The organism is Aquitalea sp. FJL05 (assembly GCF_003852595.1).
Taxonomy (GTDB): Bacteria; Pseudomonadota; Gammaproteobacteria; order Burkholderiales; family Chromobacteriaceae; genus Aquitalea; species Aquitalea aquatilis.
Map to the genome: position 1 here is coordinate 56,408 of NZ_QAJS01000017.1, position 56,174 is coordinate 112,581.

The following is a 56,174-nucleotide window of genomic DNA, read 5'->3' on the forward strand; positions in this document are numbered from 1 at the left end:
GCTGAGCCGCCGGATTTACAGTCCGGACCCGTTGACCGCTGGGGTAACCCCTCCAAAAGAGAGCGGCATCATAGCGAGGCTGGATTTTTTCGTCAAGCCCCCGCGCTGCAGGTCGCTCACTCTCATGCTCAGGCGTAATCGTATTGACCGCCCTGGCGCAGCGCGGCCTGGTAGGCCGGGCGAGCATGGATGGCGGACAGGAAAGCCTTGATGTGCGGGTGGCGGGTGCTCACGATGCCTGTATGGCTGGCTGCTTCCAGCGGAAAGCTCATCTGGATGTCGGCCGCAGTGAAATCCTTGCCGGCAAACCAGCCGCTTGGGGCCAGCTGCTGTTCGATATGGTCGAAGTGCAGTTGCAACTGCGGATTCAGGTAATTGCTGCGCACGCCCTTGGCAATCAGGCGTGCCAGTGGTCGCAGCAAGGCGGGCATGGGCGGCTGGTCGAGGCGGAAAAATACCAGGCTCATCAGCAGTGGCGGCATGGCCGAGCCTTCGGCGTAGTGCAGCCAGTAACGATAGTCCAGCAGCGCCTTGCTGTCGGCAGCCGGTTTCAGTCGGCCTGCGCCATATTTTTCCACCAGGTATTCGATGATGGCGCCAGACTCGGCCACCACGATGTCGTCGTCAGTGATGACGGGCGACTTGCCCAGCGGGTGCACGGCTTTCAGTTCGGCCGGGGCCAGCATGCTGCGGGCATCGCGCTGGTAGTGCTTGATCTGGTAGGGCAGCTGCAATTCTTCCAGTAGCCAGATGACGCGTTGCGAGCGGGAATTGTTCAGGTGGTGCAGGGTAATCATGATGGCGACCAAACAGAAATGATGGACGGATCATAGAGATCCGTCTGGCAAAACAAAAGCGGTTTTACGGCAAGTCACTCAAACGTGCCGTGACATCAGCAGTGCGGTGGTAATCAGCATCAGTGCAAACAGTTGTTTCAGCCGGCTTTCCGGCAGCCGGTGTGCCCACGCCACGCCTTGCGAAACAGTGCAGACTCCACCCAAGGCCATGGGCAGGCCCAGTTGCCAGTCGATATGGCCGGCGCGGCCATAGGTCCACAGGGCCACCACTGCTCCAGGCACGACCAGTGCCAGCGCCAGCCCCTGGGCTACCGCCTGCTTTTTGCCAAAACCCTTCACCAGAATCGGCGCGGCAACGATGCCGGCCCCCACGCTGAACAGGCCGGCAAACAGGCCGCCCACTACGCCGACCAGCGGTAGCATCACTTCCGGCCAGGCTGGCCGCCCGGACACTTGGCGCAGCCGGCTGTCCAGCAGGAAGTACGCCGCCAGCAATAGCAGGAATGCGGCAAAGCATTGCTTGAGCAGGCCGGCATCCATGTCGACGGCAAGCCGGGCGGCCGGGTAGGTGCTGATCACCGAGCAGAGGCCGATCAGCATCGCGGTGCGCAAGGGAAAGGGATTGCGCTGGCGGTAGCGCCAGAAGCCGATCAGCACATTGGGCGTCATCATCACCAGTGCGGTGCCCTGCGCCAGCGCCTGGTTCATGCCGTACAGCATGACCAGCACCGGTATGGCGAGGATGCCGCCGCCGATGCCCAGCAGGCCGCCAATGCCACCCAGCAGGCCACCCAGGGCGAGTGCTTCCAGTATCTGCCCAAGCATTGCAAGCTCCATGTTTGATTGTCTATGTCACAGTTTACTAGGTGAATTGATGGCTATAATTCAGTTTCAACGAAACCATTATTAAGCTGGGTGCAATAATGAATGCGGTGTCCGATCTGGAATTTTTCCTGCAGCTGAACCAGTGCGGCAGCATGGTGGCTACCGCGAGGCAGCTGGGTGTCACGCCGCCGGTGATCAGCCGTCGTCTGCAGGAATTGGAGGCGCGGCTTGGTATCGTGCTGTTGCGGCGGACTACCCGTTCACTGCAATTGACCGAGGCCGGGCAGCTGTATCTGGCCGAGGCGCGCCGCCTGCTGGGTGAAATCGCCGAGCTGGAGGGGAGGGTGCGCGGTGACCCGAATCAGCCGCACGGCCTGTTGCGTGTCAACGCCAGTTTTGGTTTTGGTCGCCGCCATATCGCGCCTTTGCTGGCGGACTTTGCCTGCCAATACCCACGGCTGGAGGTGGAGCTGCAACTGAGCGACCGTCCGCCGCGCCGGCAAGAGGGGTTTGATGTGGCCATCCGCTTCGGCCAGCCGCCGGATTCGCGGCTGCATGCCAGCCTGTTGCTGCGTAACCGGCGGGTATTGTGTGCGGCACCGGCCTATCTGGCCGGGCGTTCGCCGATCACGCAGCCGCGTGACTTGCTGCGGCATGAGTGCATCGTGATTCGCGAAAACCACGACACGCATGGCAGCTGGGTGCTACAGCAGGGCGAGCGGGAAGAAACGGTCAAGGTGCGCGGCCCACTATCCAGTAATGATGGCGAAACTGCGGTGCAGTGGGCCATGCAGGGCTTGGGGCTGGTGCTGCGCTCGTGGTGGGATGTGGGTGAACTGCTGCGGAGTGGGCAGTTGCTGCGCGTGTTGCCAGACTGGCAGTCGGAACCGGCCGACATCTATGCACTGTATCCGCCGGCGCAGCCGCAGCAGGCCAAGCTGCGTGCCTGGCTGGAATTCCTGCGAGCGGCATTGCAGTCGGAGCAAGCCCTGGCCGCTCACTATTGATCTTGCTGCCCGGTGCTGCCATGGCAGATGGCTGCGCGGCATATTTTGCCCATGCTGTTTTTATCCGTGGCATCAATATTTCCGTCATATATATGAATGTGCCATGGTTTGAACGGAAATTATTTTGCCGATTTGGCAGATAATGTTTGACCGCATGGAACAAGGTGCGTATAACGGTCCTGCAAGATTTCAAGTTTTGTGCCTATTTCGTTACAGTGTGCGTCCCTCCAAAAGAGTTGCCTAATTGTTCAAATGTCGATTGCTTGAATTTCTTGTCTCCGGGCTTTTGCCCAGTTTAAATTTTATTTTGTTAGGGATGTATTATGGAAACCGGCACCGTTAAATTCTTCAATGACGCTAAAGGCTTTGGTTTCATCACTCCGGACGCCGGCGGTGATGACCTGTTCGCTCACTTCTCCGAAATCAAAGTAGACGGCTTCAAGTCGCTGCATGATGGCCAGAAAGTTAGCTACACCAAGGCAATGGGTCAAAAAGGCCCGGCTGCTACCAACATTCAGCCGCTGTAATTGCTGATTGTCATGTCTAGTCGCAGCAGCTTGTAAAAGCGGCTGACAGCTAGTCAGGCAGACAACAACCCACCCGACTCAGGTCCGGTGGGTTGTTTGCATTTCATCGCGACGAAAATACAGGTAGCGTGTGCTCTGCTATGCTGCTGCATCACTTTGCTTGCCAAATAGCCATGCCTGCCACCACCTTGCCGACACTTCCCGCCAACGCCGTATTGCTGCTGATAGACATGCAGCAAGCAGTGGACGACCCCAGTTGGGGCGAGCGCAATAATCCGCAGGCCGAAGCCGTGGCTGCACAGTTGCTGTCGCGCTGGCGCAGCCAGCAGCGCCCGGTATGCCATGTCCGGCACGATTCACTGGAACCGGCATCGACTTACCGTCCCGGCCAGCCCGGCCATGCCTTCAAGCCGGAAGTCGCTCCCTTGCCGGGTGAGTGGGTGTTGGCCAAGCAGACCAATTCGGCTTTTATCGGTACCGATCTGCAAGCACAGCTTGCGGCCATGGGCTGCTCAACCCTGGTGGTGCTGGGCGTGGCCACCAGCAATTCGGTCGAAGCGACTGTGCGCATGGCTGGCAATCTGGCATACGCCGTTTATCTGGTAGAGGATGCCTGCTTCACTTTTGGCCGCACCGACTGGTCGGGCGAGTGGCGCACTGCTGGTGAGGTGCATGCGATGAGCCTGGCCAATTTGCATGGCGAGTACTGCCAGGTGTGCCCGGCGGCAGCGATTCTTGCTGCCACTGCAAGCACCCGCGGCTGAGCGTGCACGGCGCACAATCCACTTTGCATGATTCTGGCGGCGCTAATCACTCCGGGTAGCATCCGCCAGTGTGTCTGCTTCCTGCCATAGCCTTTGCCACTGCTGCTCGTAGCGCGCTGCCAGTTCCGGCGCATTCCACACGACCAGTACGTTTTCCGCATTCTTGCCGGCTGCCGCCGCGCTGTAGTTGAAGCTGCCGGTCTGTACATGCATGGCGTCAATGATCATGAATTTATGATGGAAGATGGCGTAGCGGGCGTTCAGCCGTACTGGAAGCTGCTGGTCGGCCAGAAAGCGGGTGGCGCTGTAGCGACCGCTGTTTTCCTTGCGGTCGGCTACCACGGCGACTTCGATGCCGGCGTGCTGTGCTGCCAGCAAGGCTTGCGCCACCGGTTTGCTGGTAAAGACGTAAGCGGCCACATGAATCGAGCGGCGGGCGCTCTGTATCGCTTTCAATACCAGTTGCAGCGCAGCCGGGTCCGGCGCAAAGGCAACTTCGCTCTGGCTGATGACAGGCCGGGTTGCCGCCTGTGTCGCAGGGCATGCAAGCAGGGCGGCGAGCAAGCTCGCCAGCAAGTAATTTCGCAGTGGTTTCATCTTGCCCATTCTAATCACTATCGTGCAGCTTCCCGGCCCGCCAATAGTCTTGCTGGCAACGGTGCTGCGCCATCGCTGGTGCTGCTGGTGAATGGTCCGGGCGGGCAGGCTGGCGCCGGGCTTGCTAGAATGCGCGCTACTTCTCTTGATGAGTGATGGCATGCGCATTCTTCACACTTCGGACTGGCATCTGGGCCAGCACTTCATGGGCCGCAGCCGCCAGGCGGAACATCAGGCCCTGATCGACTGGCTGCTATTGCAGGTGACGCAGCAGGCTATCGATGCGGTGCTGCTGGCCGGAGATATTTTCGACACCGGTGCGCCGCCCAGCTATGCGCGCGAACTGTACAACCAGCTGGTGGTGCGGCTGCACGAGGCACGCTGCCAGCTGGTTTTGCTGGGGGGCAATCACGACTCGGTGGCAACGCTGGAAGAGAGCCGGCCGCTGCTGGCTTATCTGGGCTGCACCGTGGTGCCAGCGGTGGCGGAGGATCTGTCACTGCAGTTGCTGACGTTGCGCAATAGACAGGGCCAGCCAGCGGCCTTGCTGTGTGCGGTGCCCTTTATCCGCGCCCGCGACGTGATGCAAAGCCAGGCCGGGCATAGTGCCGAGGAAAAACAGCAGGGCCTGCAACAGGCCATTGCCGCGCATTATCAGGCCCTGTATCAGCTGGCCTTGCAAGAGCGCAGCCGCCTCGGTTTGCCGCTACCCATTCTGGCCAGCGGCCATCTCACCACCGTGGGGGCCAGCAGTAGTGAATCGGTGCGCGACATCTATGTTGGCGCGCTGGATGCTTTCCCCACCAATGCCTTTCCACCTTTCGACTACATCGCGCTGGGACATATCCACCGGCCACAGCAGGTGGGTGGCCAGTCACATATCCGCTACAGCGGCTCACCGCTGGCGCTGAGTTTTGATGAGCTGGGGCAAGGCAAGCAGATGTTGCTGCTGGAGCTGCAGGATGCAGCCATCGCCAGCATTAGTCCGCTGACCGTACCCTGCTTCCAGCCCCTGTGCAGCCTGCGCGGCACACTGGCCGATTTGCAGCAGTCCATTGCAGCCGTCCTGGCCGCCACGCCAGCCGGGCAGACGCTGTGGCTGGAAGTGGTGGTGGAAGGCGATGATTATCTGTCCGATCTGCAAGCCCGCATCCAGAACATGCTGGAAGGGCAGCCGGCCGAGCTGCTGCGCCTGCGCCGCGCCCGCAGCCAGGCCGTGGCGGGCTTGAGTGCGCAGCGCAGTACGCTGGACGAACTGACGCCGGCCGAGGTATTCGAGCGGCGCTTGCAGCAGGAAACACTGGATGAGGCGCTGGCCGGCGAGCTGCGCCAGCGTTATCAGCAGGTGTTGACTGCCTTGCAGGAGGAGCAGGCATGAGAATCCTCACCCTGCGCCTGAAAAACCTGAATTCGCTCAAGGGCGAGTGGAAGATCGACTTCAGCCAGCCGCCGTTTCGCGACAACGGCCTGTTTGCCATTACCGGCCCCACCGGTGCCGGCAAATCCACACTGCTGGATGCCATCTGCCTGGCGCTCTACCACGAAACGCCACGGCTGAAGACCATTTCGGCCAGCAGCAACGACATCATGACCCGCCACACCGCCGACTGCCTGGCCGAGGTGGAGTTTGAGGTCAAGGGTAAGGCCTATCGTGCCTTCTGGAGCCAGCGGCGGGCACGTGACAAGGCCGATGGCGCCTTGCAGCCGGCGCGGGTGGAGCTGGCGGACGGCGACGGCCAAATCCTTACGACCCACAGCACGGACAAGCTCAAGCGCATTGCCGCCATCACCGGGCTGGATTTCGCCCGTTTTACCAAGTCCATGCTGCTGGCGCAGGGCGGCTTTGCGGCGTTTCTCAATGCCAGCCCCAATGAACGGGCCGAATTACTGGAAGAGCTGACCGGCACCGAGCTGTACGGCCAGATTTCCCAGCGCGTGTTCGAACGGGCGCGTGACAGCCGCCAGGCTTTGCAGCACTTGCAGGCGCAGGCCGGCGGGGTGGAGCTGCTGGACGAGCTACAACGCAGCACCATGCAGCAGCAACTGACTGCCCTGCAGCAGCAACAGCACACGCTGGCCGGGCAACAGCAACAGCTTGGCCAGGCCCTGCAATGGCGGCAGCAACTGGCGCAGGCACAGCAGCAACAGCAAGCTGCCAGCCTGCAACTGGAACAGGCGCAAGCCGCCATCACGCAGGCCGCGCCGCAATTGCAGCAACTGGCCGCCAGCGAGCCGGCGCAGCGCATCGTGCCGCTGTATCAGCACTGGCTAAGCCAGCAGCAGCGGCTGGCTGCTGGTGAAGCCGCCTTGCAGGCGGTGAATGCGCGCTACCAGCACAACTGGCAGCAATGGCAGCAGCTCAACTGGCAAGGCCTGGGTCTGGCCCGTCAGCAGGCCACGGCGCTGGCCACGCAGCAGGCGCAGGCAGGGCAGCAATGGCAGCAGTGGCAAGCTCAGCAGCAGGCCCAACCACAACTGGCGCGGCTGGGAGAATATTTGCCGCTCTGGCGCAGCCAGTTTGCCCAGCATGCCCGTGGCCAGCAGGACAGCGCGCAGGCTGAGCAACAACGCAGCCAACTGGCCACCGCACTGGCAGACGGGCAGCAGCGCTTGCAGGCGCAAGCCCTTGTCTGCCAGCAAGCCGAAGCCGCTTTGCAGCAGGCGCAACAGGCCGAGCAGACGGCCGCTGCCGCCAGCCAGCAGCTGGATGTCACCAGCCTGCGCCAGCAATGGCAGGCCGCCCAGCAAACCAGCCAGCAGTGGCAGCAAGCCATCTTGCTGGCCGGGCAGTTGCAGCAAGGCTGGCAGGCCGAACAGCACTTGCAGCAGACGCTGACACGGCAACAGTCGCTGCTGCCGCAACGCACGGCGGCGCTGGCCACGCTGCGCAGCCAGTATCGTGAACTGCAGGAACAGCTGGCCGACAAGCAGCGCCTGCTGGAGCTGGAGCTACGCATACAGGATCTGGAAGCCCAGCGCGCGCTGTTGCAGCCGGGCCAGCCCTGTCCGCTGTGCGGCTCTGCCACGCATCCGCTGGTGCAGCACTATCAGGCGCTGGATGCCACGGCGGCACGGCAGGCTGTGCTGGACAAGCAGCAGGCGCTGGACGCGGTGCAGGCACAAGGCCAGCAAGCCAGTGCCGAACTGGCCGTCCTGCAACAGCAGCTGGACAGCCTGCAACAGCAATGGCAAGCACAGCAGGCTAATCAGCAACAGCAGTGGCAACAGTGGCAGCCGCTGGCCGATGCGCTGGCCGTGGCACCGGAGGCATGGCAGCAGCCGGACGTACTGGCGCAGGCTGCCCAGGCTGCCTTGCAGCAGCAAGAGCAGCTCCAGCAGCAATTGCTGCTGGCCGAAGCCGCCGCCCGTAGCTGGCAGCAGGCTTTGCAGGCCAGCCAGCAAGCGCAACAGCAGTGGCAGGCCGCCCAGGCCGAGCTGGCCTTGCTGCAACAGGCTGCCACCAGCATGCAACAGCGATGGGCGCAGGCCGATGAGCAGGTAACACGGCTTGCGGCAGAAGCCCAGGCGCAGTGGCAGGTGCTGCAGCAGTCGCTGGCCCAGGCGGGCCATGCCATGCCGGCTGATCCCGTGCGCTGGCTGGCCGATTGCGAGCAGCAATGGCAAGACTGGCAACAGCAACAGCAAGCGATGCAGAGGCTGGAGCAACAGCTGGCACGGCTGGAGGTGCAGGCCGCGCAGGCTGATGCCCAGTGCCATGAATGGCAGCAATACTGGCAGCAACTGGCCTTGCCTGAGCCGCTGCCGGCAGTGACTGCGCCAGCCGCAGAGCTGGCCGAAACGGTGGCGCAGCTGGAAGCCTGCCAGCAGCAACGGGTAGTGCTGGCCGCCGCGCTGGCGCAGTTGCAAGGGCAGCAACAGCAAGTCGCGGAGGATATCCGCCAGCAGCAGTTGCAGCTGGATGAGGCCGCGCAGCAATGGCAGCAGGCCTTGCAGCACAGCCCCTTTGCCGATGAGGCCGCCTTTGCCGCCGCCTGCCTGCCGGAGAGCCAGCGCGCCGCCCTGCAAGCCATGCAGCAGGCATTGGACAAGTCGCTGCAGCAGGCCGAGGCCTTGCTGCAGGCTGCCAGTGCCCGCCAAATCGAGCTGGAAGCTGCGGCAGTCAGCCCACTGAGTCTGGATGAGCTGCAGGCACAGCAGGCCACGCTGGATGGTGAGCGTCAGCAACTGAGTGCCCAGAGCGGTGCGCTGCAGGCCTTGCTGGACAGCGATGCCCAGCGCCGCAATGGCTTACAGGCATTGTTGGCGCAGATTACCCGCCAGCAGGCGGACAGCGAGCTATGGCAACGGCTGGATGGGCTGATCGGCTCGGCCAAGGGCGACAAGTTCCGCCGCTTTGCCCAGGGGCTGACGCTGGATCATCTGGTGTATCTGGCCAATCGCCAGCTGGCGCGCCTGCATGGGCGCTACCAGCTACGGCGCAAGGCGGAAGGCGAGCTGGAACTGGAAATCGTCGATAGCTGGCAGGCGGATGTCTGCCGCGACACCCGCACCTTGTCGGGCGGGGAGAGTTTTCTGGTCAGTCTGGCGCTGGCTTTGGCGCTGTCTGATCTGGTCAGCCACAAGACTTCCATCGACTCGCTGTTCCTGGACGAGGGCTTTGGCACGCTGGATGCCGAAACGCTGGAAATTGCGCTGGATGCGCTGGACAGCCTGAATGCCAGCGGCAAGATGATAGGCGTCATCAGCCATGTGGAAGGCATGAAGGAGCGCATTGCGGTGCAGATCAAGGTGGCGCGCGCCGGCGGCATCGGGCTGTCGGCGCTGTCGGTAACGGGAGGCTGAGGCTCAGTCCGTGCCGGCCATACGGCCCAGCCAGGTGAGGATGCCGGGTATGGCGGCGGTGGGCGCTTGCAGATGGCTGCCCGGCGGTATCAGCAACTGGCTGGCCGGATTGGCCGGCAGGGCGTCGAACATGCTTTGGCGCACGCGCTGCAGGGCCGGGTAGTCGTCCTCCGGCGAGATATACAGTACCGGCAGGCTGGCTGGCAGCTGTTGCACGGCTTTGCTCTGGTTCATGGCCCCGTCCGGGTCGAACCAGTCCAGATAGATGCGCGGTGTGGTGGTGATCGGGTAGAGCCCCTTGCTGCCTTCAAAATCCGCCAGCCGGGTTTTTTCCCCGCCATGGCCTGCGGCCAGCAGGCTGCGGGCGCTGGCCACGGTATCTGCCAGCCGCTCGCGCGGTGTGCCAGCCGCCACATTGCCACCGGGGGCAATGGCCATCACGCCATCCAGGGGTAGCCGGCCTGCCAGATACAGCGCAAACAGCCCGCCCTGGCTATGGCCAGCCACCACCAGCTTGCGCGCACCCTGGTTGCGCAGTGATTCCAGCGCCTCTTGCACCTGCTTCACCGCGCTGGCGACATCGGCATCGTATTCACGCCGGCCGGACCACGGCATGTCCAGATTGGCCAGCAGCACGCCTTGTTGCTGCAGGGCCTTGGCCAACTTGTCGACATGTTTTTCCGGGCTGCCACCCTTGCCGTGCATCAGCACCACGCCCACCGTCGGGCCGAGAGGATTGGCCAGGGCCGTGGTGGCGATCAGCCCCAGCAGGGGCAACAGTAGCAGGCGTAATCGTCGCAACATGGCAGGGGCTCGGGGTGGTGGCAGATGGCTCTGTTATAGCAAGGTCTGATAGCCATGCACGATGACGCCCAGCGCCAGATAGGCAAACAGGGCGGCCGAGGCGGCATTGCAATACAGCAGCAGGCGGTGGCCTACCAGCTTCTGGCCATGGCTGGCCAGCCAGGCCAGAAAGGACGACCAGGCGAGGCCGCCGAGGAAAAAGCCGCCCAGAAACACGCTGGCTGCCAGCGAGCTGCCATCGGTGGACTGGGCAATGATGCTGCCGCCGACTGCCGCAAACCACAGCAACGAGGAGGGCGAGGCCAGTGCCATCAGCAGGCCGCGCCAGAACTCCGCCGCCGTGCTGCGGCGCTGCTCATCATCCGCACCGTTGCTGCTGTCCTTGGTGGTGGGGTGGTAAAACTCGTGCCAGGCGGAACGGGCCATTTTCCAGGTCAGCCACAGCAGCACGCTGCCGCCGCCCAGCCACATCACCCAGCGCACCGGGGTGAAGCCGAACAGCAGCGACATGCCCAGCAAGGACAGCAGGGCATAGAACAGGTCGCCAAAGCAGGAGCCCAGGCCCATCATCAGCGCCGGGCGCAGTCCTCGGCGCAGCCCGGTATTGATCAGGGCGGCATTGACGATGCCGATATCCAGACATAGTGATACCGACAACAGAAAACCCTTGGTGGCAATGGCCAGCATGACAGCACATCCGCATTAACAATGATGGCGGATGATACCGGCCTGGCTGCGGGCGCGTCTTGTCAAAAATTGATCTGGCGGTAGCGGCCGGGTGTCATGCCGCAAAAACGGCTGAATGCCTTGCTGAAGTGGGCCTGGTCGGCAAAACCGGTGGCCAGCGCCACCTCGACGATGGACTGGCCGGCGCGCAGCTGGCGGCGGGCTTCGGCCATGCGCTGCTGCATCTGCCAGGCCAGTGGTGGCAGGCCGCAAGCCTGATGGAAGCGGCGCACCAGATGGGCAGGGGTGATGCCGGCCTGCTGCGCCAGCGCATCCAGTGTCAGCGGTTGTGACAGATCATCCAGCAGCTGTTGCTGTACCCGCTGCACCAGCAGGCTGCCGCGGTTACTGACGCTGTCGGCGGTGGATGTGCCGTGCTGTGGCAGGCGGGCAAGCAGGGCGATGATGGCTTCTTCGCGCAGGCTGGCGTCTTGTGTGGCCAGTTGGCGCAGCGCTGCCGCCAGCTCGGGGCGCTGCAACTGGCTGGGCAGATCGGGCGGCAGGCAGTCGAAATAGGCGGGGAAGGCTGCCGGTGCCACATAGAGCGACAGGCATTGCCAGTCTTCGCCGCTCAGGCTGCGGCTGGCCTGCACCGCAGCCGGCGGGTAGACCGTGAGCATGTCTGGCCGCACCTCGAAGCGCTTGCCATCCAGCCATACTTCTTCCAGCCCACCCAGATTGACGCTGATGACGTACTCGTCGTGGGTGTGCTTGGGAAAACCGGCAGCCGAGGCCTGGATGCCGGCCAGTTCCAGCAGGGGCGTGCGCAGGAAAATCATGCTGCGACTATAGCCATGTCAGGCCGTGGCCGCCAGCCATAGGGCGACAGCCATGGCGCTGCTGGCGTCTTACTCGTGCAGCTGGGCGGTCAGTTTGGCAATGTCAGCCACATTGGCATTCAGCACCTTGCTGATAGCCTGGCCATAGCCGCTGTCCGCCTTGTAGAAGTAGGACAGCATGGTGTTGCGGGTGGCCACGTTGCTGACCTGCCCCAGGTCGGCGGCGAGGTTGGCAATCAGGTTGGCCTGCTCCTGCTTGTTCAGGCTGCGGTAATACTCGCCAGCCTGGCGGAAGTTCAGCGTTTTGGCGATGCCGGCCTGCTGGGTGCTGCCAGACAGCGGCAGCTGGCTGTAACGGGCGCTGGCGTCCTGTTGCAGGCCGCCCTGGCGGCTAGGCTCGTAATTGACGGCGCCCTGGCGCTGGCCACCATTCATCGCACCATCCTGATTGTTGTTGTCCACGGCGGCTTGCGGACGGTTGACCGGCAGCTGCAAGCCGTTGGTCCCCACGCGGTGCAGCTGGGTGTCGGCATAGGAGAAGATACGGCCTTGCAGCAGGCGGTCTTCCGAAGGCTCGATGCCCGGCACCAGGTTGGATGGGGCAAAGGCGCTTTGCTCGGTTTCCTGGAAGATATTGGCCGGGTTGCGGTTGAGGGTCATGGTGCCGATCTTGCGTTCCGGCACGTCGGTCCAGATCTTGGTCGCGTCCAGCGGGTTGTAGTCGAGCTTGGCCATGTCTTCCGGCTGCATCACCTGGATGTACAGGTCCCATTGCGGGTAGTGCTTGTGCTTGATGGCCTGCATCAGTTCGCGGCTGGCGTGGTTGAAATCCTTTGCCTGCAAGGCGGCGGCCTGCTGCATGGTCAGGTTGTGCTGGCCCTGGCGGCTGGCCCAGTGGAATTTCACGTACACGTAACGACCCTGGGCATTGACCAGCTTCCAGGCGTGGACGCTATTGCCGTCCATGTACTGATAGCCCTTGGGGATGCCGTAGTCGGAGTACAGCCGGGTGAGCATATGGGTGGCTTCCGGCTGGTGGGCAAAGAAGTCAAAGAAGCGGTTGGGGTCTTGCAGATTGGTATCCGGCGACGGTTTGAGCGAGTGCACCATGTCGGGGAACTTGATGGCATCGCGGATGAAGAACACCGGCAGATTGTTGCCGACCAGGTCCCAGTTGCCTTCGCTGGTATAAAACTTGGTGGCAAAGCCACGCGGGTCGCGCAGGGTTTCCGGCGAGTGCTGGCCGTGAATCACCGTGGAAAAACGCACGAATACCGGGGTCTTGTTGCCCTTGGCGAAGACCTTGGCGCGGGACAATGCCGAAATGTCGGCGCTGGCTTCAAACACACCATGCGCGCCTGCGCCGCGCGCGTGAACCACGCGCTCCGGGATGCGTTCACGGTCGAAGCGCTGCAGCTTCTGGATCAGTTGGACGTCTTGCAGCAGTACCGGGCCGTTGGGGCCGGCGGTTTGCGAATTCTGGTTGTCGCCGACTGCAGCGCCGTTGTCGCGGGTGAGGGTGGCGGCGTGGGCCGGCGTGAGCAATGCCAGGCTGAGTGTGATGACTCCCAGGGCGTAAAGAGGGCGGTGATTGGCCATTGTGCTGGTCCTGAAGGTGAAAGGGCCTTCAGTCTAGGGAGCAGGTCGCTGCGGATGAATTTTGAAATTTTTATGGCAGCTATCAGTGTTATCTATTTAATAACCGGGATTATTTGATAGGAAAATGGCTTGTTATTTCAGCTGCTTAGCGTGCCGTGCAGCGCGCCCGGTTGCTGGTTAGCACAGCGGGTAAGCTTGCAACAACCGGTACTAAGTATGGCTGGTGGGCGTGGGAGATGGCGAGTGGCGGCTGCGTAATCTGGGGTCGAGCGGCGCGGTGATGATGTCGATGATCTTGCAGAAAGCGGCGTCCGGATGGCGCGGATTGAGCAGGTAGTTGTAGCCATCCACCACCAGCGCGCTGGGGACGCTCAATACGGCAGAAGGGGCGCTGGCCAGCCAGTCGTCGCCCATGGCCTGGCTCAGTTCGGCTTGCTGCCGCCAGTCTGCTTCCAGCACGGCTTCGTCCAGCTGCATCACGCAATGGTCGGGAATGGCTACTTTCAGCAGCTGAAAACCGGGCGGCAGGCTGGGCAGTTCGCTGTGTACCAGCATTTCCAGCATGGCGCTGGCGGCGTGGTCGGCCAGGTAAACCACCGGCTGGCCGGCGCTATGCCAGCGGCCGCCCACCAGCAGGCCGCCAAGGCCGTGCAGGTCGGCGTAATTGCTGATGCGCCAGGCGATCATGCGACATAGCCTTCATCGATCTGCAGCAGCAAGGCTTCCACCAGCCGTGCGCCCTGTTCGGTGCGGGCGGTGTCCAGCGGCGATGCGCCGTTGAAGCGCTGCAGCGGCTGGCGCAGCCAGGCGGTGGCGATGTCCTGCTGGCCCAGCACCTGTTCGGCCAGCAGCAGCAGGTTGGCCAGCCGGATGCCGCGCTCGGATTCGTCGCGGCTGAGCTGCTCACCCTTGCGGATGCGGTGGCTGAGGGTGCGCTCGGGGATGACAAAGCTCAGCTCGCTGCGGCTGAGGCCGGCCTTGCCCAGGTTGGTGATCAACGTGGTGGATAGTCCGTCGGCCACCGAGTTGGCCAGTTCCAGCTCGCTTTGCAGCGGCTGGCCCAGCAGTCTGGCCAGGCCGTCCAGTTGCAAGCCACCCTTGCGCCGCAGGGGGAGCGGGGGTGTCTTGCTACGCGGGGTAAACAGGCTGGTTTCCATGGCTAGCTCCACTTTCGGCAAATTGCCATTGCAGTATCGGCATTTTGCTGAAGTTGGGCAAGTAGCCGGCGTGCTGCCGTGGAAGCTGTTCTCAGTCGGGCTGGCCCAGCACGGCCTGGTTGTCCGGCTTGCTGTGCGGGATACCCAGCAGGCTGGCCATCAGCCCGCATAGCTCCACCTGGCGCACCCGTGCGGTGCTGGCATGGTTGAAACGGCTGCCCAGCAGATACAGCGGCACCAGTCGTTCTTCCGGCAATATGCCGCCGTGGCTGTGGTCGGCATTCATGCCGTGGTCGCTGGTAACCAGTACCTGGTAGTCCTCGGCCAGCCACTGCGGCAGATATTGCGACAACAGCTTGTCGTGGTAACGGGCGGCATTGCGGTATTCCGTGCTGTCGCCACCAAAGCGGTGGCCAGCATCGTCCACGCCCATGGGGTGAATCAGCAGGAAGTCCGGGTCGTGGCGACGGCGCAGCAGTTCGCCATCGATATACAGATGGTCGTCCGGGTAATGGTCCAGATGGTAGAACAGGCCATGCTGGATGGGCAGGCTTTCATCATCGGTCAGGCGGTCGCGCACGGCATCATAAGGTGCGCGGTTGTAGAGCTCGCTGATCCAGTGATAGGCCGCTGCTGCGGTGCGCAGTCCGGCAGCGTGGGCCAGGCTGAAAATGCTCTGTTCGGTGGACAGCCGCACGACATCGTTATGCACCACGCCACTGGCGATGGGGGTGACGCCGGTGAGAATGCATTCGTATAGCGGACGCGATAGCGAGGGCAGTTCGCAGCGCAGCTGATGCAGGCTGGCTAGGCCCGCCTCGCACAGGCCTTGCAGATAGCCCATGCCGTCATGGCCGGCTTGCCAGCCCAGTCCATCCACCACCACCAGAATCACCTTGCTGCGCATCTTGCCTCCGCTTGCCATTGTCTACCTGCAATCGGCCAGTGTGCCATGACTTGATGACAGGCTGGTGATGCGCGGGGGCCTGGTTTGGCAGGGTTCTGGTTCAGCAAGTTTCTTCGGCGTAGCGGGACTGGATGGCTTCGACTTCCGGCACGATGCGCAAGAAGGTGGTCACCAGTTGCGGATCGAAATGCAGGCCGCTTTGCTGTTGCAGATAGTCGAGCGCTGCCTGCTGGGTCCAGGCCGGCTTGTAGGGGCGGGTGGAAACCAGGGCGTCGTAGACATCGCAAATGGCGGCAATGCGGCCTTCCAGCGGGATTTCCTCGCCGCACAGCCCGGCTGGGTAGCCGCTGCCATCCCATTTTTCATGGTGGGTCAGGGCAATGCGCCGCGCCATGCGGATGACCAGGGCCGGATGCTCGGGAATGATGGTGCCGCCGATGCGCGGGTGCTCGCGCATGATCTGGCTTTCGCTGTCGTCCAGGCGGCCGGGCTTGAGCAGGATGCGGTCCGGCACGCCGATCTTGCCCACGTCGTGCAGCGGACTGGCCATGCGCAGCGCATGCGCCCAGGTGGCATCCTTGCCCATTGCCAGTGCCATCTGTTCGCACATCTTGCTCATGCGGGTAATGTGCTTGCCGGTTTCGTTGTCACGGTACTCCCCGGCGCGCGCCAGGCTGAGGGTGACTTCCTGTGCCATGTCTTCCAGTGCGTTGAGCAGGGTGTCGTAGTAGGCGTAGGTGGCCAGCCCCATGTCGAGGAATATCGCCCGGTTGATGGCGGTGAGATAGCGGGTGCGGCAGGCTTCATCCGGCACCAGTTGGCCTAGTAGCACCACCACCTGATTGAGTATTACCACATAGGCGCCAGAGTAAAAACGCAGGTCCACGCCCAGTTGCTGGTGGGTACGGCCGATGGCCAGCGTGGCTTCCAGGTAGTCCTGGTTGAAATTGCCGGTAAAGACGTGTTCTTGCCAGTGATGCTGCTGGTGGGCCCGGGCGCGCTGCAGGGCAGCAGGGTCACTGAAGGTGGCGCTGGCCGCCGCATTGGCATGGATGTAGGCATACACCCCATCCATCAGTTGCTCCATGTGGGGGCGGATCAGTCCGCCAAACTCGCGCAGGGTGCTGATACTGTCCGCATCCATGTCGAGGAAGTCACGCCATTGTTCAAAGCGAAGCCGCACGCAGGGATTCCTTGCTGTCTTGGTTGGCCGGCATAGCCGAAAGTAACCATGATAGCAAAGCGGACAAATGCCATGTCAACGGAATGTTGCTGCCGGGTTGGTGCCGGCATGGTTTCAGCCGTGGCGCTGGCGGCGCTGCAGGCGGCTGCTGTCGATGATGTCGGCGGCGCGGGCGCGCAACTGGCCGCAGCCACCGTCTACATCCTGGCCGGCTGAGTCGCGGATCTTGGTCAGCACGCCGTGCTGGTGCAGATAGCGTTTCATCGCATCGATGTGGGCGGTGGCCGGACGCTGGTAGTGGTCGCCTTCCATGCTGTTGTAGGGAATCAGGTTCAGCACGCCGTACCTGCCCTTGAGCAGGGCGATGGCGGCATCCATCTCCTGCTGGCTGTCGTTGACCCCGGCCAATAGCGTCCACTGGTACTGAATGGGATAACCCACCTGACGGGCATAGCGTTCGCCCTGTGCCACCAGCTCGGCCGGGCTGATGCGCGGTGCCCGCGGCAGCAGCTGTGCGCGCAGGTCGGCATTCGTGGTGTGCAAGGACAGGGCCAGTGCCGGCTTCACCCGCTGCTGCGGCAGGCGCTCGAACACGCGCGGGTCGCCCACGGTGGAAAACACCAGATTTTTGTGGGCGATATTGCCTTCGCTGCCGAGAAAGTCTATCGCCTCCAGCACATTGTCCAGATTGTGTGCCGGCTCGCCCATGCCCATGAACACCACTTTTTTCACCGGGCGGATACGCCGCGCCAGCACCACCTGCGCCACGATTTCTGCGCTGCCCAGCTGGCGCAGCAGGCCGGATTTGCCAGTCATGCAGAAGGTGCAGCCCACGGCACAGCCCAGCTGGCTGGAAACGCACAGCCCGTCGCGCGGCAGCAGCACGCTTTCCACCAGCTGGCCGTCGGCCAGTTCCACCAGCAGGCGTTGCGACGCATCCGCCGCCTCATGTTGGGTGTGGATGCGCGCCAGTGCTTCCAGCTGCTGGCTGAGCGCCGGCAGGCCCTGACGCACGCTGAGCGGAAAGTAGTCCGCACTTTGCTGGTGGCGGGTGCCATGGTCCAGCGCCAGGCCTTGCAGCCAGGCGCGGTTGATACGGCCGATGTGGCAGGGGCGGGCGCCGAGGGCGGTGAGGGCTTGGTGAAAATCCTGAATGCGCATGAGTGATGTCTGAAGCGGTAACGACGATAAACGGCGCATAGGGTAGCGCAAGCAGCACGGCGGCGGGTGGATTTTGCCGGCGGCTTGCGCTCAGATCAGCTTATGGTCGATGGCGTAGCGCACCATGTCGGCCACCGAGTGCGCCTGTAGCTTCTGCATCAGCCGCACCTTGTGGGTGCTCACCGTCTTGGAGCTGATGTTCAGCTGCTGGGCGATTTCGTTGACATTGGTGCCGTGCACCAGCCGTTCGAATACCTGGTATTCGCGCTCGGACAGCTGGGCATGGGCGGGGCGGGAGTCGGTCAGCCCCACTTCGAACACCATGCGGTCGGCCAGTTGCGGGTCGATGTAGCGGCCGCCGCCCGCCACCTTGCGGATGGCGGTCAGCAGCAGTGCCGGATCGCTGTCCTTGGTGCTGTAACCGGCGGCACCGGCCTTGAGGGCGCGGGCGGCGATTTGTACTTCGTCGTGCATCGACAGCATCAGGATGGCCGGCGGATTGTCCAGCGCGCGGATGCGCGGGATGGATTCCAGCCCGTTGGTGCCGGGCATGGAAATGTCCAGCAGCAGCACATCGCAGGGGATCTGGCGCAGTTGTTCCAGCAGGTGGGTGCCATTGGTGGCTTCGCCCACCACGCTGATGTCTTCGGCCAGCGAGACCAGCTGCTTGATGCCTTCGCGGACGATTTTGTGGTCTTCGGCAATGATGACGCGGATCACGCGGTTTCCTTTCCTGCTTCGGCCGGCAGCCGGATGGTGAGAGTGCAGCCCTGGTCCGGCTGGCTGTCGATGTCGAGTACGCCGCCCAGCAGCAGCACGCGTTCGCGGATGCCCACCAGGCCAAAAGAGCGCAGCTGACGGTGGGCTTGCGGGTCGAAGCCCTTGCCGTCGTCGGCAATGCTCAGGGTGATCATGCCCTGGTTGCAGGTGAGGCCGACGCTGACGGTGCTGGCTTCGGCATGGCGTAGCACATTGGTGAGGGCTTCCTGCAGGATGCGGAACACGCCGATGGCGCGGGCATCGCTCAGCGGGATGGGGCTGTCCGGTACGGAAATCAGGCAGGGGATGCCGCTGCGTTTTTCAAAGCGGCGGGCCTGCCACTCGATGGCCGAACCGATACCGGCATCCAGCACTGGCGGGCGCAGCGCCGTGGCGACGTCGCGCACGATCTGGAAGGTTTGCTCGATCAGCTTTTTCATCGCCTGCAGCCGTTCGGCCAGCTTGCTGTCGCTGTGGCCGAAGCTCAGTTCGCACATCGAGGTTTCCAGCCGCAGCACGGTCAGGATTTGCCCCAGTTCATCGTGGACTTCGCGGGCGATGCGGGCTTTTTCTTCTTCGCGTACCGATTCCAGATGGGCGGACAGGCTGCGCAGCAGGCCACGCGATTCGGCCAGCTGCAATTCATTGTGCTTGTTCTCGGAGATATCCCAGACGATACCGTCCCATACCACATGGCCATCATCAAAGCAGCGCACTGTGGCCTTGATGTCCACCCAGCGCAATTGCCCGTCCTGATGCAGCATGCGGCCCTGCCAGGCCAGATCGTGGTTGTGCTGGTCGGCTTGTTGCCAGGCTTGCTGGTAGCTGCTGCGGTCGTCTGCAGCCACCACATCCAGCCAGCCCGCAGGCAGGCTGATCATGTCCAGCGGGCTGTAGCCCAGCATGCTCTGGCTGGCATCGCTGACAAAGGCCAGTCGCACCGGCATTTGCGCCGCCGGGCGCTCCAGCCGGAACACCATGCCCGGCACATTGCTGGCCATGCCCTTGAAGCGGGCTTCGCTTTCTTCCAGGGCGGCGCGGGCTTTTTGCCGTTCGGTAATGTCGTTGAGGTACACCACCAGGTATTCGGTGCGGCCGAATTTGAGAAAACTGAGGGTGACGCCCACCGGCAGCGCCTGGCCATTGGCCTTGAGGCAGTGGGTTTCAAAGCTGCTGACGGCTTTGCGGCTGCGCAGCTGGTTCCACATTTCCAGCCAGCGGGCGTGGTCCAGCGAGGGCTGCAGTTCCGGCAGCGACAAGCGCAACAGCTGTGCTGCCGGGTAGCCCAGCATGGTTTCTGCCGCCCGGTTGGCGTACTGGATGCGGCTGTCCCAGTTGACCCACAGGATGCCCACCGTGCTGTTGTCGATGGAGAACTGGGTCAGCCGTAGCGATTCCTCGGCCAGATCACGCGCCTCCAGCTCCATGCGGGCGGCCAGCAGGCGTTTTTCTGCCCAGCGCCGTTGCCGGCGCTGGTGGTTCCACACCACGGCCAGCAACAGGCTGCTTAGCAGCAGCGCCAGGCTTAGCCGGTGCCAGAAGGTGAGCGAGTCGATCAGCCGTGGATAGCTGGGCAGCATCCAGCGGGCGTACAGCTGCTCCATGCGGCTGCCGGGGATGTCCTGCAGCTGGCGGTCCAGTACGGCGGGCAGCTCCGGCCAGTCACGCCGGACCCCGATGCGCAGCAGGTGGGTGTAGCCCAGATCGCCGACCACGGCCAGGCGGGAGAATTCCGCTTCCTTGAGCAGGGTGGTCAGCTGGGCTTCGTCGACGATGGCGTATTCGGCGTATTGCTGCTGCACGGTTTGCAGTGCGCTGCGGTCGTTGGCCACTTCCACGCGCGGCAGTTCCGGGTAGTTGCGCCGGACAAAGCGCAGGGCATCGCTATTGCCGTTCACCGCCAGTCGTTCGTTGAGCGACAGCCGGTCCAGATCCACCGCATTACCACTGCCATCAGGGAAGCCGACAATCTTGTGCGGTACCCGCAAATAGGGCTGGGAAAACAGCCAGTGATGCAGGCTGGCCGGTGTTTGCAGCATGCCGGGTGCAACATCCACCGTACCGTCTTCCACGGCATGGTCCAGTGCTTGCTGGCTGGCAAAGGTACGCCAGCTCAGCTGTACGCCCATTTTGTTGGCCAGCAGCAGCATTACTTCGACATCGGCACCTTCCAGCAGATGGTTGCGCGGATTGATCTGGGCATAAGGCGCTTGCAGTACCACGCCCACCCGCCAGTCGCGATGGGCGGCCAGCCAGTTGTGACCGTTGGAGGCAACCGCGCCGGACAGGCTGCAGCACAAGCTGGCCAAGAGCCCGAGCAGGGCGAACAACAGCGGACGAGGGCGGACGGCCTGCAGCATGGTGAAGCCTGTGAGTGAAAAGGGTGAGCGGGGCTGGCCGCCGGCCTGCGGGCAGGGGCGGCATGGAAGCGGCATACTTTACTCTGTCGGGCCGCTTTTGCCAAAGTCGCCCCCGGGCTGTACCTCATACTTCTTCAGCGCATGCTTACATTTCCTGACATTTTTTTACCTGCGGTTAACCGCAGCCGGCAGGCCGTGCCGTGATACTGCCGCATCGAAGCAACCATTGTTCATTGCCAATCTACATGCCCCGCCTCAGTTCATTGCAGACCCGCAGCCTGATTGCTGCCGCCGTGCTGCTGCTCATCCTGGTTGCCTACCTGTTTTATCCGCGTCAGCCAGTCAATCACTACCTGAGCGCCACCGTCACCCATCTTGATCTGGAAGACAGCGTGCTGGCCACCGGCACCATCAAGGCGCTGCGTGAAGTCAGCGTGGGTGCCCAGGTGTCCGGCCAGATCAAATCGCTCAAGGTCAAGCTGGGCCAGAGCGTGCACAAGGGCGATCTGCTGGCCGAAATCGACCCGCGCACCCAGGAAAATTCGCTGGAAGACGCCCAGGCTTCGGTCAGCAGCTATCAGTCGCAGCTCAAATCCAAGCTGGCGGCACTGCTGAAAGCAAGGCAGGATTTTGCCCGCCAGCAGCAGATGCTGGGGCAGCAGGCTACCTCGCGCGAAAGTTACGATAGTGCCAAGGCGGCCATGGATGGTGCCGATGCCGATGCCCAGCAGCTGCAGGCACAGCTGCAACAGGCGCGCATCAGCCTGAAAACGGCCCAGCTCAATCTGGGCTACACCCGCATTGTTGCGCCCATCGATGGCGTGGTGGTGGCCTTGTCGGTGGAAGAGGGGCAGACGGTGAATGCCAGCCAGTCCACGCCCACCATCGTCAAGCTGGCGCAGCTGGATACGGTGACGGTGAAGTCGGAAATCTCCGAAGGTGATGTGGTGCGGGTCAAGCCTGGCATGCCGGTGTACTTCACCATACTGGGCGAACCGGACCAGCGTTATCAGGCCCGCTTGCGTTCGGTCGATCCGGCACCGCAGTCGTATAGCGATGCCAGCGACAGCAGCACCACTTCCGCCTCGACCAGCAGCAGTTCCAGCAGCTCTTCATCGTCTACCGCCATCTATTACTATGGCCTGTTTGATGTGCCCAATCCGCAGCACAAGCTGCGCATCAACATGACGGCGCAGGTCACCGTGGTGCTCAGCCAGGTCAAGGCGGCACTGGCCATACCCGCCAATGCGCTGGGTGCGGCCGACAAGCATGGTCGCTATGCGGTGCGCGTACTGCAGGCTGATGGCAGCGTGCAGATTAGGCAGGTCGGCATCGGCCTGAACAACAATGTCCACGCCCAGGTACTGAGCGGCCTGCGCGAGGGCGAGCAGGTGGTGGTGGGCGAAGCCAGTGCGACGGCCACGGCCAGCAGCAGCCGCAACGGCCCGCCGCCGATGGGGATGTAAAGCATGAGCATTCCCTTGCTGGAACTGTCTGGTGTGTGTCGTGACTTTGCCTCGGGCGAAGACACGGTCACGGTGCTGGATGACATCCATTTGCAAATCATGGCCGGGGAGATGGTCGCCATCATCGGCGCGTCCGGCTCCGGCAAATCCACCCTGATGAATATTCTGGGGTGTCTGGATGCCCCCTCGCGTGGCCGCTATCGGGTGGCCGGGCAGCCGGTGGCCGACATGAGCGCCGACCAGTTGGCGCAGCTGCGGCGCGAGCACTTCGGCTTCATCTTCCAGCGCTACCATTTGCTGGGCGAACTCAATGCCCTGCAAAACGTCGAGCTGCCTGCCGTCTATGCCGGCAGCCCCGCGCCGGAACGCCGCAGCCGCGCGGCCAGCCTGCTGGCGCGACTGGGCCTGAGCGACCGTGCCGGCCACAAACCGGGCCAGCTGTCCGGCGGCCAGCAGCAGCGGGTGAGTATTGCGCGGGCGCTGATGAACGGCGGCAAGGTGATTCTGGCCGATGAACCCACCGGCGCACTGGACAGTGCCAGCGGCCAGCAGGTGATGGCCATCCTGCGCGAACTGCATGCCGAGGGCCACACCATCATTCTGGTCACCCACGACAGCAAGGTGGCGGAACACGCTGACCGCATCATTGAAATCGGCGATGGCCGGCTGGTGGCCGACCAGCGTCGCGGCGAGGCCCCGGCCAATGCCACGCTGGCCAGCGCAGCGCTTACCGAGGAGCAGGGCGGCTGGCGGCTGCTGCGCGAGCATTTTGCCGAGGCCTTCGGCATGGCATGGCGGGCGCTGATGGCGCACCGGCTGCGCTCGGCGCTGACCATGCTGGGCATCATCATCGGCATTGCCTCGGTGGTGTCGGTGGTGGCACTGGGCACCGGTTCCAGTCAGCGCATTCTCAGCGACATCAGCTCGCTGGGCACCAATACCATCAATATCTATCCCGGCAAGCATTTTGGCGACCGCAAGGCCGATGCCATCCACACCCTTACCCCGCGCGATGCGACGGTGCTGGCCGAGCAGGGCTTTGTCGATAGCGTGACGCCGGAAGTTAGTGACAGCGTCACCCTGCGCTACCGCAATATCGCGGTCAGCGCCCAGGTCAAGGGCGTGGGCGAGCAGTATTTCCGCGTGCGCGGCGTGTCCATGGCGCAGGGGCGGGCCTTTGATGCCACGGCCGTCAGCCAGCAGGCGCAGCAGGTAGTGATAGACGAAAACAGCCGCAAGGCGCTGTTTGCCGACGGCGACGACCCCATCGGCAAGGTCATCCTGCTGGGCAAGCTGCCGTGCCGGGTGGTGGGCGTTACCCAAACCCAGAAAAGCGCCTTCGGCACCGATGACAACCTCAATCTGTGGCTGCCCTACAGCACGGTGATGTACCGCATGCTGGGCCAGGACTATCTGAAGGCGGTCACGGTACGGGTCAGCGACAATGTCGCCACTGACGCCGCCGAGCAAAGCCTGGTGGCGCTGATGAAGCGCCGCCACGGTACGCAGGACTTTTTTGTGATGAATACCGACAGCATTCGCCAGACCATTGCCACCACCACGGCCACCATGACCTTGCTGGTGTCGATGATTGCGGTGATTTCGCTGGTGGTGGGCGGTATCGGCGTGATGAACATCATGCTGGTGTCGGTGAGCGAGCGGACCCGCGAAATCGGCGTCTGCATGGCGGTGGGCGCACGCCAGCGCGACATCATGCAGCAGTTTCTGATCGAGGCCGTGCTGGTCTGCCTGCTGGGTGGCGCCCTGGGTGTGGGCCTGTCGCTGGTGCTGGGCGTGGTGGTGGCCAAGCTGGCCAGCTTCACCATGGTGTACTCCAGCAGCTCGATTGTGGCGGCCTTTGCCTGCTCCACGCTGGTGGGGGTGTTGTTCGGTTATCTGCCAGCACGCAATGCGGCGCGGCTGGACCCTGTCGTGGCCTTGTCACGAGAATGAGAATGCAATGAAAGTGCTTTACCCCATCGTGCTGGCCGGCTTGCTGCTGGCCGGCTGTGCCAGTCTGACCGCAACGCCCTATCAGGTGCCGGCCGTCACGCTGCCCGGCCAGTGGCAGGGCGCTGCTGCTGCGGACAATAGCCAGATCAGTGGCGATAACTGGTGGCAGCAGTTTGGTGATGCCGAACTGAACCAGCTGATTGCACAGGTGCTGGTGCGCAACAATGATCTGGCGGCGGCGGCCATCAAGGTGCAGCAGGCCATGCTGAAGGCCGACCTGGCCGCCACCGACCTGGCCCCCACGCCAGCCTTCAGCCTGTCCAGCTCTGCCAGCCAGCGGCTGGGTGGTGCCACGGTCAACAGCCAGACGCATGCGGCCAGCCTGTCGGTCAGCTACGAGGCCGACTTGTGGGGCCGGCTGTCCCACCTGAGCGATGCCAAGGTCTGGGAAGCGCGTGCGACCGAGCAGGATCGCGCAGCCAGCCGGCTCAGCCTGATCGGCAGCACCATCAAGCTGTACTGGAAGCAGGGCTGGTTGCAGCAGCGCCTGCAGCTGGGCGAGGCCAGTGTCGCTTACCAGCAGCAAGCCCTGCGGCTGGTGCTGGCCAAGCAACAGGCCGGCGCGGCGGCACAGCTGGATGTGTTGACCGTACGGCAAAGCCTGGCCAGCCAGCAGGCGGCTCTGCACGACTACCAACAGCAACTGGCAGAAACCCGCAATGCGCTGGCCATCTTGCTGGACGGCCCGCCGCTTGGTGTGCTGAGTTCGCTGGCCAGCCTGCCACAGCAGGATCTGCCCGATGTGCCGGCCGGTTTGCCGGTGCAGCTGCTGGCCCGTCGGCCCGATCTGCGCGCCGCCGAACTGCGCCTGCGTGAAACGCTGGCCAATGGCGACGCCACCCGCGCAGCCTACTACCCCGATTTTTCCCTGACCGGCAGTCTGGGGAGCAGCAGTAGCCGGCTGGCACAGGTGATCAGCAATCCGCTGGCCACGCTGGGAGCAGGGCTGACCCTGCCGTTTCTGCAGTGGCGGCAAATGCGGCTGAACGCGCAGATCAGCGCGGCTGATTACCAGCTGGCCGTGGTGAATTTCCGCCAGACCCTGTACGCGGCACTTGCCGACGTGGAAAACGCGCTGTCTGCACGCAGCCAGTATCAGCAGCAAGGACAGCGGCTGGCGGTGTCGGCGCAACTGGCCGGCCAGTCCGAGCAGCTATACCGGCTGCGTTACCAGGCCGGTGCTGCACCGCTGAAAGACTGGCTGGATGCGCAGGAAACCCGCCGCCAGGCCGAAGTGTCGCTACTGGAAAACCGTTACAACCGGCTGGTCAATCAGGTGACGCTGTATCAGGCGCTGGGCGGGGATGCACAGCTGCACTGATTTGCATCGTACCTAAGCCTGACCCGGCTGCTGGTCTATGTGTGCAGGGCGGGTTCTACTTCGGCCGCTTCGCGGCCGCCAGCTTTGCCGCAAAATGTTGTTGCACCGCCGGCTTCCTTGCTTCAGGAGCAGGCTGCGCCAGCTCACCATGCCGACTTATCCCGGTGGTCATGGCTCAGCGTCGTGCGGAAACTGAAAGCTTCTGCTCCAGCCGGTGCTGGCACAGCTCCAGCACGATGGATAGCAGCCAGTACAGAATGGCGGCGGTCAGCAGCATTTCCATGTAGCGGTAAGCCGAGCGGCCATAGCTTTGCGCCAGGAACATCAGCTCCCACAGCCCCATCACCGATACCAGCGAGGAGTCCTTCAGCATGGAAATGAACATGGAGAAGGTCGGCGGCACGGCCACTTTCATCGCCTGCGGCAAAATGATGTGGCGCATGATGGCGTGTGGCTTCAGTCCCAGAGCCTTGCCGGCATCCCACTGGCCACGGTGAATCGACAGGATGGCTGAGCGGAATACTTCGCTCAGATAGGCACCATAGCAGAGTGCCAGGGCGGCCACGCCGGATGGAATGGCGGTGGGCACCACGCCCAGCTGCGGCAGACCCAGGTAGATCAGCAGAATCTGCACCAAGAGCGGCGTGCCCTTGAAAAAGGAGTTGTAAAAGGTGGCCAGGCCGTACAGCAGCGGGTTGCTGGACAGCCGCCCCAGTGCAGACAGCATGCCGATGGCCACCGCCAGCACGGTGGAGAGCAGGCATAACAGCAGGGTGAGCGGAATGCCCTGGATAAAGCCTTCCGGGCTTAACTCCAGCCCGGCCAGCAAGGGCAGCTTGCTCAGGGCAAACTGGTAGTCCAGCCCAAAGGCCTGCACAAACCAGACAAAGCCACCCAACAGAAACAACATGACCAGGCCGACCTGCAGCCTGAATCGGTTTTCCAGTTTCATGATACGGACAGACAAAAACAGAAAGCCCCGGGCGCGTGCATGCCGCCTCGGGGCAGATTCTTAGTTGGTGATATCGGCGCCAATCCACTTCTTGGAAATGGCGCTGAGCGTACCGTCTTTCTTCAGCTCGGTAATGACCTGTTTGACACGGGCATTCCACTGCGCATCGCCCTTGTCCACGGCTACCCAGTTGGGTTCCTGATACAGCGGGCTGCCCACGATGCGGAATTTGCCGGTCTTGCTGATGCGTTCACGCGCGGTCACCAGATTGGAAATCACCGCATCCACGCGCTTGCCGGCACCCAGTGCCAGGTCCTGGTAGGCCAGCTCTTCGTTGTCGTAGGGCGCGATGATGACCTTGTTGAAACCGTAGGTGGGCTGCACCGCATTGGGCGCTTCAATCACCAGTTTCTTTTGCAGATAGCTCTCGTAGGATGAGCCTTGCTGCACGGCAATTTTCTTGCCTTCCAGATCCTTGATGCTGCTGGTTTTCTTGTCGGCGATGTTGGCAATCAGCACCGCTGGCGAGTTGTAGTAGAACGCCGGGAAGTCCAGTACCTGCGCTCTTTCCTTGTTGGGCGTCATCGAGCAGATGCAGATATCCCAGCGCGCACCCCATTTGCCGGCGGCAATCACTTCCCAGGACGGCGTATCCAGCTTCAGCTTGACGCCCAGCTTTTTCGCCACTGCCTTGGCCACATCCACATCAAAGCCATCCAGCTGGTTCTTGCTGTTGAGGAAGGAGTAGGGAGGGTAGCTTTCCAGCAGCACGCCGCGCAGCACGCCGCTTTTCTGTACGTGGTCCAGCGTGGCACCGGCATGGCTTTGGCTGGCTGCCAGCAGGGCCAGGGCGGCGAGGGTTTTGGTGATCTTGGTTTGTCGTTTGAACATTTTTTTGGTTTGAATGCTGTTTGGGTGTTAATCTATATATCAAACTATTATAATAAATACCAACTTGTTTCTTTATAAGAATATAACATTTTTTCATCATGCCGGAATTTTCCGGCGTGGATGTCGAATGCATGGATAACATCATGAGCCAAACCCTTATTCTCGATGGCGGCATGGGCCGCGAACTCAAACGCATTGGTGCACCGTTTCAGCAGCCGGAATGGTCGGCGCTGGCGCTGCTGGAAGGCCCGCATTTTGTCGAGCAGGCGCACGATGCCTTTGTCAGTGCCGGTGCCCGGGTGATTACCACCAACAGCTACGCTGTGGTGCCCTTTCACATTGGCCAGCCGCGTTTCGAGCAGCATGGCGAGCGACTGGCTGCGCTGGCCGGCGAACTGGCCCGCCGCAGTGCCGACAAGGCAGCCCAGCCGGTGACCGTGGCCGGCTCGCTGCCGCCGGCGCTGGGCTCTTACCGGCCCGACCTGTTTAACGAGGCGGATTCGCTGGCCATTCACCGGGTGCTGATAGCCGGCCTGACGCCGTATGTGGATGTGTGGCTGGCCGAGACGCAAAGCTCGCTGGCCGAGGTGCGTGCGGTGCGCCAGGCGCTGGGCGAGCAGGACAAGCCCTTGTGGCTGTCGTTTACCTTGCAGGATGAAGACAGCGATGGCGTGGCACGCCTGCGTTCTGGTGAAACGGTTAGCGAAGCTGTGGTCGAAGCCATCCGCCTGGGCGCGGCGGCCGTGCTGTTCAACTGCAGCCAGCCGGAAGTGATGGAAGCCGCGCTGGATGCGGCCAATGCCGTGCTGCAGCAGCAAGGTGGTCAGCTGCAACTGGGCGTGTACGCCAATGCCTTCCCTCCCACCCCGAAAGACGCCAAGGCCAATGCCACGCTGGATGAAATCCGTGCCGACCTGACGCCGCAGAACTATCTGGCTTGGGCCGAACGCTGGGTAGGCAAGGGCGCTGGCATTGTCGGTGGCTGCTGCGGTATCACGCCGGAGCACATTGCCGAATTGTCTAAAAGCCTGGGCTGATACCCATCGTCGCAAATCGCCATCAAGTCGAAGTGAGGGGAGGCGCTGGCTTCCCTTCACTTCTTTCAACAATGAGTTGGGGCGGACTGCTGCTTGCCGACTTCAGGCGGTCCGCCTATTTATTGACACTCGTCACGGATGCCGGCCAAAGCCAGTTTGAGCTCACTGGAAAGCTCCTGTAGTTCGAAGATTTTTTGCTCGATTACCGCAATCTTGTCGGCAATGACTGCGCGCTTCTGTTCCGGACGGAAGCTGTGATTGGCCCATGCCTCCAGTAGTTCTTGAATTTCTCCAAGTGAAAACCCCAAAGCCTTGGCTTTCTTGATCAAGCCCAGCCGTCGAACCGCTGAAACATCGTACCGGCGGTAGCCGTGGCGGCCTTCCGGACCGCGCTCGGACTTGATAAGGCCGATCCGTTCATAGAAACGGATGGCATCACGCGTCATCCCCGTCTGCTCTGCCAACTCCCCGATCCGCACGATCAAGCGCTCCCGATAAATTTTGCCTTGACCTTGGACTATACACCAATGTTTACAGTGCCCCGTTGAGCAGCCATGGCTGCCTTCCACAATGCCTTTTTATGAGCTAACGCTCAGGGAAAAACATGCCGCAAGAAAAAATCGCATTTGTCACCGGAGCGACTGGACTGCTGGGTAACAATCTTGTTCGTTTGCTGCTCGCGCAAGGTTATCGGGTCAAGGCTTTGGCTAGGTCAGAACAGAAAGCCACCGAGCAGTTCGGGGAGCTGATCGGTAAGCGCTTAGAGGTGGTGGTGGGCGATCTCACCCAGGTGGAGGGTTTTGCCGCAGCGTTGCAGGGGTGCGAAGTTATTTTTCATACCGCAGCTTATTTTCGTGAAAGCTACAAAGGTGGCCGCCATCTGGCCGCCCTGCACAAAACCAATGTCGAGGGTACGCAAAACCTGCTGAACCAGGCATATGCAGCTGGTATTCGGCGCATGGTCCATATTAGCTCCATCGCGGTACTGGGCCGCCACGCAACAGGGTTGACCGACGAAACCATGGTGCTGGCACGTGAAGCGGCACCGGATGACTATTACCGCAGCAAAATCGAAACCGACGCGGTGATATTCGCTTTTCTCGACAGCCATCAGGACATGCACATCTCCCTTGTTCTGCCTGGCTGGATGCATGGCCCGGGCGATCTTGGCCCGACTTCGGCTGGGCAGTTCGTACAGGATTACCTGCAGCAAAAAATTCCGGGAGTCATTGATGCTGCGTTTTCGGTGGTTGATGCCCGAGATGTCGCGCAGGTCGCTTTGGCATCCAGTAAAACGGGGGAACGGGGCGAGCGCTATTTGGCTGCAGGCCACCCGGTGACCATGGCCAGGCTTTTGCAAACGATGGAAGCCGTAAGTGGTGTGCCGGCCCCGCGCCGCAAACTGCCCCGTCTCATGTTGTATGTCATCGCGTCCCTGCAAGAGCTCTATGCCCGATTGACGGGCAGGCCTGTATTACTCAGCTTGGCCATGGTAAGCAATATGGCAAACGACTACGGAAGAAAATTTTCAGCGGAAAAAATTCGGGAGAGCTTCGGTTTGGGCTTCAGACCCATGGAGGAAACCTTGGCAGACGAGGTTTTGTGGATCCAACACAGAGCCAGGCGAGGGGAGATGCACAAGCCTGGTCATGACAAGCCCGGTTAATCAATGGGCGTTGCTGATCACTCCTGATGGGATAGCTGTGGGGAGTTCTTGAGCAGCGGCCTGTATAGCCCCTGCTTGGCAGGATGCTTCATGGACTCTGTGAGAGCAAAAGCTGATGTAGTGAGAGCGGCTGACAAAATAGCAGCGCGTCCCTGGTGCAAGGCTATGGCTAGGAGGCACGACACCGCAGCAGGGTTTTTGTTAGCTTTTCTTCATTAATGCCTGCAATCGTCCGCTCCTGTCGGAACTCGGCTAGCAGGCCGGCTTCCATCGGTGTCGGCGTGAGCACTCCCTTTTGCGGCGCCAGAATGCATAAACCCCCGCAGGGCGGGGGTTTCGGGGGCGTGCTTTACCCATTACTCTTGGGCGTATCTCAGAACGGGATGTCGTCGTCCATGTCATCCAGCTTGGGCGCAGCCTTGGCTTCCATGCGGCGCGGGGCTGCCGGTGGTGCGGCCGGGCGGGACTGGGCTGCCGGTTCGCCGTAAGCGTAGTTGTCGTCCATGGACGAGCCACCTTCGCGCTTGCCGCCTTGCAGGCTCAGTTCATTCACGCGCACGTCGGGCGACAGCTGTTTCTGGCCTTCCTTGTTCTGCCATTCGCGCAAGGTGAGCTGACCGTACACGGTGACTTGCTGGCCCTTGCTGAGGAAGTTCTTCAGCGATTCGCCGCGCTTGCCCCATACCTGGCAGCTAAACCAGTTGGTGGTCTTGCGCTCGCCAAAGCCGATGTCGCTGGCCACGCGGAAGCTCAGCACCGGTTCGCCACTGGGGGTGTAGCGCAGTTCGGCGTCTGCCGCCAGGCGTCCGTCAAAAGTGATGCTGTTCATGTGGGGTCTCCGATTCGATTCAATGATGCTGCGCCGGACACGGCCGACGCGTGATTGTAGGGCCAGACACGCTGTGGCAATAGCCGCGCTGGCATTAATAAGTAGCTTGGATCAGCTGTTTTACTGCGGCTTCGTCCCAGGTTTGCTGCGATACCTTCAGGTAGGCGACACGGTCTTCCAGCACCACCACCGCTTCGCTGACACCGGCCAGGGCCGACAGCTGCTGGGATAGCTGCTGCGAGCTGCCACGCCAGTCTTCGCCGATGTGAAACATCACCGAACGCACGGCCTGCGGGGCCTGCATGCTGAACGAGGCCAGCAGCCAGCTGGCCATCAGCACGCTGGTAAAGCCGAATACGCCGGCTGCGCCGTAGTGGCCGTAGAGCCAGCCGCCAGCTGCGGCACCCATGAACAGGCCAAAGGACTGCGCCGTATTATACACACCGATGGCGGTGCCCTTGGCATCGGCTGGTGCGATTTTCGAAATCAGTGAGGGCAGGGTGGCTTCCAGGATGTTGAAGGCGATGAAATACAGGCCCAGCCACACCACGATCTGCCAGAAACTGTCCAGCGCCAGGGCCATGCCCAGCTGGGCGATGGTCATGATGGCGATGGCGGCGATGAATACCTGCTTCAGTCTGGACTTTTTCTCGCCGTAGATAATGGCCGGCACCATCAGCAGAAAGCCGATGACGGTGACTGGCAGGTAGACCTCCCAGTGGTGGGCCTTGTCGAGGCCTGCGGTCTTGATCAGGGCGAAGGGGATGGTGACGAACATGGCCATCTGCGCCGCATGCAGGGCGAATATGCCGTAATTGAGGCGCAGCAGCTGCGGGTTCTTCAGCACAGCCGGCAGCCGCTTGGTATTGGCTTCGGTGTCGGAGTGGAAGCGCGAAATGGCCGGGTCGGGAATGATCAGCCATACGCCCACCAGCGCGGCCAGCGACAGAATGCCGGTGAGAGCGAAGATGCCGTTGACACCGATGTACTGCGCCAGCAGCGGGCCGGCAACCAGGCTGACGGCAAAGGTGGTGCCGATGCTCATGCCTATCATGGCCATGGCGCGGGTGCGGTTTTCTTCGCGGGTGAGGTCGGCCAGCAGGGCGGTAATGGCGGCGGAGATGGCACCGGAACCCTGAATGACGCGGCCGATGGTGAGGGTGACGATATCGTGTGCGCCGGCAGCCACAAAGCTGCCGATGGCAAACAGCACCAGCCCGCCGTAAATCACCTTTTTGCGACCAATGCGGTCGGACAGCATGCCCAGCGGCAATTGCAGCAGGGCCTGGGTGAGGCCGTAGCTGCCTAGTGCCAGGCCGATCAGTGCGTGATTGTCGGCTCCGTGCAGGGTCTGCGCATAAATGGCAAATACCGGCAGGATCAGGAACATGCCCAGCATGCGCAGGGCGTAAATACCGGCCAGCCCTAGGCTGGCGCGCAATTCAAGCGAATTCATGTGTGTTGTCGTTATCGATTCAGGAGTAAGGCTTTTAACGCTGCCCATGGCTGGCGGTTTACCGCCGCACCGGCTTCCGGCAGGGCCGGTTTTTTGCTGCAGCGCATACTTAGATGGAGCGGCAGTCGCTAAGTCGGGTATATTATCAGGTTCCCCGACCGACTGAGTAACGCTCTCTCACATGGACACCATCCGCATTCGTGGCGCTCGGACGCACAATCTGAAAAACGTCAACCTGGATCTGCCGCGCAACCAGCTGATCGTCATCACCGGCTTGTCCGGCTCCGGCAAGTCTTCGCTCGCCTTTGACACCCTGTATGCGGAAGGGCAGCGCCGCTATGTGGAGAGCTTGTCCGCCTACGCCCGCCAGTTTCTGCAGTTGATGGAAAAGCCTGATGTCGATCTGATCGAAGGGCTGTCGCCGGCCATTTCCATCGAACAGAAGGCCACCAGCCACAACCCGCGCTCCACCGTGGGTACGGTCACGGAAATCCACGATTACCTGCGCCTGCTGTATGCCCGGGTGGGCGAGCCGCACTGCCCGGAACATGGCGTGCCGCTGTCCTCGCAAACCGTCAGCCAGATGGTGGACCACGTGCTGGCGCTGCCGGAGGAAACCAGGGTGATGATCCTGGCCCCGGTCATTGTCGGCCGCAAGGGCGAGAATCTCGACCTGTTCGATGATCTGCGTGCCCAGGGTTTCATCCGGGTACGGGTGGACGGCGAGGTATATGAAATCGACAGCCTGCCCAAGCTGGACAAGAACAAGAAGCACACCATCGAGGTGGTGATCGACCGCCTCAAGGTACGCGAAGACATGAAGCAGCGGCTGGCGGAAAGCTTCGAAACGGCCTTGCGCCATGCCGAAGGCCGCGCCATCGCCGTGGAAATGGATAGCGCCAAGGAACACTGGTTCTCCGCCAAATTCGCCTGCCCGGTATGCAGCTACAGCCTGCCGGAACTGGAACCACGGCTGTTCTCCTTCAATAACCCGATGGGGGCCTGCCCCAAGTGTGACGGCCTGGGCGAAATCACCTTTTTCGACCCCCGCCGCGTGGTGGCCCACCCGGAGCTGACATTGGCCGCCGGTGCCATCAAGGGTTGGGACAAGCGCAACCAGTTTTACTTCCAGATGCTGCTGGCGCTGGGCGAGCATTATGGTTTCTCGCCTACCGAACTGGCCTTCGAAGATCTGCCGGAAAACGTGCGGCACGTGGTATTGCATGGTTCGGGGCGCGACAGCATCGAGTTTGTCTATATGTCGGAGAAGGGCACGCGCTTTACCCGTGCCCATCCCTTCGAAGGAATCATTCCCAATCTGGAGCGGCGCTACCGCGAAACCGACTCCAGCGCGGTGCGCGAGGAGCTGGCCAAATACCAGAACAACCAGCCCTGCCCGCACTGCCAGGGTTCACGGCTGCGCCTGGAAGCCCGTCACGTATTCATCGGCGGCCGCACCCTGCACGAACTGAACCAGCTACCACTGAAGGAAGCGGCTGCTTTCTTCTCCCAGCTGAATATCAGCGGCCACAAGCATGCGGTGGCGGAAAAAATCGTCAAGGAAATCAGCGAGCGGGTGTCCTTCCTCAATAATGTGGGCCTGGATTACCTCAACCTGTCACGTTCGGCCGATACCCTGTCCGGTGGCGAGGCGCAGCGTATCCGGCTAGCCAGCCAGATCGGCTCCGGCCTGACCGGGGTGATGTATGTGCTGGATGAGCCGTCCATCGGTCTGCACCAGCGCGATAACGACCGCCTGCTGGCCACGCTGATGCGCCTGCGCGATATCGGCAACAGCGTCATCGTGGTGGAACACGACGAAGACGCCATCCGCGCCGCCGACTATCTGGTGGACATGGGGCCGGGTGCCGGCGAACACGGTGGCGAGGTACTGGTGGCGGGTACGCCGGCGGATGTCGAAGCCAGTGAACACTCGGTGACTGGTGCCTTCCTGTCAGGCCGCCGCCGTATCAACTGGCCGGGCGAACGCCGTGCCGTCAACCCGGAACGGGTGCTGAAACTGGAAGGGGCCAGCGGCAATAACCTGAAAAACGTCAGCCTGGAATTGCCGCTGGGCATGCTGGTGTGTATTACCGGGGTATCCGGTTCGGGTAAGTCCACGCTGATCAACGACACCCTGTACAAGATTGCCGCCCGCGATCTGAACGGTGCCAGCGAAGAGCCGGCGCACTACGAGCATATCGAAGGCCTGGGCCTGCTCGACAAAGTGATCAATGTCGACCAGAGCCCCATCGGCCGCACGCCGCGTTCCAATCCGGCTACTTATACCGGCTTGTTCACGCCGATCCGTGAACTGTTTGCCGGGGTGCCGCTGTCGCGCGAGCGTGGCTATGGCCCGGGCCGTTTCAGCTTCAACGTCAAGGGCGGCCGCTGCGAGGCCTGCCAGGGCGATGGCGTGATCAAGGTGGAAATGCATTTCCTGCCGGATATCTACGTGCCTTGCGATGTGTGTCACGGCAAGCGCTACAACCGCGAAACGCTGGAAGTGCAGTACAAGGGCAAGAATGTCTACGAAGTGCTGGACATGACGGTGGAGCAAGCGCTGGAATTTTTCAGCGTGGTGCCGGCGGTGGCCCGCAAGCTGAAGACGCTGATGGACGTGGGCCTGGGTTATATCCGGCTGGGGCAGAGTGCCACCACGCTGTCTGGCGGCGAGGCGCAACGGGTCAAGCTGGGGCTGGAACTGTCCAAGCGTGACACCGGCCGCACTTTGTATATTCTGGATGAGCCGACTACCGGCCTGCATTTCCACGATATCGACCTCTTGCTGCAGGTGCTGCACCGCCTGCGCGAAAACGGCAATACCGTGGTGGTGATCGAGCACAATCTGGACGTGATCAAGACCGCCGACTGGCTGATCGACCTGGGCCCGGAAGGTGGCGCCGGTGGTGGCCAGATCATTGCCACCGGTACGCCGGAGCAGGTGGCGGACAACCCGGCCAGCCATACCGGTCGCTATCTCAAGCCGCTGCTGACACCGCGCAATTAACACAGCGCAGTGATACTCCGCAGCCAGAGGCAAGCCGCAGCATTGTTGCCGGCTGCGGCAAACACCGTAGAATGAGCACGCGCCACATGGTGGCCGTGTTACCCACACCCGATGAGGATGCAATGCTATCGCTTGGCAAGATTGACCATATCCATGTCCGTGTCACTGATCTGGCAAAGGCGCAGAACTGGTACCAGCGCGTATTGAACCTGGCACCCGACACCCGCTACAAGCACATGCAGAGCGGGCCGCATGGCGTCGTGATGCTGATGAACAGCAATGGCTCGGTGCGACTGGCCATTTCGCAGGAAGACAAGCCGGTATGTGAACCCGGCTCGGTGGCCTTTCTGGTCAATGGCCAGGATTTTCTGGAATGGATTGATCAGCTGGCAGGCGAGCGCGTCAGCGACCGTGCCGGCCAGACCGTGGCGCGCGATTCGGTGGTGGATCACCAGTTTTTCTGTTCCATCAGCTTTGTCGATCCCTTCGGTAATCCGTTTGAAATCGTCAGCTATGACCACACCTGGCTGGCTGGCAAACTCAAGCTGGGCAACAAGCCGGCGTGACAAGAAGTTTGTTCAGTATTCCAACCCGCTACGGCGGGTTTTTTCATGCGGGTTGCGCTATTAAATCAATTTAAAATCAATGGTTTGAATGGCAGAAAAGAAGCGTGTCGCCAATTGACGACGGAAATAGTGCTGCCATTTCAATGGCTTGTGCTGATGGCTGCAATTCTTGTCGCCCATTGCCGACAAAGGGCATGGCTTTGCCTGTTATGTATGCTGACAAACTGTTGTTTTGTAAGGGTAATGTGCAGCTGGCATGGTGTTTGCGACAGCAGGCTTGTCTTCCAACCATATTGAAAGAAGCTGATGCAAAAGAAATTGCTTGTTGTTGCCATGCTCTCCCTGCCCCCGGCCAGCCTGGGTTTGATCAATCTGGTCTTTGCCGCCACGCCCGCGCCGCAGACACAGTCAGAACAGCCGCAGGCTTCGGCAGCGCAGGGCAATCAGCCGGATGCCGCGCCGGAGCAGGGCAGCGGCATGCCGCAGCCGGCTGAACAGCTGCAGTAAGAACCTGCTCACGATCTGCGATACTCGGGTGATTCTGCGTTGAAAGGTCGTTCAAAATGCTCATGGACCTCATGTCCATTGCGCTTTCTCACGCCCTTTCGCCTTGTCTGACCCTTCGTTCACTAGATCGTGAACAGGCTCTAAACGCTACTTACTTTCCGGCACTGCGCCGCTCATGCAACAAGGCCCGCCATTGGCGGGCCTTGTTCGTGTCAGCCAGTGACGCGGCAGCTGCGGTGTCAGGGTTTACAGCTCATGCAGCAGTGCCATGTCATCCAGCAACTGGCGCTGCAATTGCAGCATGGCTGCGCAGGGCTGTTGCAGGCTGATGAAGTCCAGCAGCGGGTCGACCACTTCGCTGCGCAGGCCGGACAGCGCCTCGATGGTGGCCAGGCCGCAGAACGGCACATACGCTTCGGAGTAGCCGCCTTCATGCGCCAGTACCAGCTTGCCGTCGCAGTGCTGCTCGGCGAAGGCGCGCAGCAGGGTGGTCATCTCGCGGAAGGTGTCGCTGTGAGCCTGCATGCGCGCCAGCGGGTCTACCGCATTGGCGTCATAGCCGCAGGCGACGATGATCAGTTGCGGCTGGTAGCGCGTCAGCGCCGGCAGTACCACGCGCTGCATGGCGTACAGATAGGCGTCATGGCCGCTGCCGGGCAGTAGCGGGATATTGATATTGGCCCCCAGTCCGGCTCCTGCGCCCCGATCTTCGCTGCCGTTGTAGCCAGGTGGAAAACAGCCATCCTGATGGATGGACAGAGTCAGTACGTCTGGGCGCTGGTAGTAGATGGCCTGGGTACCGTTGCCGTGGTGCACGTCCCAGTCCAGCACCGCCACCCGTTCAATGCCATAGCGCGCCTTGGCCGCTTCGATGGCGACGGCGATATTGGACAGGAAACAAAAGCCCATGGCGGCGTCCGGCAGGCAGTGGTGTCCCGGTGGTCGTGTCATGACATAGGCGTTGGCCACCTCGCCGCGCCATACCGCATCGACCGCAGCAATGGCCAGGCCGGCCGAGCGGCAGGCGATGTCGTAGCTGCCGGGGCCGATGGGGGCTTGCGGGCCGAGTTCGCCGCCTCCGGCGTCACTGACCAGCTTGAAGTGATCCAGATAGGCCGCGCCATGTACCCGCAGCAGGTCGTCGCGGCTGGCCGGTTCGGCGGAACATTGCAGCAGCTGGCGGCTGATACCGGCCACATCCAGCAGGTTTTTCAGCCGGCGCTTGGTTTCCGGCGATTCGGCATGGCCGCCGGCGGCCGGGGGTTGCACCCAGCCCCCCACCGGCAGCGTCAGTGCATGCATGCCGGCACTGTGCCACATGCAGAGTTCATCAAAATAAAAGGCGGTACGGGAAGTCATGGCTTCTCCTTGTGTTCAGACGTGGGCAGGGGTGGTGCGGCGCTGTTGCAGCGACAGCAGCAAGGCCAGCGAGATGGCGGCCACCAGAGTGGCCAGCAGCAACAGCACATGCAGGCTGCCGTGATTGGCGGCGATCAGCTGACCAGCCAGCGCCGGGCCGATGGCCAGGCCGCCACCGATGACCAGATTGGTGGCATTCATCAGCTTGCCGCTGTGATCGATGTCGGCCAGCGTGGCCAGGATGAAGGGCAGGATGAAGGTCCAGCTGAACTTGAACAGCAGTGCGGCGGTGGCAAAGCGCGCCAGGGCCGGGGCGTTCAGCAACAGCAGCATGGCCGCCATCATCATGCCAAAGCCGGCCAGCAGCAGCTGGGCACGCGGCAGGCGGCGGCCGATCAGCGAGGCGCTGCCGGCACCGGCCACGCCCAGCAGGGTGGCGATGGCGAAGATATTGCCGCTTTGCTGTGGATCGATGCTGGCCTGCTGAGCGATCTGGCCGATGAAGGTCCATACCCCGCTCAGGCTGATGTAAAACGCCAGCGTGGCGAGGATGCCCAGTACAGCGTGGCCCCGGCGGCGGCCTGTGGCAGATTGCGCGGCCTGTTGTGTCTGCGCCTGCTGAGCTGTGGGAAAGCAGCGCACCAGCGGCGTACACAGCGCCATCAGCAAGGCCAGGCCGACATAGCAGGCGGCAATACCGAAGTGAGCGAACAGCGCGGGCATGACGACCAGCCCGGCCGCCCCCAGTGCCAGTTGGCCCATCACCCACAGGCCATAGACACGGTCTGGGTTGCGCATGGTGGCGGCGGCGGACAGACACAGAATCATCAGCGAACCGCCAGCCAGCGCACTGACAAAGCGCAGGCCAAGCAGCAGCGGATAGCTGACGGTGGTGGCGGATAGCAAGTTGGCGGCGATGAATACCGCCACTGCCAGCCAGGCGGCACTGCGCCAGTTGACGCGAGGCAGCCAGAAAAATGCCGGCAAGGTGGCCAGGCTCATGGCACCCAGTTCGGCGGAGAACAGGTTGCCGATATCGATTGGCCCCAGTTGCAGCTGGCTCGCCAGCTGGCTGGCCACCGCAGGGGCCATCATCAGCACGGCGGGGACGATGGCGGCGAAACCGACAATGGCGGCCATGGCCGAGCGCTCATTGTGTGGGGCCTCGACAGGCTTGGCATGTGAGAGCGTGTTCATGGTGTTTCCTCTGTAGTGGGTGATCCGTCGGGCGGATTTTCTTGTTGGCAATCGGCTCAGAAAACATGTACCAGACGCAGCATGGCCTGGCTGCTGTCAAAACTGTTGCTGGTGTGGACGTTGCGCGCCAGCATCAGCATCAACTGGTCTTGCTTGCCAACCCAGTGGCCCAGCTCCACACCCAGCTGGGTGCTGTTTTGCCGGGTGTCGGGCAGGTCCTGTCCGTTCAGGCGCAAGGCGCCGCCACGGGTGTGGTACAGCCGTAGCGCGCCATAAGTGTCCGGCGTGAAGTCGTAGGAGGCAAAAGCCTGCAAGCGGTACAGCGGCTGCTGTTTCAGGCTGCTGCCGACATAGTTGTCGTTGTTGCCATACAGCTGGGCTTCCAGCGAGGCTTCCAGCACCCAGTTCTTGCCCACGCCACGGGTGTAGTTGTAGAGAAAGGTGGCACCCCAGCGGTGTGCCCCTGCTGAAACGTCCGGGTGCTGGGCATCGTAGCTGCCCACCGGCAGGGTGATCAGGGTCAGCAGGCCGCTGTACTCGCGCTTGTCTGGCTGATTGATGAAGAACAGCGTGCCGCCCACTTGCGGGTCGCCAATGCCACTGTCGCGCTGGCTGGTCTGGCTGCCGGGCAGGGTGGCCTTGATCTGGGCGGCGGGGATGATGAACTGTGGCGTGCACAGGGTGCCGCAGATGTCGGAAAACCACAGCTGGCGCCAGGCCAGGGCTTCCACATTCAGCCGGGCATGGTCGTCGTTGCCGCTGGCAGAGTGAAAGCTGTCGGCCCAGGTGACGGGCAGGTAGAGCACGCTCAGCGAGGTGCCGACCGGTGCACTGAAAAAGTCACGGGCATTGGTGTCGGCGGCTTGGCTGGGCAGGCTGGCGAGCAGCAGGCTGGCCGCCAGGGCGGTCAGAACAGGGCGAAACGGGGTCATGGCATGCTCCTTGGGGTGGGTGGGGCGAACAACACGCAGACGCAGCTATCCCTGCCGGCCATGGCGGACCATGGCAGCTTCGGTAGCTTCAGCGACGTGGCGGTGGAATCAGCAGGCTGGAGTGATCAGCCGAATGGCGCTTGCTGGTGCAAGAGATGGGCGATGCCGGCCTTGCCGTTGATGCCCAGCTTGGCGTAGATGGCGCGGATATGGTGGCGCACGGTATGCGGCGACAGGCCCAGCTTGCGTGCGATGTCCTTGTAGGTGAGCCCTTCGCCAAACAGGCGGGCGACATCGGTTTCGCGGCTGGAAAGCTGCTCCATGGCGCAGCGGTAGCGCGCGGTCAGCAGGTAGAGGTCGCTGATGCGGCGCGCCTCGATATTGAGCCGGGCACCATCATGCCCTTGTGGCGACAGGCCGGCGGGCAGGGCGGGGCCGGTCCACTGTGGCCATTCGGTGAGCAGCAGGTCGACAAAGCCGGGTTCGGCGCAGTGCAGGGTGCCGTGCTGGTCACACACCGCCATGGCCAGCCGTGGGCCGCTGAGGGTTTCGCGCAGGGCTTGCAGGGTGCGGATCTGGTTGATGGCCACGGTGGAGGCCAGGTGCGGCATCAGGCAGGACAGCAACAGGCAGTCGGCGGCATTGAAGCGTGGTGCGCCGGGGCGGCGGTACAGTGCCAGATGGTCGCTCAACTGGGTGACCGGGTCGATGTGGATCACGCACAGCAGTTCGCCGATGTCATGGCGCTGGCCCAGCCATTGCAGCTGCGGTGGTGCATCGGCAGCCTGCATGTCCACCACCACGGCCTGGCCGGGGTGGGCATGCACCCGTGCCACGGTGACATCGTGCTGGCGGATGGATTTCCAGTCGTCAATGTAGTGATCTGGCAGGCCGAACAGAAAAGAACTGTGCTCGTGCGGGCCATCCGCCGCCTGGGCGGCGCGGCCCCACCAGGCCTTGTCGTAGGCCAGTTGCGGGCGCAGACACTCCAGCACGGTGTGATGAAAGCGCTCCAGTGACTCCTCGCGGGCCAGGCGATAGATTTCCAGCAAGATGGCGCTGAACACGGCCAGATCCGGCTGCCGGTCTGATGGCTGCTGCATGATTGTTCTCCTCTGTATGGCGTGCGACGGCTACGTGGCCTGTCGTCTGTCCTTTTATTGTGGAGCCAGTGTCATGCAGTAATTCACTGCTGACTATCCTGCAAATGAGGGATGGGCCGGTGTCCGCGAGAAATCCGGGTTGTCACCATGAAAAATCGGTGATTTTTGCCAATTTTGGATAGACAAAACGCAACAACCCGCCAGTCTGAGCCTAGCTGGCAGGGATTTCATCCCACAAGTGGGCAATAAATCCGGCCACCAGTGGCGAGCCGTCACCCTCGCGCGTGGCAATGCCCATGGCCAGGTAGGCACCGTTGTCGGTCAGCGGGATATAGCGCACCCCCGGCAGCTGCACGCACTCCAGCGGTGAGGGCAGGATGGCAATGCCCAGCCCGGCGGCCACCAGCCCCACCTGGGTGGTGGCTTCGCCGGCTTCCTGGGTGATGCGCGGCTCAAAGCCACAGGCTTCACACAGCTGGCGGATCACGCTGTGCAGCCCGGTGCCGGCGCTGCGCGGATAGCTGATCATGCCCTGATCGCGCAATTGTCCCAGCGACAGGCTGGCCTCGCCGGCAAGCGGATGCTGGCTGTTGATCACCACCAGCAGCGGGTCGCGCCGTAGCTCCTGTACCAATATCTTGTCCGCCGGTGACAGCCCGTTGAAGCGGACAAAGCCGACATCGATTTCCTGTTGTTGCAGTGCCGCGAACTGGTCGGTGGTGAACATTTCGCGCAGTGTCAGCCGCACGGCCGGGAAATGCTGGCGATAAGCATGCAGCGCTGCCGGCAGAATGGGGGTAAGCGGCAATGAGGAGGTAAAGCCAATGCGCAGCTCGCCGATTTCCCCACGTGCGGCACGTCGGGCCTGTTCAGCGGCGTCCTCGGTATCGGCCAGAATGCGCCGCGCACGCAGCAGAAACTGCTTGCCGGCTGCTGTCAGCTCCACCTTGCGGTTTTGCCGCAGAAACAGCGGCGTGCCCAGTTCGGCCTCCAGCGCCTGTATCTGCTGGGATAGCGGCGGTTGGGCCATGTGCAGGCGTTCGGCGGCACGGGTGAAGTGCAGTTCTTCGGCGACAGTGACGAAATAACGCAGGTGGCGCAGTTCCATATTGATACTTTAAAAGTATTGATTATTGAATAAAGATATATTGGACTGAGGTTTAGTCAAGGGCTAAGCTCAAAACCTGTATCACTGCTAGCGGTTTCATCATGCCTTCCGATTCTGCCTCCTGTGCTGCTACGCTGAATTCAGCTGCCGCGGCCACCCAGGAGAACACCATTTCCGCCGCCTCCCGTCTGCATGCCGGTTCCACTGCATTTCGCGCCACGGCGCGTGCCATGTTTGTGGGTGGCTTTTGCACTTTTTCCATGCTGTACAGCATGCAGCCGCTGATGCCGATGTTTGCCCACGACTTTGCCCTGTCGCCGGCGGCGGCCAGTAGCGTGCTGTCGGTGCCCACCACCGGCCTGGCGCTGGCGCTGATTCCGGCCAGCTTTCTGGCCGACAAGGTGGGGCGCAAGCCGGTCATGAATATTGCGCTGAGCCTGGCAGCGCTGCTGATGCTGCTGGCGGCCTTTGCCCCCAGTTTTCAGCAGTTTCTCTATCTGCGTGCCATTTTCGGTGTGGTGCTGGCTGGCTTGCCAGCCGTGGCCATGGCCTATCTGAGTGAAGAGGTCGAGCCACTGTCGCTGGGCCACTCCATCGGCCTGTACATCGCCGGCAATGCGCTGGGTGGCATGAGCGGGCGCTTTCTGGCGGCGGTGATTGCCGACCACTTTGGCTGGCGCGCTGCCGTGCTGGCGCTGGGGGTGCTGGGCGTGGCCGGTGCCATCGAATTCTGGCGCAGCCTGCCGGATTCGCGCCACTTCAAGCCGGTGCCACTGAATCTGGCCGAGCTGCGCCGTGATGTGACCAGCCATTTTGCCGATGGCGGCCTGCCCTGGCTGTTCTTGTCGGCCTTTCTGTTCATGGGCTGCTTTGTCAGCCTGTACAACTATCTGGGCTTTCGCCTGCTGGCCGCGCCCTTCAATCTCAGCCATAGCGTGCTGGGCTTTGTGTTCTCGCTATACATGGTGGGCATCTGGGCCTCGGCCTGGGTGGGGCGCATGGCCGACCGCTTTGGCCGCCGCAACATGCTGTGGTTGATGGTGCTGCTGATGGCCGCCGGGCTGGTCTGCACACTGGCGGATTCGCTGTGGCTGATGGTGCCCGGTATTGCGCTGTTTACCTTTGGTTTTTTCGGTGGTCATTCCGTCGCCAGCAGCTGGATAGGCCGCCGTGCGCAACGTGGCAAGGCGCTGGCTTCTGCTTTTTACCTTACTGCCTATTATCTGGGTTCCAGTGTGGTGGGCTCTTTCTCCGGCCTGCTGTGGGGCATGGGCAAATGGAACGGCGTGGCGGCAATGATCGCGCTGGGGCTGGTGATGCTGCTGCTGATCGCGCTGCGTCTGCGCAAACTGGAGCCGCTGGCGGTGTGATGGGGTGGGGCTAGTCAATCAGGATGCAGGATACCCGCGGTCAGGCAGGTATCCTGTGGCATTACTGTTTGCGGTAGACCTGGAGTTGGCCATTCATGGCATCTTGTGCCATTGCCCAGCCAATCGAGCCCTCAGCCAGGCGCATCGTTTCCGGGTCTGAAGTAATGTTGCCGGCCGAATTGCTGACTTTGGCAAAATCGCAGGGATCTTTGCAGCGCAATGTTGTAGTGATGCGGTTCTTGGTGGTGGTCAGGGTGTGATAGCCCTTGATGACACCACGGTATCTGACCATCGAGACTCCTGCCGCAACCTGCCCGTTCTTCCGTTCGTTCTCACTGACTCCAGATTCGTAGCCGTACTCGCCATTTTCCTCAATCACATAGTGATGAACCGGGACTTGCACCGGCTCCGCTGCTGCGGCTTGATGATTCGATTGCTCTGGCGTGGAGGTTTGATTGTCCGATTGCTCGTGTGCTGTGTTATTGGCTGGGGCTGTGCTGGCAGGCGGCGTCGATGACGCCGTTGACTCTTTACCACTGCAGCCGGCCAGCCCAAGCGCTAGCACTACCAATATGCCTAATCGCATAAATATCCCCTTGTGTTAGTGCTGAAATTCTATGGTCTGTGCTGATGCCAAGGGAAAGGGATATGGCGTGCAGGCGAGGCGGGTGGGTCTTGCCGGGCTGACGATTATTCAGATTGTTGCGGCGCAACTTCATGGTGATACAGGCGGCTGGAACTTGGCGTAGTGTAGTCCTGCGGAATGGCTGGCAGCTTTCAGTATCGTTTTTTCAAAAGTATGCCCTGCAAAACCAAATACACATGGCTGGGAGCCTGTGTTTTCGTCTTTCTGACCTGTTTGGCAGGTGCTGCAGCTATTGATGTATGTAGTGCGGGGTATCCGGTGAATCGGCGTGGCAGTGGCTGACTTGATTCTTTGGTGGCAACAGCGGTAACGCTTGGCGTTGCTGCATGGTTTGGCTATCTACTTGCCATACTTGCGGGTGAGTTGTTCGATAAAGCCATCTTCTTTCATCCGGCTGATGGCGGTGGCGATTTTTGCGGCTGTTTCAGGTGGAAAGCGAGGGCCGGATGCGATCCAGTTTTCGCTGCTATATAGCACATTGCCTTCTACCGGCATGGTGCCGACTTGTTGCTGGTAAGTTGGTTTGAACGTGGTAGATGCCCCCAGAAAGCTGCCGATACGGCCTGCTTTGAGCATTTTTGCCATTTCCGTTAGTTGGCTTTGTTCGATCTGCTGTTTGCTGACGCCTTGTTGGGCTAGCCAACTGAGAACGCTGGAGCCGGTGCGCACGCCGATGAGTCCTGCTGCAGTAGCTTGCTGCAGTGTGTTGTAGGGTGTGGCGCCATCTCTGGTAAAGAGCCTGAAATCGGTACTGTTGATGACCGAGATCCAGTGAAACAGCGGTTCTCGTTCTGGGGTGCGGGCAAAGTAGATGATGATGGCGTTATTGTTGTCGATGACTTCGCGCATGGCGCGGTTCCACGGACGAATCTTGGTTTGTGGCATGTAGCCTGCCCGGCGTATGGCCTCGCTGCCAATCTCTATCATCAGGCCGGGGCTGGGCTCATCTGCCTGGTTGCAGATGCTGGGGAGGTAGTCGCATTCCAGAATGATAGTTCTACTGGGTTCTGTGGCCAGGGCAATGCATGGCATGAGCAGCAGACTGAGTGCCAATGTGCTTGGTAAGCCGGGCATATAGGGGACTCCTCTGCATGGTAAATGTCTTTAGCATTATTTATATGTGCTAAACGGCGGTTTTGCGCGGGTATCCGCGCAATCGCGCATCCGTTCATTCACCCGCTGAGGGTGCTGCAAGTGAAGCAAGCAAGGTGCAGAAATTTTTGGGAAGACGCCGGGTGTCCGGTGATGCCGGGTCGGATGGGCAGGGCTGGGACAGTTTTGTGTCTGCAATGGTAAACCGCCAGGTAAGTGGCTCCGGGCGGTCTGCGTGGCGGCTGCGATCAACCGATGCCAGGGGTGGGCTCAAGGGTGCTTGAGTCAGAGCAGCGCTTCCTGAAATGCATGGTGATCATTCCTGCGGGGCGGGGCTCTCCAGGTGGAAGTAGATCGTTCGATAGAACTGGGGAAATGTCTTGGCCCAAATTAACATGAAAATGGTCGCATAGATAATAGCGGTGAAAATAAAAAGCAGGGTTTTCTGCCAAAACGGATAGTCAAGTCCAGTTATCATAAAGATAAGAGCTGAAGGAAATAGCATGGCGCGTTTCATCAGCAATGGCTTGCGCATTTCGGCCCAGGTTTCAGGATCTATGCCAGCCTCAACAAATACTGCAGGATCAAAACGAAAGTCGGGATTGAGGCTGGCAAGTTTCAATAAAAGACTACGTTTCAGGTCGTAGCCGTTTGTGAAGGTTCTTTTTGAAAATCTGCGCAGCGGAGCTCGTACTTCTTCAGGGGTGTCTGAATTTTGGTGCCAAAACACCAGGTCATATACGATGGACTTGCTTGTTGAAAATTCTAGATACACATCATAAAGCCCCTTTGGGGCTTTTATTACATCTGCCCAGCGTATTTCTCTTTCTTTGCGGCCTGGTTCCAGTATGAGGGAAAGTGGTGTTTTGAATACAAAGTGTGAATTATTGAGCCACATTTCGTGATGTGGCAGGGTGCGGGCCTGCCTGAGGATTGCAATGGAGGAGACGATGCATAGGGTTGAAGTTGAGATGCTAATGAAAAAAACAGCAATATAGTTGTTATTTTCTTTAAGGAAAGGTATTGCCAGGAGTGCTAATCCCAATGCAAGGGTGATAACTCCGATGAGAATGTGAATCATCCGGAGGAATTTAAGGTTTGCTTGGCCAGTTATTGTCCTGGAAGGACTTTGCAGAAGATCGGTTGGCAAGGCGATACTCTTGCGGTCTTGCTTGGTGTTGTCTTTTTCTGCCGGTGATAGATTCATTGCAAAGCCTTTTAACAATTCGTTCAGTAGATTATTGCATTAACTTTAATTTTTTTTGGAGAGTTGCATAAATCAGCTGCAGGCTGAAGAGTTGCCTACTGTTGGCAACAGATAACAAAAAACCCCGTAGAAGCTATGTTCTATCGGGGTTTTGTAGGCAATGCTGGGTGTCGCTAGGCACATAAATGGCGGAGGCTGTGGGATTCGAACCCACGGACGGTTTCCCGTCGGCAGTTTTCAAGACTGCTGGTTTAAACCACTCACCCAAACCTCCGCAGTGTCCATGTCATCGGCGGTTGGTGCCGTTGGCAAAGAGGACGCAATCATAACCGTAGTCAGCCAGTTTGGCTAGGGGGTTGCGCGGTTCATTTCCAGCATTTCTGCGGCGTGCTGGCGGGTGGTTTGGGTGAGTTCGGCCCCGCCCAGCATGCGGGCGATTTCCAGTACGCGTTGTTCGTGCTCCAGCGGGGTGATGCGGCTGACCACGCGTTTTTTATCTTCGCGCTTGCTGACTTGCCAGTGCTGCTCGCCGCAGGAGGCTACCTGGGGCAGGTGGGTGATGCATAGCACCTGATAGCGCTGGCCCAGCTGCTTGAGCATGTGGCCGATCACTTCTGCCACGCGTCCGCCAATGCCGACGTCCACTTCGTCGAAAATCAGCGTTGGCACGCTGGCCACCTGGCTGATGACGACTTGCATGGCCAGGCTGATGCGTGACAGTTCACCACCGGAGGCGACCTTGGCCAAGGGGCGCAGGCTGGTGCCAGCATTGGCGGCCACCAGGTATTCGATGGATTCCAGTCCATGCGCGCCGGGTTCGGCCAGGGCAGCCAGTTCGATGGCAAAGCGGGCGCTGCTCATGGCCAGCTGCTGCATTTCCTTGCCGATGCGGGCGGACAGTTCACTGGCGGCCTGGCGGCGTTTGCCGGACAGGGCTTCGGCCAGGGTGCGGTAGCGGGACAGGCTGGCGGTTTCGGCCAGTGCCAGGGCTTCGCTGTCTGTGGAGGCTTCCAGTGCGGCCAGCTGGGTTTGCCAGTCTTCCAGCTTGAGTGGCAGTTCCTGCGGCTGCACGCGGTATTTGCGTGCCATGCTCATCAGGCTGTCGATGCGGCTTTCCACTTGTTGCAGCTGGCCCGGGTCTTCGTCGATGTCGCTGGCGTAATCGCGCAGGCTGTAGACCACTTCGCGCAGTTCGGCATCGACCGAATCCAGCAGCGACAGGGTGTCGGCCAGGCGCGGGTCGAGGTTGGCCAGTTTGCTCAGGCGGGTCTGTACCTGGGTGAGCACGGACAGGCAGTTGCCCTCCATCTCGGACAGGGTATCGACGGCGTACTGGGCGCTTTGCACCAGCTCGGCGGCATTGGCCAGGCGCGAGTGGCTCTGGTTGAGGCTGGCCCATTCGTCCTGTTGCAGGCCAAGCTCGGTCAGTTCGTTGATCTGCCAGTTGAGCCGTTCGCGTTCCACTTCGGATTCGCGTGACAGCTTGTCGGCATCGCTGCGTGCCTTGCGGGCGGCTTGCCATTCCTGCCAGGCGTGGTGGACTTCGCGGGCCAGCGAGGTGCTGCCGGCATAGGCGTCCAGCAGTTCGCGCTGGGCCTCGCTCTTCACCAGCGACTGGTGCGCATGCTGGCCGTGGATGTCGACCAGAAACTCTCCCAGCTGCTTGAGCTGGGAGAGTGTCGCCGGCTGGCCGTTGATAAAGCTGCGCGAGCGGCCGGATTTGTCCAGCACGCGGCGGATGAGCACGATGTCGTCGTCGCCGGACAGGGCGTTTTCTTGCAGCCAGGCCTTGATCTCCGGCCGTTGCCGGCTGTCGAATTCAGCACTGATTTCTGCCTTTTCGGCACCTTCGCGCACCAGCGAGCCTTCGGCGCGGTCGCCCAGCAAGAGGCCGAGGGCATCCAGCAGGATGGACTTGCCGGCACCGGTTTCGCCGGTGAGTACGGTGAAGCCGGGGGCAAAGTCCAGCGCGATGCTGTCAACGATGACGAAATCTTTGACCAGTAGGGATAGCAGCATGGTGTGTGCGTGTCAGAGCAGTCGCTCGCCCCAGTGAAGCTTGTGGCGCAGCATGTCGTAGTAGTTGTAACCCACCGGATGCAGGATGCGCAGCGGGTTGCGGTAGCGGCGGATCAGCACGCGGTCCATTTCCATCAGATCGCAATGCGACTGGCCATCGAAGTGAACGCGCGCATCCAGTCCGCGGGTCAGCATGAATTCCACTTCGCAGGAGTCGTTGACGGCGATGGGGCGGTTGTTCAGCGATTGCGGGCAGATCGGCACCAGGGCAATGGCCTGCAGCGTGGGGTGCAGGATGGGGCCGCCGGCAGCCAGTGAATAGGCGGTGGAGCCGGTGGGCGTGGCGACAATAAGCCCGTCCGAGCGCTGGCTGTAGACGAACTGGTTGTCGATGAAGACTTCGAATTCGATCATTGAGCCCACGGCGCCACGACTGAACACGATGTCGTTGAAAGCCAGGGCATTGGCCACTTCGGCATCTTCACGGATGAGCGAGGCCTGCAGCAGGATGCGGTTTTCCGGGATGAAGTTGCCGGCAAGGATGGCATCGATGGCTTCCAGCATTTCATGACGCGGGATGTCGGTCATGAAGCCCAGCCGGCCCTGGTTGATGCCTACCAGCGGTACGCGGTAGGGGGCCAGCACGCGGGCGATGGACAGCATGGTGCCATCGCCACCCAGTACGATGACCAGATCGGCCAGCTTGCCCATGTCGCTGCGTTCGATCAGCAGGTGCGGGCCCGCTTCGGCTGGCGTGGCGCTTTCCTTGTCGACGAACACGGTGATGCCGGCTGCGGCCAGGTGGTCGGCCAGCGTGCGCAGCGACTCCACCACTTGAGGTTTGCTATGTCGTGCCACCAGGCAGACATGTTTGAACAGTCGTTCCATGTGGGCGATTCTACTGCCTTGCGGTCGTTTCGTTCAAAAAAGACTCGTCGCTGCGTTTTTTGCCGGTGGCTTCGAGCGCCTTGAGGTAGAAGCGGATCAGGTCGGCCAGCGAATCTACCCCCAGCTTGCTGAACAGATTGGCGCGGTGTACCTCGATGGTGCGCGGCGACAGGTCGAGCTGGCGGGCGATTTCCTTGCTGGACATGCCGTCGGCTACCAGTTCCAGTACCTCGCGCTCGCGGCCGCTGATGCGGTCCAGCAATTGCATGACTTCCTGGGTTTCTTCTTCCTGCTGCTGCTGGTGAATGCTCATACGAATGCCCTTGCGCAGGCTGTCGATCAGGCGGTTCTGGTCGATGGGCTTGGTCAGGAAATCGATGGCACCGGACTGGAAGGCGCGGCGGCACTGTTCGATGTCGCCATGGCCGGTAATGAATACGATGGGAATGGTGATGCCGCGTTCCACCAGTTTTTCCTGCAGGGCCAGGCCGGTAATCTGCGGCATGCGGATGTCCAGCACCATGCAGCCGATTTCGCCTTCGCTATAGTTTTCCAGAAACTCCATGGCATTGGCGAAAGTCACCGTGCGCATGCCCTGGGCCATGATCAGCAAGGCCAGCGAGTCGCGCACGGCCGGATCGTCATCCACGATGAAAACGGTTGGCATCATGTACTTCATGAAACTTGTTCTCCTGCTACAGGCTGTGCTGTCAATGTGGTAAGTGCGGGGAGGTCGATCACGAATTGCGCGCCGCCTGATGGGCGGTTGCTGGCCAGGATCTGGCCTCCCATATTGTCGATGGCCGTCTGGCAGATGGCCAGTCCCAGTCCCATTCCGTTGGGCTTGGTGCTGAAAAAGGGGTCGAATATCTGGTCTTGCACGGCTGCGGCAATGCCGGGGCCGTTATCGGCGATCATGATACGCACTCGCGTCGCATCCTGCTCGGTGCTGATGATGAGCCGGCCCCAGGGATGGACGCTTTCCATGGCGTCGATGGCATTGCGCAAGATGTTCAGAATCACCTGCTCCAGCTGAATGTTATCAGCATAAACGGCAGAGAGCTTGTCGGAAAAATACTGTTCCAGATGAATATCGTGGCTTTGCAGCTCGTATTCCAGCAAGGCGAGGGTATTGCTGACAGTCTGGTTCGGGTCCAGCAGGCTCTGGTGCTGATTGCGCTTGCTGACGAATTCGCGCAGGCGCTGGATGACCTGGCCGGCGCGCTGCGCCTGCTTGGCTGCGTTCTGCATGGCCCGGCAGACCAGCGGCAGATCAGGGTCTTCTTCCTCCAGCAGGCTGAGGCTGGCCTGGCAGTAGCTGACAATGGCCGACAGCGGCTGGTTGATTTCATGGGCGATGCCAGAGGCCATTTCGCCCATGGTGTTGATGCGCGCCACGCGGGCCAGCTCTTGTTCGTGCTGGCGCAGACGGCGCTCGCTGGCTTCCAGTGCGGCCAGCATGTGCTGGCGGCGCGGGGCAGTGTCGCGCAGGGTGAGTACGGCACCGAGCAGCCGGCCTTGCTGGTCGAATACCGGTGACACGCAGCCTTCCACCAGCAGTTTTTCGCCCGAGCTGCGGGTCAGGTAGCTGCTGTCCGGCAGGTAGACGCTGTCACGAATCTGCAGGGCCTGGGTGAAGGGATCGGTGCTACCGGGCCGGGCAAACTCATGACCGAGGCGTAGTAGCTGACGCACATTCTGGCCGATGACGCTGTGATGCCCCGGTCCCAGCAGCATGCCTGCCGATGGATTGAGGTATTGAATGCGAAAGGCGGTATCGAAGGTGACCACCGCATCGGCAATGGCTTGCAGGGTCACGCTAGCGTGTTCGCGCTCGCGGTGCAGGTGATCCATGGCGCGGCGGCGGATATTGCGCTGGCGCTGCTGCTGGGCAGCCAACAGCCAGAGCAGGTAGCACAGCAGGGTATTGGCGGCCAGGCCCACGGCCAGCAAGGGGGCGGACAGCTGTTGCCATGTCAGTGCCTGATCAAGCTGCAGGCGATAGCCTTCACTGGGCAGGGCTGCTTGCAGCTGGGCGCTTTGTATTGGCAGCAGACTGTTGTCGTTAACGGCCGGGCCGCTGGCCAGCAAGGGGCTAGAGCTGCCGTCGGGTGCCAGTAGCGTGAGTTGCAAGCCGCGGTATTGCGCGGTCGATGTAGCCAGCAAGCCATCCAGTTGCAGGCTCATCAGCAACACGCCTTGCAATTGCTCGCTACGCACCAGCGGGTTGGGCGAGGGCGGGCTGGCACTGTAGCGTGCTTGCAGCAACAGCAGATGCCAGTGCTGGCCGATGCGGTAGGGCGGGCTGAACTGCACCGAGCCCTGGCTGACTGCCTGCTGCAATGCCGGGCCCAGTGTCGGATCGTGCAGCAGGTCGAGCCCTTGCATGGCACGCAGCGCTGCCGGCGGCGAAGGTTCTTGCATCAGCAGCGGCAGGTAGTCATGGCGTGGCGGTGCCGGCACATAGTTGCCGGTGTCCTTGCCTGCTGTGTCGCGGGTGAGCCAGTAGTCGCGGATGGCAAAGGCTTGGCCGCGCAGCTGGCTTTGCTGTTGTTCGAAGCTGGCGCGCTGCTCGGCGCGGATGCGCGGCTGCCAGCCCAGATAGTCGATAAAAGGCTGGCGGGCGGTGGCGAGGCCGGCGAAATCGCGCAGGCCTGGCGTCGGGTCAGCTGCTTGTTGTGGCAGCAGGGTGCTGGCGTGGTCCAGTGTGGCCAGTGCCAGTTGCATGTGCGCGTTGATGTCGGCCTGCAATTGGCTGGTCAGGCCATCCAGTGCCTGTTGCTGGCGCTGCATGGCTTCGTGAACCAGCAGCAGGCCCAGCAGGGCGCAAAGCAGCACATACAAGCCGGCCAGCAGCCATTTGTGGTGGTGGCTGGTTTCCTGTAGCAGCTTCAGGTGTTTGTGTAGCGGGCTGGCTGGTTGTGAGGAGGAAATGGGCTGGGCTGGCATGATGTTGTGGTGTATTGGCCAGTCATGGCAATGCAGCTGTCGACTGTAGCAGCAAGGGCTGCGTAACGCTAATTTGATAGCGGCCCGACCCGCTGTGGCAGCGTGTGGCGGCCGGGCTGCCTGTCGTGGGTTTGCTGCCGGTCATGGCCTGCTTCAGCTGCTTTTCAGCCATTGGGCAAACTGCCGGCGCATTTTCATTTGCTTGGGCAGGATGACCGCCTGGCAATAGGCTTCGTGACCGTGCAGTTCGAAATAGCGCTGGTGGTAGTCTTCGGCCGGATAAAAGTGGCTGGCAGTTTCCAGCGTGGTGACGATGGGCGCAGGGAAGATCTGTTGCTGATCCAGGGCGGCAATGTAGTCGCTGGCAATACGCTGCTGTTCGGCATCGTGACAGAAGATGGCCGAGCGGTACTGGCTGCCGACATCATGCCCCTGGCGATTGAGTGTGGTGGGGTCATGCGTGGCGAAGAACACCTGCAGCAACTGGCTGAAGCTGATGACCTGCTCGTCAAAATCGATCTGTACCGCCTCGGCGTGGCCGGTCTGGCCGCTGCAGACACTACGGTAGTCCTGATTGCTGCTGTGGCCGCCAATATAGCCGGACTGTACCTGTCGCACGCCTTGCAAGGCTTGAAAAATACTCTCAGTGCACCAGAAACAGCCGGCGGCCAAGGTGGCTTTGCTCATGATTTTCTCCTGCGGTAGTGGGTGGTCATGGTTGGTCGGCGTTGTGGGGCTGTGCTTACAGTGTGTGGCTGTTGTGGTACTGCCAGGCTAGCTGCACGGTATTGCGCTGGATGCTTACCGTGTCGGCGATATTGCTGGCGTAACCGCCGGCCATGGTGATGGCCAGTGCCGCGCCATGGCTGGCCACCTGTTGCAGTACCAGCCGGTCGCGCTGTTGCAGTCCGGCCATGCTGAGCGCCAGTTTGCCCAGCCGGTCGCCAGCATAGCTGTCTGCGCCGGCCAGATAAAACACCAGCTCGGGTTGATGTTGTTGCAGCAGTGCCGGCAGATGCTGTTGCAACAGCTTGAGGTAGACATCGTCGCCGGTGGCGTCGGGCAGGTCGATGTCGAGCGAACTGGCTTCCTTGCGAAAGGGAAAATTCTTTTCCCCGTGCATGGAAAAGGTGAATACCCGGGGGTCATCGCGAAAGATGGCAGCCGTGCCATTGCCCTGATGGACATCCAGATCGACCACCAGAATGCGCCGCACCAGCCCTTCTTGCAGCAACAGCTTGGCAGTGACGGCAACGTCGTTGAATACGCAGAATCCGCTGCCCTTGTCATGGTAGGCATGATGGGTGCCGCCAGCCAGGCTGATGCCGCAACCATGCAGCAAGGCCGAACGGGCGGCAGCGATGGTGGCACCCACCGAGCGACAGGAGCGTTCCACCAGCTGCGGCGACCACGGCAGGCCGATTTCACGCCAGGCACGCGCCGGCAGGCTGCCATCCAGTACCTGGGCGACATAGTCGGGGCTGTGCGCCTGCTGCAGCTCCCATGGTGTGGCTGCCGCCGCCGTATCCAGACAGTCGGCGGCGAAACCGGCCACGGCCTCGGTCAGCATCGGGTACTTTTGTGCCGGGAAGCGGTGACCGGCGGGCAAGGGCAGGGGAAACTGGTCGGTGCGGTAAATGTGCATGGGCCGGTCGTCTAGAACAGCTTGACCGGGGCAAAGCGCGGCCGGCTTTCGCCCTCGTGGATCACGGTTTCCAGAAACATGCCGGCCGGACGTGTCCACAGTTGATACTCGCCATACAGGGCGCGATAAGCCACCATCGGTTCATGTGTTTCCGAGTGCAGGCCCAGGCCCAACACCTCGTACAGATTGCCACGATAGTGGCGATAGATGCCGCGAGGGATGTCCATTGCGTGCTCCTTGCCGTCAAAACGCGCCAGCATGGCCGGGTGCGGCCACCCGGTCAACTCCCCTTGCCGTCCCAGTAGTAAACCCGGAAGTCCGTGTCGAGCGCGAAACCATTGCGTTCATACAGCCTTTGCGCCTTGTTGTTGTCATGGGCGGTTTGCAGCATGATGTCGCCGCCGCCCAGCCCCAGAACGTGTGCCTGACATACTTGCAGCAATTGCTTGCTGACACCGCTGCCACGGTATTCGGGAGCGACATAGAGGTCGTGCAGCAGCCAGCTGGGCTTGAGCGTCAGCGAATTGAATCCCGGGTACATCAAGGCAAATCCCACCGGGACACCGGCATCCTCGGCCAGCCACAGCCGCGCCTCGTGATGGCTCAGCCGGGCTTCGAGAAAGGCCAGGCAGTCGGCGGCGGCCTGCTCTACATGATAAAAGGCCAGATAGGCCTGAAACAGCGGCAGGCAGCTGGCGGCCTGGTGTGGTGCCAGGGGGGTGATCTTCAAGGTCATGCATTCGCTCCGGTGCGGTGATTCCGTTACAATAGCGCCCTTTTTTCAGCAGGTTAAGCCATGAATCTGATGCTGGCGCCGATGGAGGGTCTGGTCGACCCCATCATGCGGGATGTACTGACCCGTCTGGGCGGTATCGACTTGTGCGTAACCGAGTTTGTCCGGGTCACCAATGTCTTGCTGCCAACGCGTACTTTTCATCGGTTGGCTCCCGAATTGCTGCATGGCGGCAAGACGCGGGCCGGGACCACGGTGCGGGTGCAGCTGCTGGGCTCCGACCCGGTGTGCCTGGCGGAAAATGCTGCCAAGGTGGCTAGTCTTGGCGCGCCAGGTGTCGATCTGAACTTCGGCTGTCCGGCTCCGACAGTAAACCGCCATCGCGGTGGCGCGGTGTTGCTGACCGAGCCGGAGCTGCTATACCGCATTGTCAGCCAGGTACGGGCGGCCGTGCCGGATGCGATTCCGGTGACGGCGAAAATGCGTCTGGGCTACGAAGACAAGAGCCTGGCGCTGGAGTGCGCTCAGGCACTGGCCAGTGCCGGAGCGGCAGAGCTGGTGGTGCATGCCAGGACCAAGCTGGAGGGCTATAAGCCACCAGCGCACTGGGACTGGATTGCCCGTATCCGTGAGCACGTCACCATACCGGTGATCGCCAATGGTGAGGTATGGACCGTGGCCGACTACCATGCCATTCGTGCGCAGAGCGGCTGTCAGCGAGTGATGATAGGCCGTGGCTTGATTGCGGCACCTGATCTGGCACGGCGAATTGCCACCGACCAGTCGGCCACGCCCATGGCCTGGAGTCTGTTGATGGAGTGGCTGCTCGACTTCTACCAGCAATGCGTGACGGAAGCGGGTGAGTCGCGTTATCCGCCCGCCCGGTTGAAACAGTGGCTGGGGCAGTTGAAGAAAACCTATCCAGAGGCGGCCGGCTTTTTTGAAGTGATCCGGCGTGAGACTTCGGCTGAGAATATTCTCAAGATCATGCGTGATATGTCTGCTAAGTAAATTCACCCATAGTCAATGCCATGGGCAAAGCGATAGGATGATTCCGTGCTTGGTTCTTGGTATGGATCCAGGCGCTGTATAGACCGGATGCCCTCAGCTTCCGGTCGTTACACTTCCCCGATACCCTGTTAGACCCTCCCCTTGTGGGAGGGCTTTTTTATGGCTGTTCACATTTCATCCCCATGTCTTGCAGCTAAGGCTGTCATGGTGTGCTGCTTGCTAACTTGAGCAGCAGCCTTGATCTGGCTCTCATTTCAGCTACACCTCACCGCACTCTATGCATGCTTGGCCCGGCCGGATAGGTTATTGGCGAATGCGATAAACAAAGGCATGCCAAGCGCTATGGCTTGGCTGGTGGGGGGGGGAGCTGGTGTGTGGGTGCGATAGCGGTGGGGATGGCGGTGTATCCAGATAGCGCATGGCTGGCATGCTTGGACTGAGCCGCG

Annotated in this window: 50 protein-coding genes and 1 tRNA gene; 15 read left to right on the forward strand and 36 right to left on the reverse strand. The window is 61.5% G+C overall.

The features are described from left to right. Positions 1–128: 128 nt before the first annotated feature. Positions 129–797, reverse strand: coding sequence for a glutathione S-transferase family protein (locus tag DBR44_RS15850; protein WP_124644989.1), 669 nt, complete (start codon positions 795–797; stop codon positions 129–131). A gap of 78 nt (positions 798–875) precedes the next feature. After that, positions 876–1,622, reverse strand: coding sequence for a sulfite exporter TauE/SafE family protein (locus tag DBR44_RS15855; RefSeq protein ID WP_233578614.1), 747 nt, complete (start codon positions 1,620–1,622; stop codon positions 876–878). Positions 1,623–1,720: 98 nt separating this feature from the next. Here DBR44_RS15855 and DBR44_RS15860 point away from each other — a divergent pair, with 98 nt between their 5' ends. The 3 genes from DBR44_RS15860 (at position 1,721) to DBR44_RS15870 (ending at position 3,920) form a co-directional block, all read left to right on the forward strand. Next, positions 1,721–2,629, forward strand: coding sequence for a LysR family transcriptional regulator (locus DBR44_RS15860; protein WP_124644991.1), 909 nt, complete (start codon positions 1,721–1,723; stop codon positions 2,627–2,629). 323 nt (positions 2,630–2,952) lie between these two features. Continuing rightward, complete coding sequence (locus DBR44_RS15865) at positions 2,953–3,156, forward strand: cold-shock protein (protein ID WP_059287215.1); 204 nt, start codon at positions 2,953–2,955, stop codon at positions 3,154–3,156. 173 nt (positions 3,157–3,329) lie between these two features. Continuing rightward, positions 3,330–3,920 carry a cysteine hydrolase family protein gene (locus tag DBR44_RS15870; protein WP_124644992.1) on the forward strand — a complete coding sequence of 197 codons (591 nt, stop codon included), beginning with the start codon at positions 3,330–3,332 and terminating at the stop codon, positions 3,918–3,920. A gap of 42 nt (positions 3,921–3,962) precedes the next feature. Here DBR44_RS15870 and DBR44_RS15875 read toward each other — a convergent pair whose 3' ends face one another. After that, a complete protein-coding gene (locus DBR44_RS15875) occupies positions 3,963–4,517 on the reverse strand; it encodes a phospholipase D family protein (RefSeq protein WP_124644993.1) in 555 nt (184 codons plus the stop codon). Positions 4,518–4,677: 160 nt separating this feature from the next. On the opposite strand from DBR44_RS15875, the gene sbcD reads away from it, so the two are divergent. Both sbcD and DBR44_RS15885 read left to right on the forward strand, forming a co-directional pair. Next, positions 4,678–5,895: an exonuclease subunit SbcD gene (sbcD, locus tag DBR44_RS15880; RefSeq protein ID WP_124644994.1), complete on the forward strand. Its 1,218-nt coding sequence runs from the start codon at positions 4,678–4,680 to the stop codon at positions 5,893–5,895. Then, positions 5,892–9,320, forward strand: coding sequence for an AAA family ATPase (locus DBR44_RS15885; protein ID WP_124644995.1), 3,429 nt, complete (start codon positions 5,892–5,894; stop codon positions 9,318–9,320). The genes sbcD and DBR44_RS15885 overlap by 4 nt, the downstream gene beginning before the upstream one ends. 3 nt (positions 9,321–9,323) lie before the next feature. On the opposite strand, the gene DBR44_RS15890 is transcribed toward DBR44_RS15885, so the two are convergent. From DBR44_RS15890 to DBR44_RS15940, 11 genes are all read right to left on the reverse strand, one after another. Beyond that, positions 9,324–10,124: a carboxylesterase gene (locus DBR44_RS15890; protein ID WP_124644996.1), complete on the reverse strand. Its 801-nt coding sequence runs from the start codon at positions 10,122–10,124 to the stop codon at positions 9,324–9,326. A 33-nt stretch (positions 10,125–10,157) separates the two neighbouring features. Then, positions 10,158–10,811, reverse strand: a complete 654-nt coding sequence (locus tag DBR44_RS15895; protein WP_124644997.1) for a LysE family translocator — start codon at positions 10,809–10,811, stop codon at positions 10,158–10,160. A gap of 62 nt (positions 10,812–10,873) precedes the next feature. Next, complete coding sequence (locus DBR44_RS15900; RefSeq protein ID WP_124644998.1) at positions 10,874–11,629, reverse strand: AraC family transcriptional regulator; 756 nt, start codon at positions 11,627–11,629, stop codon at positions 10,874–10,876. Between the two features lie 69 nt (positions 11,630–11,698). Then, the gene (locus tag DBR44_RS15905; RefSeq protein WP_124644999.1) at positions 11,699–13,228 is read right to left on the reverse strand and encodes a catalase; all 1,530 of its coding nucleotides are present in this window, start codon (positions 13,226–13,228) and stop codon (positions 11,699–11,701) included. A gap of 210 nt (positions 13,229–13,438) precedes the next feature. Then, positions 13,439–13,915 carry an RES family NAD+ phosphorylase gene (locus tag DBR44_RS15910; protein WP_124645000.1) on the reverse strand — a complete coding sequence of 159 codons (477 nt, stop codon included), beginning with the start codon at positions 13,913–13,915 and terminating at the stop codon, positions 13,439–13,441. Next, positions 13,912–14,385 carry an antitoxin Xre/MbcA/ParS toxin-binding domain-containing protein gene (locus DBR44_RS15915; protein WP_124645001.1) on the reverse strand — a complete coding sequence of 158 codons (474 nt, stop codon included), beginning with the start codon at positions 14,383–14,385 and terminating at the stop codon, positions 13,912–13,914. Before DBR44_RS15915 ends, DBR44_RS15910 begins: the two co-directional genes overlap by 4 nt. 91 nt (positions 14,386–14,476) lie before the next feature. Beyond that, positions 14,477–15,292: an alkaline phosphatase family protein gene (locus tag DBR44_RS15920; RefSeq protein WP_124645002.1), complete on the reverse strand. Its 816-nt coding sequence runs from the start codon at positions 15,290–15,292 to the stop codon at positions 14,477–14,479. 100 nt (positions 15,293–15,392) lie between these two features. Beyond that, the gene (locus tag DBR44_RS15925) at positions 15,393–16,475 is read right to left on the reverse strand and encodes an HD domain-containing phosphohydrolase (RefSeq protein ID WP_199731076.1); all 1,083 of its coding nucleotides are present in this window, start codon (positions 16,473–16,475) and stop codon (positions 15,393–15,395) included. Between the two features lie 114 nt (positions 16,476–16,589). Further along, positions 16,590–17,636, reverse strand: a complete 1,047-nt coding sequence (locus DBR44_RS15930) for an RNA methyltransferase (RefSeq protein WP_124645003.1) — start codon at positions 17,634–17,636, stop codon at positions 16,590–16,592. A gap of 90 nt (positions 17,637–17,726) precedes the next feature. Further along, positions 17,727–18,356 carry a response regulator transcription factor gene (locus DBR44_RS15935; protein ID WP_103523826.1) on the reverse strand — a complete coding sequence of 210 codons (630 nt, stop codon included), beginning with the start codon at positions 18,354–18,356 and terminating at the stop codon, positions 17,727–17,729. Continuing rightward, positions 18,353–20,755 (reverse strand): transporter substrate-binding domain-containing protein, encoded by a 2,403-nt coding sequence (locus tag DBR44_RS15940; RefSeq protein WP_124645004.1) that lies wholly within the window; start codon positions 20,753–20,755, stop codon positions 18,353–18,355. Before DBR44_RS15940 ends, DBR44_RS15935 begins: the two co-directional genes overlap by 4 nt. Positions 20,756–21,000: 245 nt before the next feature. Between DBR44_RS15940 and DBR44_RS15945 the strand changes: the two genes are divergently transcribed. From DBR44_RS15945 to DBR44_RS15955, 3 genes are read left to right on the forward strand one after another with little or no spacing between them, the layout of a single operon-like run. Next, positions 21,001–22,221, forward strand: coding sequence for an efflux RND transporter periplasmic adaptor subunit (locus DBR44_RS15945; RefSeq protein ID WP_124645005.1), 1,221 nt, complete (start codon positions 21,001–21,003; stop codon positions 22,219–22,221). 9 nt (positions 22,222–22,230) lie between these two features. Beyond that, positions 22,231–24,174, forward strand: coding sequence for a MacB family efflux pump subunit (locus DBR44_RS15950; RefSeq protein WP_199731082.1), 1,944 nt, complete (start codon positions 22,231–22,233; stop codon positions 24,172–24,174). Between the two features lie 7 nt (positions 24,175–24,181). Further along, entirely contained in the window at positions 24,182–25,555 is a 1,374-nt protein-coding gene (locus tag DBR44_RS15955) for an efflux transporter outer membrane subunit (RefSeq protein WP_124645007.1), read from the forward strand. A 175-nt stretch (positions 25,556–25,730) separates the two neighbouring features. On the opposite strand, the gene DBR44_RS15960 is transcribed toward DBR44_RS15955, so the two are convergent. Both DBR44_RS15960 and DBR44_RS15965 read right to left on the reverse strand, forming a co-directional pair. Then, on the reverse strand, positions 25,731–26,465 hold the full coding sequence (locus DBR44_RS15960; RefSeq protein ID WP_199731077.1) for an amino acid ABC transporter permease: 735 nt from the start codon (positions 26,463–26,465) through the stop codon (positions 25,731–25,733). A 102-nt stretch (positions 26,466–26,567) separates the two neighbouring features. Continuing rightward, positions 26,568–27,398, reverse strand: a complete 831-nt coding sequence (locus DBR44_RS15965; RefSeq protein WP_124645009.1) for a transporter substrate-binding domain-containing protein — start codon at positions 27,396–27,398, stop codon at positions 26,568–26,570. A 143-nt stretch (positions 27,399–27,541) separates the two neighbouring features. On the opposite strand from DBR44_RS15965, the gene DBR44_RS15970 reads away from it, so the two are divergent. Then, complete coding sequence (locus DBR44_RS15970) at positions 27,542–28,435, forward strand: homocysteine S-methyltransferase family protein (RefSeq protein WP_124645010.1); 894 nt, start codon at positions 27,542–27,544, stop codon at positions 28,433–28,435. Between the two features lie 119 nt (positions 28,436–28,554). Here the strand turns inward: DBR44_RS15970 and DBR44_RS15975 are convergent, their stop codons facing one another. Then, positions 28,555–29,004: a MerR family transcriptional regulator gene (locus tag DBR44_RS15975; RefSeq protein WP_370449668.1), complete on the reverse strand. Its 450-nt coding sequence runs from the start codon at positions 29,002–29,004 to the stop codon at positions 28,555–28,557. A 35-nt stretch (positions 29,005–29,039) separates the two neighbouring features. Between DBR44_RS15975 and DBR44_RS15980 the strand changes: the two genes are divergently transcribed. After that, positions 29,040–30,101 (forward strand): SDR family oxidoreductase, encoded by a 1,062-nt coding sequence (locus DBR44_RS15980; protein ID WP_124645012.1) that lies wholly within the window; start codon positions 29,040–29,042, stop codon positions 30,099–30,101. Between the two features lie 373 nt (positions 30,102–30,474). On the opposite strand, the gene DBR44_RS15985 is transcribed toward DBR44_RS15980, so the two are convergent. Next, a complete protein-coding gene (locus DBR44_RS15985) occupies positions 30,475–30,930 on the reverse strand; it encodes a single-stranded DNA-binding protein (protein WP_103523818.1) in 456 nt (151 codons plus the stop codon). Between the two features lie 94 nt (positions 30,931–31,024). Continuing rightward, a complete protein-coding gene (locus DBR44_RS15990) occupies positions 31,025–32,386 on the reverse strand; it encodes an MFS transporter (protein WP_124645013.1) in 1,362 nt (453 codons plus the stop codon). A 181-nt stretch (positions 32,387–32,567) separates the two neighbouring features. Between DBR44_RS15990 and uvrA the strand changes: the two genes are divergently transcribed. The 3 genes from uvrA (at position 32,568) to DBR44_RS16005 (ending at position 36,469) form a co-directional block, all read left to right on the forward strand. Beyond that, positions 32,568–35,396: an excinuclease ABC subunit UvrA gene (gene uvrA, locus DBR44_RS15995; RefSeq protein ID WP_124645014.1), complete on the forward strand. Its 2,829-nt coding sequence runs from the start codon at positions 32,568–32,570 to the stop codon at positions 35,394–35,396. Positions 35,397–35,467: 71 nt separating this feature from the next. Then, the gene (locus DBR44_RS16000; protein ID WP_233578616.1) at positions 35,468–35,962 is read left to right on the forward strand and encodes a VOC family protein; all 495 of its coding nucleotides are present in this window, start codon (positions 35,468–35,470) and stop codon (positions 35,960–35,962) included. 306 nt (positions 35,963–36,268) lie between these two features. After that, positions 36,269–36,469, forward strand: coding sequence for a hypothetical protein (locus DBR44_RS16005; RefSeq protein ID WP_124645016.1), 201 nt, complete (start codon positions 36,269–36,271; stop codon positions 36,467–36,469). Between the two features lie 246 nt (positions 36,470–36,715). On the opposite strand, the gene DBR44_RS16010 is transcribed toward DBR44_RS16005, so the two are convergent. The 5 genes from DBR44_RS16010 to DBR44_RS16030 all read right to left on the reverse strand — a co-directional run bounded on the left by DBR44_RS16010 (position 36,716) and on the right by DBR44_RS16030 (position 42,168). Continuing rightward, entirely contained in the window at positions 36,716–37,828 is a 1,113-nt protein-coding gene (locus DBR44_RS16010; protein WP_124645017.1) for a class II histone deacetylase, read from the reverse strand. Positions 37,829–37,843: 15 nt separating this feature from the next. Beyond that, entirely contained in the window at positions 37,844–39,025 is a 1,182-nt protein-coding gene (locus DBR44_RS16015; RefSeq protein WP_124645018.1) for an MFS transporter, read from the reverse strand. A gap of 56 nt (positions 39,026–39,081) precedes the next feature. Next, the gene (locus DBR44_RS16020) at positions 39,082–39,957 is read right to left on the reverse strand and encodes a transporter (RefSeq protein ID WP_124645019.1); all 876 of its coding nucleotides are present in this window, start codon (positions 39,955–39,957) and stop codon (positions 39,082–39,084) included. A gap of 125 nt (positions 39,958–40,082) precedes the next feature. Further along, the gene (locus tag DBR44_RS16025) at positions 40,083–41,060 is read right to left on the reverse strand and encodes a helix-turn-helix transcriptional regulator (protein ID WP_124645020.1); all 978 of its coding nucleotides are present in this window, start codon (positions 41,058–41,060) and stop codon (positions 40,083–40,085) included. Positions 41,061–41,271: 211 nt separating this feature from the next. Further along, the gene (locus DBR44_RS16030) at positions 41,272–42,168 is read right to left on the reverse strand and encodes a LysR family transcriptional regulator (protein ID WP_124645021.1); all 897 of its coding nucleotides are present in this window, start codon (positions 42,166–42,168) and stop codon (positions 41,272–41,274) included. Between the two features lie 101 nt (positions 42,169–42,269). On the opposite strand from DBR44_RS16030, the gene DBR44_RS16035 reads away from it, so the two are divergent. Next, the gene (locus tag DBR44_RS16035; RefSeq protein WP_124645022.1) at positions 42,270–43,538 is read left to right on the forward strand and encodes an MFS transporter; all 1,269 of its coding nucleotides are present in this window, start codon (positions 42,270–42,272) and stop codon (positions 43,536–43,538) included. Between the two features lie 61 nt (positions 43,539–43,599). On the opposite strand, the gene DBR44_RS16040 is transcribed toward DBR44_RS16035, so the two are convergent. The 12 genes from DBR44_RS16040 to DBR44_RS16095 all read right to left on the reverse strand — a co-directional run bounded on the left by DBR44_RS16040 (position 43,600) and on the right by DBR44_RS16095 (position 54,720). Next, positions 43,600–44,124, reverse strand: a complete 525-nt coding sequence (locus tag DBR44_RS16040) for a hypothetical protein (RefSeq protein WP_124645023.1) — start codon at positions 44,122–44,124, stop codon at positions 43,600–43,602. 399 nt (positions 44,125–44,523) lie between these two features. Next, on the reverse strand, positions 44,524–45,258 hold the full coding sequence (locus tag DBR44_RS16045; protein ID WP_124645024.1) for an ABC transporter substrate-binding protein: 735 nt from the start codon (positions 45,256–45,258) through the stop codon (positions 44,524–44,526). 334 nt (positions 45,259–45,592) lie between these two features. Further along, positions 45,593–46,483: a hypothetical protein gene (locus tag DBR44_RS16050; protein ID WP_124645025.1), complete on the reverse strand. Its 891-nt coding sequence runs from the start codon at positions 46,481–46,483 to the stop codon at positions 45,593–45,595. Between the two features lie 186 nt (positions 46,484–46,669). Further along, positions 46,670–46,757 (reverse strand) — tRNA-Ser (locus DBR44_RS16055). 74 nt (positions 46,758–46,831) lie between these two features. Then, entirely contained in the window at positions 46,832–48,502 is a 1,671-nt protein-coding gene (gene recN, locus DBR44_RS16060; RefSeq protein WP_124645026.1) for a DNA repair protein RecN, read from the reverse strand. 12 nt (positions 48,503–48,514) lie between these two features. Next, positions 48,515–49,390: an NAD kinase gene (locus DBR44_RS16065; protein ID WP_124645027.1), complete on the reverse strand. Its 876-nt coding sequence runs from the start codon at positions 49,388–49,390 to the stop codon at positions 48,515–48,517. 10 nt (positions 49,391–49,400) lie between these two features. Continuing rightward, positions 49,401–50,069, reverse strand: coding sequence for a response regulator transcription factor (locus tag DBR44_RS16070; protein WP_124645028.1), 669 nt, complete (start codon positions 50,067–50,069; stop codon positions 49,401–49,403). After that, entirely contained in the window at positions 50,066–52,339 is a 2,274-nt protein-coding gene (locus DBR44_RS16075) for an ATP-binding protein (RefSeq protein ID WP_124645029.1), read from the reverse strand. Before DBR44_RS16075 ends, DBR44_RS16070 begins: the two co-directional genes overlap by 4 nt. A gap of 153 nt (positions 52,340–52,492) precedes the next feature. Then, a complete protein-coding gene (msrA, locus tag DBR44_RS16080; protein ID WP_124645030.1) occupies positions 52,493–53,026 on the reverse strand; it encodes a peptide-methionine (S)-S-oxide reductase MsrA in 534 nt (177 codons plus the stop codon). A gap of 55 nt (positions 53,027–53,081) precedes the next feature. Next, positions 53,082–53,984 (reverse strand): histone deacetylase, encoded by a 903-nt coding sequence (locus tag DBR44_RS16085; RefSeq protein ID WP_124645031.1) that lies wholly within the window; start codon positions 53,982–53,984, stop codon positions 53,082–53,084. A gap of 11 nt (positions 53,985–53,995) precedes the next feature. After that, a complete protein-coding gene (locus DBR44_RS16090; protein ID WP_103523958.1) occupies positions 53,996–54,211 on the reverse strand; it encodes a DUF1653 domain-containing protein in 216 nt (71 codons plus the stop codon). A gap of 53 nt (positions 54,212–54,264) precedes the next feature. Then, on the reverse strand, positions 54,265–54,720 hold the full coding sequence (locus DBR44_RS16095; protein ID WP_124645032.1) for an N-acetyltransferase: 456 nt from the start codon (positions 54,718–54,720) through the stop codon (positions 54,265–54,267). Between the two features lie 60 nt (positions 54,721–54,780). On the opposite strand from DBR44_RS16095, the gene DBR44_RS16100 reads away from it, so the two are divergent. Beyond that, positions 54,781–55,728, forward strand: a complete 948-nt coding sequence (locus DBR44_RS16100; protein ID WP_124645033.1) for a tRNA-dihydrouridine synthase — start codon at positions 54,781–54,783, stop codon at positions 55,726–55,728. The last annotated feature ends 446 nt before the right edge of the window (positions 55,729–56,174 follow it).

What these genes read in the sequence shown, in the direction of transcription:
- DBR44_RS15850 (WP_124644989.1), bottom strand. Translation starts at nt 797, where the DNA reads ATGATTACCCTGCACCACCTGAACAATTCCCGCTCGCAACGCGTCATC.
- DBR44_RS15855 (WP_233578614.1), bottom strand. Translation starts at nt 1,622, where the DNA reads ATGCTTGGGCAGATACTGGAAGCACTCGCCCTGGGTGGCCTGCTGGGT.
- DBR44_RS15860 (WP_124644991.1), top strand. Translation starts at nt 1,721, where the DNA reads ATGAATGCGGTGTCCGATCTGGAATTTTTCCTGCAGCTGAACCAGTGC.
- DBR44_RS15865 (WP_059287215.1), top strand. Translation starts at nt 2,953, where the DNA reads ATGGAAACCGGCACCGTTAAATTCTTCAATGACGCTAAAGGCTTTGGT.
- DBR44_RS15870 (WP_124644992.1), top strand. Translation starts at nt 3,330, where the DNA reads ATGCCTGCCACCACCTTGCCGACACTTCCCGCCAACGCCGTATTGCTG.
- DBR44_RS15875 (WP_124644993.1), bottom strand. Translation starts at nt 4,517, where the DNA reads ATGAAACCACTGCGAAATTACTTGCTGGCGAGCTTGCTCGCCGCCCTG.
- sbcD (WP_124644994.1), top strand. Translation starts at nt 4,678, where the DNA reads ATGCGCATTCTTCACACTTCGGACTGGCATCTGGGCCAGCACTTCATG.
- DBR44_RS15885 (WP_124644995.1), top strand. Translation starts at nt 5,892, where the DNA reads ATGAGAATCCTCACCCTGCGCCTGAAAAACCTGAATTCGCTCAAGGGC.
- DBR44_RS15890 (WP_124644996.1), bottom strand. Translation starts at nt 10,124, where the DNA reads ATGTTGCGACGATTACGCCTGCTACTGTTGCCCCTGCTGGGGCTGATC.
- DBR44_RS15895 (WP_124644997.1), bottom strand. Translation starts at nt 10,811, where the DNA reads ATGCTGGCCATTGCCACCAAGGGTTTTCTGTTGTCGGTATCACTATGT.
- DBR44_RS15900 (WP_124644998.1), bottom strand. Translation starts at nt 11,629, where the DNA reads ATGATTTTCCTGCGCACGCCCCTGCTGGAACTGGCCGGCATCCAGGCC.
- DBR44_RS15905 (WP_124644999.1), bottom strand. Translation starts at nt 13,228, where the DNA reads ATGGCCAATCACCGCCCTCTTTACGCCCTGGGAGTCATCACACTCAGC.
- DBR44_RS15910 (WP_124645000.1), bottom strand. Translation starts at nt 13,915, where the DNA reads ATGATCGCCTGGCGCATCAGCAATTACGCCGACCTGCACGGCCTTGGC.
- DBR44_RS15915 (WP_124645001.1), bottom strand. Translation starts at nt 14,385, where the DNA reads ATGGAAACCAGCCTGTTTACCCCGCGTAGCAAGACACCCCCGCTCCCC.
- DBR44_RS15920 (WP_124645002.1), bottom strand. Translation starts at nt 15,292, where the DNA reads ATGCGCAGCAAGGTGATTCTGGTGGTGGTGGATGGACTGGGCTGGCAA.
- DBR44_RS15930 (WP_124645003.1), bottom strand. Translation starts at nt 17,636, where the DNA reads ATGCGCATTCAGGATTTTCACCAAGCCCTCACCGCCCTCGGCGCCCGC.
- DBR44_RS15940 (WP_124645004.1), bottom strand. Translation starts at nt 20,755, where the DNA reads ATGCTGCAGGCCGTCCGCCCTCGTCCGCTGTTGTTCGCCCTGCTCGGG.
- DBR44_RS15945 (WP_124645005.1), top strand. Translation starts at nt 21,001, where the DNA reads ATGCCCCGCCTCAGTTCATTGCAGACCCGCAGCCTGATTGCTGCCGCC.
- DBR44_RS15955 (WP_124645007.1), top strand. Translation starts at nt 24,182, where the DNA reads ATGAAAGTGCTTTACCCCATCGTGCTGGCCGGCTTGCTGCTGGCCGGC.
- DBR44_RS15960 (WP_199731077.1), bottom strand. Translation starts at nt 26,465, where the DNA reads ATGTTGTTTCTGTTGGGTGGCTTTGTCTGGTTTGTGCAGGCCTTTGGG.
- DBR44_RS15965 (WP_124645009.1), bottom strand. Translation starts at nt 27,398, where the DNA reads ATGTTCAAACGACAAACCAAGATCACCAAAACCCTCGCCGCCCTGGCC.
- DBR44_RS15970 (WP_124645010.1), top strand. Translation starts at nt 27,542, where the DNA reads ATGAGCCAAACCCTTATTCTCGATGGCGGCATGGGCCGCGAACTCAAA.
- DBR44_RS15980 (WP_124645012.1), top strand. Translation starts at nt 29,040, where the DNA reads ATGCCGCAAGAAAAAATCGCATTTGTCACCGGAGCGACTGGACTGCTG.
- DBR44_RS15985 (WP_103523818.1), bottom strand. Translation starts at nt 30,930, where the DNA reads ATGAACAGCATCACTTTTGACGGACGCCTGGCGGCAGACGCCGAACTG.
- DBR44_RS15990 (WP_124645013.1), bottom strand. Translation starts at nt 32,386, where the DNA reads ATGAATTCGCTTGAATTGCGCGCCAGCCTAGGGCTGGCCGGTATTTAC.
- uvrA (WP_124645014.1), top strand. Translation starts at nt 32,568, where the DNA reads ATGGACACCATCCGCATTCGTGGCGCTCGGACGCACAATCTGAAAAAC.
- DBR44_RS16000 (WP_233578616.1), top strand. Translation starts at nt 35,468, where the DNA reads ATGAGCACGCGCCACATGGTGGCCGTGTTACCCACACCCGATGAGGAT.
- DBR44_RS16005 (WP_124645016.1), top strand. Translation starts at nt 36,269, where the DNA reads ATGCAAAAGAAATTGCTTGTTGTTGCCATGCTCTCCCTGCCCCCGGCC.
- DBR44_RS16010 (WP_124645017.1), bottom strand. Translation starts at nt 37,828, where the DNA reads ATGACTTCCCGTACCGCCTTTTATTTTGATGAACTCTGCATGTGGCAC.
- DBR44_RS16015 (WP_124645018.1), bottom strand. Translation starts at nt 39,025, where the DNA reads ATGAACACGCTCTCACATGCCAAGCCTGTCGAGGCCCCACACAATGAG.
- DBR44_RS16020 (WP_124645019.1), bottom strand. Translation starts at nt 39,957, where the DNA reads ATGACCCCGTTTCGCCCTGTTCTGACCGCCCTGGCGGCCAGCCTGCTG.
- DBR44_RS16025 (WP_124645020.1), bottom strand. Translation starts at nt 41,060, where the DNA reads ATGCAGCAGCCATCAGACCGGCAGCCGGATCTGGCCGTGTTCAGCGCC.
- DBR44_RS16030 (WP_124645021.1), bottom strand. Translation starts at nt 42,168, where the DNA reads ATGGAACTGCGCCACCTGCGTTATTTCGTCACTGTCGCCGAAGAACTG.
- DBR44_RS16035 (WP_124645022.1), top strand. Translation starts at nt 42,270, where the DNA reads ATGCCTTCCGATTCTGCCTCCTGTGCTGCTACGCTGAATTCAGCTGCC.
- DBR44_RS16040 (WP_124645023.1), bottom strand. Translation starts at nt 44,124, where the DNA reads ATGCGATTAGGCATATTGGTAGTGCTAGCGCTTGGGCTGGCCGGCTGC.
- DBR44_RS16045 (WP_124645024.1), bottom strand. Translation starts at nt 45,258, where the DNA reads ATGCCCGGCTTACCAAGCACATTGGCACTCAGTCTGCTGCTCATGCCA.
- DBR44_RS16050 (WP_124645025.1), bottom strand. Translation starts at nt 46,483, where the DNA reads ATGAATCTATCACCGGCAGAAAAAGACAACACCAAGCAAGACCGCAAG.
- recN (WP_124645026.1), bottom strand. Translation starts at nt 48,502, where the DNA reads ATGCTGCTATCCCTACTGGTCAAAGATTTCGTCATCGTTGACAGCATC.
- DBR44_RS16065 (WP_124645027.1), bottom strand. Translation starts at nt 49,390, where the DNA reads ATGGAACGACTGTTCAAACATGTCTGCCTGGTGGCACGACATAGCAAA.
- DBR44_RS16070 (WP_124645028.1), bottom strand. Translation starts at nt 50,069, where the DNA reads ATGAAGTACATGATGCCAACCGTTTTCATCGTGGATGACGATCCGGCC.
- DBR44_RS16075 (WP_124645029.1), bottom strand. Translation starts at nt 52,339, where the DNA reads ATGCCAGCCCAGCCCATTTCCTCCTCACAACCAGCCAGCCCGCTACAC.
- msrA (WP_124645030.1), bottom strand. Translation starts at nt 53,026, where the DNA reads ATGAGCAAAGCCACCTTGGCCGCCGGCTGTTTCTGGTGCACTGAGAGT.
- DBR44_RS16085 (WP_124645031.1), bottom strand. Translation starts at nt 53,984, where the DNA reads ATGCACATTTACCGCACCGACCAGTTTCCCCTGCCCTTGCCCGCCGGT.
- DBR44_RS16090 (WP_103523958.1), bottom strand. Translation starts at nt 54,211, where the DNA reads ATGGACATCCCTCGCGGCATCTATCGCCACTATCGTGGCAATCTGTAC.
- DBR44_RS16095 (WP_124645032.1), bottom strand. Translation starts at nt 54,720, where the DNA reads ATGACCTTGAAGATCACCCCCCTGGCACCACACCAGGCCGCCAGCTGC.
- DBR44_RS16100 (WP_124645033.1), top strand. Translation starts at nt 54,781, where the DNA reads ATGAATCTGATGCTGGCGCCGATGGAGGGTCTGGTCGACCCCATCATG.